The following is a 55564-nucleotide window of genomic DNA, read 5'->3' on the forward strand; positions in this document are numbered from 1 at the left end:
GTCGGCAGGGCCTACGTCTACGAGAGCGTGGCGACCAAGGAGGCCTACACGGCCGAGTTGATGCGCGAGTCCCTGGCCAGGAGCGGCAACCAGGCCGCCACCCTGGTGCACTTCCTGGAGCGCCTCACGCCCGAGGAGGCCAGCGCGCTGGAGGCGGCGCTGCAGGTGTTCCCGCCGAAGGGACGCCGCTGATGGTCGTCGCGGCGGTCCTCGCCGCCTACGCGGGTGTGGCCGCCGTGCTGCTGCCCAGACTGCTGGGCATGGCCACCTGGGCCGAGCGCGCCCCGCGCCTGGCGATCGTGCTGTGGCAGGCGGCGAGCGCGTCGGTGGTGGTGTCGGTGCTGCTGGCGGCGTTCGCGGTGGCGGTGCCCGCCTCGGTCGTCGGCCACGGGCTCGCCGGGTTCTTCGTGGCGTGCGCGGCGATGCTGTCCGAAGGCGCGCCGCTGGCCGGTCCGGGCACCGAGGTCGCCCTGCTGATCGCCGCGCTCGTCCTGGTCAGGCTGGCCTACACCGGTTCGGCCGTGCTGCTCGGGGCCAGGGCGGAGCGCCGCCGCCATGCCGCGCTGCTGGCCCTGCTCGGCCGCCACGACCACACGATCGACGCCGTCGTGGTCGACTACGACGAGCGTATGGCCTACTGCCTGCCCGGAAGGTACGGCCGGACGGTCATCACGACCGGCGCACTGCGCACCCTCGCCCCCGAGCAGGTCGCCGCCGTGCTCGCACACGAACGTGCGCATCTGCGCGGCCATCACCATCTGGTGCTCGCAGCCGCCGAGACGCTCGCGCTCGCCTTCCCCCGGGTGCCGCTGTTCGAGCGCTCCCGCACCGAGATCACCCGCCTGGTCGAGCTCCTCGCCGACGACGTGGCCGCCAGCCGCCATCCCCGCCTGCACATCGCCACGGCCCTGGTCCAGCTGGCGACCGGCCGAGCCCCCGCCTCCGCGCTCGGCGCCGGTGGCGAGACCGCGCTGACCCGGGTCCGCCGCCTGCTGCACCCCGAGATCCCCCTGCGCCCGGCCGAGCGCATGACCGGCCTCCTCGCCGTGGGCCTCCTCCTGGCCGGCCCCTCCACCCTGGCCGCCTTCCCCGGCATCACCGCCTTCCTGGCCCACCACTGCCACTCCCTGTTTACCTGACACGAAGCACCTGAACACGAAGCACCGAAACACCACACACACCACACCTCACCCCGCGCCGAGAACCACCCCACCAGCCACCCCCAACAGCACCGACACCCCAGCCGCCCCACAAGCCACCCAGGCCGCCACCCCCTCCAGGGAAGCACCCCCCTCCCCCGGCTCGAACAACGGCCGCACCCACCGCAGGTAGTAGAACAAGCTGGCCACACTGTTGACCACGGCCACCACCGCCAGCCACCCGTACCCCCCGTCCCAAGCCGCCGCCAGCATCAACGCCTTGCCCAGAAACACCCCGGTGGGCGGCGTCCCCACCAGCCCCAGCACACACACCACCAGCGCACACGCCAACAGCGGCGCCCGCCGCGCGACCCCCCGATACCCGTCGAGCGAGTCCCTCCCCACAGCAACCACCACCGCGAACGCCCCGAGATTCGTCACCGCATAAGCAGCCACGTAAAACAGCAATGCGGGCACCGCAAGCCCACTCACCCCCACCACGACGACAGGCACCAGCAGATACCCGGCCTGACTGACGGTCGAGTACCCCAGCAGCCGCCGAACGTCGTCCTGCCGGAAAGCGGCGAGGTTGCCCAGGGTCATCGTCGCCACCGCCACCACCGCGACGACCAGCCGCCAATCGGCCGCCACCCCGCCCAGCGCCTCCTCCCCCAGCCGCAGCAGAGCCACGAACGCCCCGGCCTTCGGCACCGTCGTCACGAACGCCGCCACCGGCCTCGACGCCCCCTGAGCCACATCCGGCACCCAGAAGTGCCCGGGTACGGCTCCCGCCTTGAACACCAGCCCGGCCAGCAGCAGCACCACGCCGATGCCGCCCGCCACACCGCCCCCGACCCCACCCCCGAGCACGTCGTAGGCGGTCCCCCCGGCCAGGCCGTACAGCAGGGTGACCCCGGACAGCATGAGCACGCCGAGGAAGGCCCCCATCAGGTAGTACTTGAGCGCCGCCTCGGTCCCGGCCGCGTCCTTGGCGAACCCGGCCAGCGCGTAGGCGGGAATCCCGGCCACCAGGTACGCCGCGACCAGGACGAGCAGATCGGCCGACCCGGCGAGCAGCACGGCGCCGAGCGAGGCGAGCACGATCAGCGCGTAGACCTCGGCCTCGCGCTCGGCGCCCCGCGCCCAGGGCCGGGCGAGCGGCAGCACGCCCAGGGTGGCGACGATGACGACGACCCTGGCCACCTGGGTGGGCAGATCCACCCGGTAGGAGGCGAACGCCGTGAGGTCCACCCCGGGCCCGGCGGCCAGCGCGGCCACGAGCGCCGCCACGAGGCCGCCCGCGCACACCCACGCCACCACCCCCTGCCGTTCCCGCGCGACGAACATCCCGGTGAGCAGCCCGGCCACCGCCGTCACCACCATGAACATCTCGGGCAGCAACGCCAGCGGATTGTCGTCCATGGCCGCACTCATCGCCCGACCAGCCCGACCGACCCGACCAGCTCCACCAGCACCGACGACGCCGGTTCGATCACGTCGAGCAACCACCGCGGCGCGATCCCGATCACCACGGACAGGACGAGCAGCGGCAGCACCGCGGCCGTCTCGTGCCCGGCGATCTCCCCGACCGCGCACTCGCCCGGCGGCCCGAGGAACACCTTGTGCAGCACCCGCAGCAGCAGCGCCGCCGTGATGAGGATGCCGACGATGCCGAGCCCTCCGGCCACGACCGTCCAGGGCGCCTGGGTGCCGATCACCCCGGCGAAGATCTGGAACTCGGCGATGAACCCCGACAGCCCGGGCAGCCCGAGCGAGGCGAACAGCGCGACGGCCGTCAGCGCCGTGAGCACGGGCGCGGTCGCGGCGACGCCGCCGAACCTGGCCATGTCATAGGTCGCGGCCCGCTCCCACAGCACGCCGACGAGCAGGAACAGCGCCCCGGTGACCAGCCCGTGGCTGACCATCTGGGTGATCGCCCCTGACACCGCGAGCGTGCGCGCGGCCTCGTCTCCGGCGACCAGCCCGGCCGCGCCCAGCGCCAGCACGATGTAGCCCATGTGGTTGACCGAGGTATAGGCGATGAGCCGTTTGACATCGGTCTGCGCCAACGCGACGAGCGCCCCGTACAGGACGCCGACCAGGCCGATGACGACGATCACCCAGGCGTGCCGCTGCCACGGTCCGGGCAGGATCGGCATGGCGATCCTGGCGAAGCCGTACACGCCCATCTTGAGCAGGACCCCGGCCAGTACGGCCGAGCCCGCGGCGGGCGCGTCGGTGTGGGCGGGCGGCAGCCAGGTGTGCACGGGCACGACCGGCGTCTTGATCGCGAAGCCGATCCCCACCGCGAGCAGGACCAGCCCCCCGGCCTGCGGCGGCACGGCGGTCAGGTCGACGATGTCGAACGTACGCGGGGCCGAGCCGAGGTAGAGCCCGATGAAGCCCAGCAGCAGCACCAGCGACCCGAGAAACGTGTAGAGGAAGAACGTCAGCGCCGAACGCCCGCGCCGCCCGTGCCCCCACCCGGCGATCACGAAGTACATCGCGACGATCGACAGATCGAAGAACACGAAGAACAGCAGCAGGTCGAGCGCCGCGAACACGCCGAGCGACACCGTCTGCAACGCCAGGAACAGCGCCGCGTACGCCCGGGGCAGGACGGTGGCGCGCAGCGAGTACACCGCGCAGACCAGCGACAGCAGCGAGGTCAGGGCGATGAGCGGCAGCGACAGCCCGTCGACGCCGACGTGGTACCCGGCGCCCGCCGAGGGGATCCACGGCAGCCGCGTCTCGTGCGCGATGCCCTGGCCGCCGTACCCGGCCCACATCGCCGCCACCAGCGCCAGGTCGACGCCCGCCGCGACCGCCCAGACCAGCGCCGCCCTGCGCCCGCCCAGGACGGGCAGGACCAGCAGGCACGCGGCGGCCAGCGGCAGGAAGATCACCAGATTGAGCACGCTCACCTCACCAGCGCGATCACGACGGCCAGGACGACGAACACGACGGCGGCCTGGGCGAAGTAGGTGTGGACCTGTCCGGTCTGCGGCCTCCTGGCCACCCCGCCCAGCCATCCCGTGACCGAGGCCACCGCTCGCACCACGCCCTCGACCCCACGCTCGAACGGCGAGCGCGCCAGCCTCGCCAGTGCCGTCCCGGTCCTGGGCACCCCCAGGACCGCCCGGTGCACCACCCGATCGTCGAACCAGGCCAGACCCCGGCCCACCCCCAACAGGGGCCGCCACACGCACACCGCGGCCGCCCGCTCCAGCCCGAGCCATCCGGCCGTACGGAAGCGAAGGCCGCCGCGGGCGTACACGAGCACCGCGACCAGGCAGGCGAGCGCGGCCAGTCCTCCGGTGAGCGCCAGCTCCCCCGCCGACGGCCCCTCCTGCGCGACGCCGAGCAGCCCGGCCCACGCGGCGAACACCGAGGGCACCCCCACCACGCCCAGCGTGGCCGCCCCGAACGCCAGCACGAGCAGCGGCCCCCGCACGAGCGCCCCGACCGGCCGGCCGTTCCCGCCGCCGGGCGCCCACACGGCGGCCACCGCCTTGCCCGCGTACACGGCCGCCAGCACCGCCCCGAGCAGCGCCACCACGCCGATCGGGCCGGAGGGCACTTCGGCCAGCACACTGTCCTTGGTCACCCACAACGCCAGCGGCGGCACCCCGGCCAGCGCGACCGCGCCGATCGCGAAGCACACCCCGACCACGCGATTGCCGCGTGCCGCGCCCCGCAGCCCGTCCAGCCGTCTGGTCCCGAGCACCGTGAGCCACACCCCCGCGCACAGGAACAGCAGGCTCTTGACCGCCGCGTGCGCCACCAGATGCGCCGTCCCACCGGCCACCGCGCCGACGCCCGCGCCGAGCACGACGAAGCCGACCTGCGCGCACGTGGAGGCGGCCAGCAGTTGCTTGAGGTCGTGCTGGAGGACGGCGACGGCCCCGAGCAGCAGTGCGGTCAGCGCCCCGGCCCAGGCGACGACCCCGGCGGCCCACCCGGTGGCGCCGAGCACGGGCTGCACCCTGAGCAGCAGGTACGCGCCCGCGGCGACCATGGTGGCCGAGTGCAGCAGGGCGGAGGCGGCGCTGGGACCGGCCATCGCCCGCGACAGCCAGAAGGAGAACGGCAGCTGCGCCGACTTCCCGAGCGCCGCGACGACGAGCCCGCCCGCCACCAGGTCCAGCCAGGGCCGTGCGGCCGAGCCGAGACCGGCGAGCATCGGCGAGCCGGTGCCCGCGATCGCACAGCCCGCCGCGAGGTAGAGCCCCATGTCCGCGCCCCTGGTGGTGACGAACGCCACCCCGGCCGAACGCACCGCCTCCGGATCACGCCACCGCATGCCGATCAGCGCGTAGGACGTCGCGCCCATGACCTCCCAGCCCATGAGCAGCATCACCAGATCGGCGGCCGTCACCGTGAGCAGCATCGCGCCGACGAAGACGAGCATGAACCCGAAGAACCTGGCCGTGTCCTCGCGCACGTCCCAGGCCGCGAACACCAGCACGGCGAGCGCGACGAGCGCCACCATGACCACCATGACGGCCGAGAGCCCGTCCACACCGAGCCCCGAGCGCACCCCGGCGAACACCTCGACGTCCGCCCTGGGCCGCACCACCGCCGCGGCGACCGCGAGCCCCAGCGTGACCACGGCGACCGGTACGGCGAGCCAGGCGGCCCACCGCCGCGGCCCGGTCACCAGCAGGGCGACACCGGCCACGGCGGGCAGACCGGGCAGGGCCGGAAGCAGGAGAGAGGTCATCCCTTGAGCTCGCCCGCCCCGTCCGTCATGTCCACCTCACGCGCCCTGAAGATCGCGGTGACGACGGCGAACCCCATGGCCATCTCCAGCGCCATGACGGTGACGGCGACCAGCACGAGCACCTGCCCGTCGGCCTCGGCCGGCGCGAGGAAGTACCAGAACGCGCCGCCCGCGACGACCACGGCATTGATCATGAGTTCCAGCCCCATCATCAGCATGACGATCGACTGCTGCGACAGCGTGCCGTACAGGCCGATCGCGAACAGGGCCGCGCCCAGCAGCAGGAAGGCCTCCAGGGTCATCGCGAGTAGCGTCCCCTCTGGGTGGCCAGGACGACGGCGGAGACCATGGTGGCCAGGATCGCCACCCCGACGACGATCATCACGAGCATCTTCGGCCCCATGATCGACAACCCGAGCGCGTGCGTCGGGTCGGCGGGCGGCACACCCTTGCGCGCGGGCCACGGCACCAGGAAGACGCCTGCGGCGAGCAGGACGAACACCGCCGTCGCCGTGACCGCCGCGCCGCGGCCGTTGTGGATCATCTTCATCGGTTCGAGCCCAGCCGGGTTCATCATGAACATCACCATGAAGACCGCCATCACCAGCATCTCCATGACCATCATCAAGATGATCAGCACCCCGAGGTACTGCAGATCGATCAGCAGGAACGCCAGGCCCACCGCCAGCAACGACGCCAGCAGCGCGAACGTCGCCCTGGCCATCGAGTCGACGACGAACACGGCCAGCGCCGAGCCGACCGAGACGAGCGCGAGCACCCAGAACGCCATCAGAGCACCACCACCCCGACGACCAGCAGTTGCACCAGCGTGAGCGGCAGCAGCACCAGCCAGGACACCTGGGTGAACCTGTCCATCCTGACCAGCGGCAGCCGATGCCCGGCCCACACCAGCAGGGCCAGCACGGCGACGGTCTTGACCAGGCACCACGCCCACCCGGGCAGCACCGGCCCGGCCCCGCCGCCGAGGAACAGCGGCACGGCAGCGGCGGCGGCGACCGTCAGCAGCGCATAGCGCCCCGCCTGGAACACCAGCCGATCGGCCCCCGACAGCTCGGCCCCCACCCCTCCCGCCAGATCGGCCGCCACCGGCTGGCGCATCGGCCCCCAGAACGCCATCGCCAGCGCCGAGACGACGTACACGGCGAACGCGGCGGGCATCCACACCACGAACCACACCTCGCGCTGCGCCCGTACGGCGGCCGTCACGCTCAGCGACCGGGCGCCGAGTGCGACCGTGATGAGCGCGAACATGTGCGGCAGCTCGTAGGCCAGTCCCTGGGCGACGAAGCGGTAGGCGCCGACCAGCGGGTAGACGGAGTTGGCTCCCCAGCCGGTCAGCCAGAGCGCTCCCCAGACGCACACCTCCATGGCGTTGAACCACACGATGCCGACGGGCAGGTCGAGCACGGGCCGTTCGCCGATCGGCAGCACGACGGCGGCGAGCAGCGCGGCGGACGGCAGGGCGACGACGCCGAGGCGTACCAGCAGCAGGTCCGGCCTGGCCGTACGCCTGCGCTGGCGTACGAGCAGCGCCGCCACCCGCCGCAGCGGTTCGCCCGACGCCACCGCCCTGCGCTCGGCCCCGGCCGCCCGCAGCCCAGCGGCGAGCACGGCGGCCCCGAGTGCGAGCAACGCCAGCACGACCGGCAGCAGCACCACCTCAGCCATGGGCCACCCGGTCACCGGCGAGCCGGTCGAGATCGGGGTCGAGGCTGGCCACGATCAGCCGCGCGGCCGCGAGTTCGGCCCCGGCCAGCACCTCGGGCAGCACCGCGAGCACGTCGCCCGACGAACGCGGCGACGCACCGGGTTCCAGCGGCGAGCCGTCGTCCGACGCCCCGACGGCCGCCGTGCTCGCCGCCAGCCACCACTCCACCCGATCGGCGACGTCCCCCGCACCGCCGGGCGGCAGCCTGCCGGGCGCGACCGGGCCGAGACCGCGCAACATCCACCCCAGCAGCCGCGACCGGCGCACCCGGCGGGCGAGACGAGCATGCGCCGGACCGAGCCGTGCCCGTCCGGCGCCGCCGAGCGCCAGGTCGCGCAGCCGCCCCGCCTCCAGCGCCGCCTGCGGCCAGCCCGCGAGCCACAGCAGCGAGGCCAGGCTGTCGAGGTGGGCGGCGGCCCTGCGGCGTTCGGCCGCTCCCCTGGTGACCGGCTCGCCCCTGGCCGCCGCCAGCCACGGTTCGTCCCAGAACCTGTGCACCGGCCCCGCGCCCGAAGGTGTCTCCACCTCGGCCCGCTGGATCACGTCGCCCTGCATCACCGTCCGTACGACCAGCCCGGCGGGCCAGTACGGCAGCACGGGGCCGAGCGGCACGTGCAGCCGGTCAAGCCGCAGTCCGTCGCGGTCGTCGCCCCGGGAGGCCATCATCACCTCGCCGGTCGAAACGCCGGGCCCGCCCCTCGCGGCGGCGTCGGCGTCCCTGGCCCGGACGTCGCGCAACGCCTCGGCCCCGGCGTCCAGCGCGGCACGCACCCGCACGGCCGTGGCGTCGCCCGGCAGGTCGATCCGGGCGCGGGGGGCGGGCATCGCCTCCCACACCCTGTCCACGGCCTCGGACAGCCGTGCGCCCGGCGTGCCGCACACCACGAGCAGTCCGGCCTGGCCAGGGGACCCGGCGCGGCGCCAGCCCCTGCGGGTGAGGTCGGCCTCGGTCGCGAGACGGGCGGCGGTGCCGTACACGGCGGTGACCACGAGCGGGCGCGGGGCGGCGGCGGCGCGGGCCAGGAGCCAGGAGGTCAGGCCCATCGCAGCGCTCCTTCGCGCCAGGCGTAGAGCACGCCGGTCAGCAGCAGCGCGAGGAAGACGAACATCTCCACCAGCGCCGCCGCCCCGACCTCCGCCACCACGACCGCCCACGGGTACATGAAGACCATCTCCATGTCGAAGGCGAGAAAGACGAGCGTCACGGCGTACCAGCGCACGTGGAAGCGCGACAGCGCGTGCTCGGCCGGAAGATGCCCGGACAGGAACGGCTGCGCGCTCAGCACCTGACGCGGCGTGAGCACCCACGCCACAGCGTGTACGGCGAGCACGCCGACGAGGAGCCCGCCGAGCAGGCCCAGCACCGCCGCCCATGGCTGCATGACCGCACTCCCGGGTCGAGATCGTCCAGGGAAGTACAGCCCACGGGCGGCGGGGCCGGGCGTCGCGACCGGCCGTGAGCGCCGATTCGGAGCGCGATCTTTCCCGGCCCTTGGCCTGCGGCGGGAGCCGCCCTCAGTCGCGCGTGACCCGGCGGCAGGCCAGTCTGCGGAAGCGGCAGCGCAGGTCCTCGACGGAGTCGCCGACCAGCAGCGCCAGCGGGGCGAAGTGCTCGGCCACACCGTCGGGCTCGCGCCGCGCTGGACCGTCGGCGTCCTGCGGCCAGCTCACGTCGCCAGTGGCGGTGCGTGCCGGGATCAGCCAGAAGTCGCCGCTCACGTAGTCGCCGTCCGGCTGGAACTGGATCTGCACACCGTCCTCCAGGTCGATCCAGCCCGTCGTGCTCTCGGCGACTCTGAGCGCGTTGTCGGGGCCGAGCTCGGGCCCCGGGGCCCCGGGCAGCGGTTCGCGCTGGTCCCAGCGTCGCAGGTAGGGATGCAGGGCGGGGTCGCGGCCGGTGGTGGTGTCCGGTTCGTCGTCGAAGGTGACCGACCAGTCGACCGGGTCGACGCTCTTGATCCGCAGCAGCTTCTCCGGCTCGCCGACGCGGGTGCGGTGGTCGTCGGCGAGCTCGACCCAGTCGCCCGGCGACAGACCGAGCCGGGGGTCGCGGCCCAGGGTGGCCAGCCGGGCGCGTGCCCCGTCGAGCTCCAGGATCGGGAACACGACACTGCCGTTGTCGCGCGACCAGGTGAAGGTGGCGTCGGCGGCGTCGCCTCCGGTGTGGATCTCGACCCGGTACAGCTGGTTCTCCGCCCCACGGAAGCGCGCCTCGGGCGAGACGACGCACGGCGCCTGGTCGGGAGCCGGTGTGCGGCCCCTGGCCCTGAGCCTGGCCGTCTTGGGCACGTTCGTACGCCAGGCGTCCTTCACGGTGTCGGCGTCGGTGTCCGCGCCGACGACCACGTCGGTGCCCGGCACCCGGTCGGCGACCACCACCTGCCACACCACCTGCGCACGCGCCGCGGTGTCCGGCCCGTTGTCGCCGAGCGCCACCTCCCTGATCGACGGGTCCTGCACAGCCGTCACCAGCCGCTCGAACACCCGCAGATACACCAGGTACGGCACCGCGGGCAGCGGCTCGCCGACGGCGTCGGGCTGATCGGCATAGGTGTGGGCGGAGCCGTCGTTCTCCACCAGGATGCCGTCCACGTAGTAGCGCCCCTGGCCGATCTCCAGGTCCTCGACGGCGCCCGTCGAGTCGCGCACGGGCGTGACGAGGAAGCCGTCGCCCTCGGGGCCGCCGTGCGGGCCGATGATGTCGGCGGTCGTGGTGCGCAGCTGGTGCAGGAAGGCAGCCGTCTGCTCGTTGAAGTCGGCGTCGAGCTGGACCCTGCCCTGCTGCAGCACAACGGCCGAGTAGTGCTTGGCCGGGTCGAAGGTGACGCGGGAGAAGTCGCCGTGCACGAGCCACCTCCTAGGTGACGAAGAAGAGGCCGGTGTCGAGCCCGGCCGGGGTGTACTGGTCGAGCCTCGTGCGCAGGTTGGCCGTGCGCTGAGGCTGGTAGAGGTCGTGGAAGAGGCCCATCTCGGACTCGTCGTGCGCCCCCCTGACGATCTCGGCCGGGCAGCCGTCGGCCAGCCTGGCGTAGTGGGGCGTGCCGTACCTTCGCGAGGCGAACGCCGGGCGCACCCGGGCGCGTTCGCGCTCCTCGTGCGCGGGGGCGTGTGCCGGGTCGAGCAGGCCGAGTTCGACCTGCCGTGCGACCTCGGCGAGCACCAGGTCGGGCTGGCACTGGAAACGCCTCGGCGTCCACGAGCACGGCGTCACCGAGCAGAACCGCAGACACCCGCCCGACCTGCGCGAGACGCACAGGTTCCCGGCGAACACCGTGTCCTGCCCGAGGTCGAGCACGCGCACGTGGACCTTGCCGAAGACCGTGCACCGCTCGAACACGGCGTGCGCGCGGGCGGCGCGGCCGTCGGAGCCGCTGAGCGCGTGGTGGTCGGGTCCGGTGGCGTCGAGCACGCTGTCGGTGGCGGTGAAGGCGATCGGCTCGGTGTCGAAACGGTTGTCGTGCACGCGCACGGGCCCGACGATGCTGTGCTCGATCCGCAGGTCGGCCGTGGTGTCGCCGAGGTCGAGGCTGGGCTGGCCCTCGCTGTCCGGCTCGCAGTCGGCGCCGACCGACCAGCCGGGCACCAGCGTGCAGTGCCGTAGCGTCAGCGCGCCGACCAGGCCGGTGACCCGCACGCCCCTGCCGGTGACGAGCAGGCCGTCCAGCAGCAGCCTGGGCGCGTCGGCGCCGTCGCAGTCGTCCTCGGTGAGGTGACGGCCGCGCACGCGCATGCTGTCGGGCCGGTTGCTGTACCAGTTCATCAGCCGGATCACCGGGCGGGCGCCGACGGCCGCCCTGATCTCCAGGCGGTCGCCCGGTTCCAGGTCGATCTCGATCGGCTCCTCGTACACGCCGCTGTCGGCGATCTCGATGACGGCCCGGCGCAGGCAGGGGTCGTCGTCGCGCTCGCGCTGCCAGCGGCGCACGGCCTCCATGAGCGTGGGGTCCTGGCCCTGCTGCCCGCCCACGGCGTAGAGCGGCCTGCCGTCGAGCGGTGTGACGGGCCTTTCGTACTCGCCGCCGCCGATGTGGTCGGCGAAGGCGTGGCAGTAGCTGACCCACACGCCGGACTCGGGCGCCCCGCGCGGCGCGAACGCGATGCGGCCGAGCACCGGGTCGATCGCCACCTCCTTGCCGCGCGGCCGGTACGCCCAGGAGCTGAGGTCGGCGGCCACGACCTGGTCGAGTGCGACGGGATGGCGTTCGGCGTCCCGCCAGACGAACAGCGAGCGCGCGGGGCCGTAGTAGTCGGGGGTGCGGTCGTCGAAGACGCGCCTGCCGATGAAGGCGGGCACGTTCATCTCGCCCGCGATGTGGGTGGGCTCGGGCTCGGCGACGGGCAGGGTGACCAGCGGCGTGTCGTTGCCGAGGATGCTGAAGGTGTAGTGGCCTCTGGCCCGGTCGATGCAGTGCGCCGGGGCCTCGCTCACCCGCATGGGGACCAGCCGCCAGACGTACAGTCCGGCCGACGGCACGTTGGGCCTGCCGATCGTGCGCGGCGAGACGACCCGGCCGACGGCGGCGGTGTGCGCGAGTTCGTCGAAGGGCCCGTCGAGCCGGTCGAGCGCGTCGCCGTCGCGCAGGTCGGCTGTGCGCCCTCTCGTCATGCGGCGCGCGTCGGCCGACGGGCCCGTGCCGTACAGGCGGACCGGCTGGGTGAGGCCGAGCAGCGTGTGGAACTCGACCGCGCGGGCGGGCCAGCCCGCCACGTCGGCCGCGAGCTGCTCCAGCAGGGCCAGGGTGCCCTTGCGCCGCCTGGCCGCGATCGTGCCCGCCACGTCCCGCCTGGGCGTGAGCACCCTGCCGAGCCCGCCGCCGGACCCGGGCTGCTCGTGCAGCGGCTGGTAGCCGATGAGCTCGGCCAGGTACGGCACCGCCCAGTCGTCGCACGTCTCGATGAACCAGTTGTCGTACAGCCGCCGGATGTCGTCCTCGACGACGTCCACCTGTTCGGTGATCACCCGGAGCAGGGCGCGCAACGGCTCGCCGAGTTCCGCGTCGCGCAGCCGGTGGACGGCGGGCAGCAGGTCGTTGAGCCGGTCGGCGGGATCGGTGGCCACGGGATCAGCGCTCCTTGATCATCAGCGTGTCGGGCACCGCCGGGGACAGTACGGCCAGCCGGGCGGGCAGCACCCGGCCGAGCCCCGTGTCGTAGTGGGCGAGGTCGACCTCGATGCGGTCGGGCACGGCCCGGGTCAGCGCCTGTTCCAGCTCACCCAACTGCTGCGGCGCGAGCTCGCCCGGCACCAGGGCCATGGCCGCGACGCCCGCACCCGTCACGCCGCGCACCCCCTGCACGGTGGCCAGGACCTCGCCGCGCAGCAGGTCCTGGCCGAAGTCGCGCCGCCCGAACCCGAACCTGTCCAGCAGCGCCGCCCGCACCAGCGGCTCGACCAGGTCGAACCGGTGGTCGGGATGCACCTCGACCCGCACGTCGAGCACGATCAGCGCCAGGTCGCGCACGGCCAGCACGACGGGCTGCGCCGGGTCGCCGAGCCCGGCGAGCGCGGCACGCAGCCCGGTGAACAGCGCCGAGCCCTCCTCGATCGGGATGTCGTCGCTTCCGGCGATCGTCAGATGCACCACCGAGCGCACACCGTCGCTGAGCTTGCGCGCGCTCGCCTTGCCGATGCCCGAGCGGCCCCTGGCGAAGTCGGCGTAGTCCGATACCGACACCAGCCGGTCGAGCGCCAGCACGCCGAGCGGCACGTTGCGCCTGGCCTCGGCCAGCGTGTCGCGGTCGGCGCCGCCGGAGGCCCGCACCGGGTTGACGACGCCGTTGACGCCGAGCGGCCTGGTCTGCAGCTGGGTGATCTGCCCGCGTGCGACGTTGCCGCCCTTGCCGATGCCGGTGCGGTAGGCGGCGCTGACGTTCTCCTCGCCGCTCGGCAGCCTGGCGCCGTGCACGCCGTCGCCGAAGACGACCGTGGTGCTGTCGTCGTCGCCGGTGAGGGTGAGGTAGACGTGGGCGTCCGGGCCCTGGGCGAGCAGGTCGGCGCACTCGTGCCAGCGCACGCCGTCGACGCGGATCTCCAGGCTGGAGCGGGTGCCGCTCGCGGTGTCCGCGGCCAGGTGGGTGAGGGGGGCGCGGCGCAGCGTGAAGGCCTGGCGTGCCCTGGCGCCGTTGCCGCTGCCGAGGATCTCGCCGCCGGACTCGCCGTGGTCGGCGGGCACCACATTGCCCCAGATGCGCACGGTGTCGCGCCGGTAGCTGTAGGCGAGCTCGCGGGCCAGTTCCACGGTCGTGTGCACGGTGTCGCCCGCTCTGCCCGGGTCGACGCCCTGCCGTACTGCGGCGATCATGACGATCTCGGTGCCGGTGACGCCGGTGACCTTCGGGATGTCGGTGCGCTCGCCCGACACCGCGAGCAGCCTGCCGGTGCCGAGCCCCTCGTACAGGGCGTCCAGTTCGATCTCCTCGCCCTCGACGTCGTCGGTGCGCGGCTCGGGTACCAGGTCGAGGCGTTCGGCCTGGGCGTAGACGCTCACCTCGCGCACGTCCGACAGCAGCGTGTCGCTCGACTCCAGCCAGGGTTCGTCCAGGGTGAGCCTGGTGACGGTCGCGGGGAAGCCGTAGGAGGTGAGCGCGACGACGTCGACGGCCTCGACCAGTCTGACCAGGGGCAGCCTGCCGGGCCGCTCGATGACGACCATGGTCTGCGGCACGATGGTGTCGTAGACGGCGTCGAGCGGCAGCAGCCTGCCGTTCACCGGTGGGGCGGGCTGCTCGTAGACGACGGCGAGCGTTCTCGGGCGCGCGCCGAGCGTGACGGAGATACGCCGCCTGCCGTCGTCGCGCCGCAGCGCCTGGCCGGTCTCGGGGCGCCAGGCGAAGCCGGGCTCGTCGTCGAAGTACACCGGCAGCGGCCCGTTGCCGGTCCCCGATGCCGCCTGCCTGTCGCCGATCGGCTCGGGCGGGTCGCCGATCCTGATCGTGCGGGTGACCGGCCCTTCGTAGGTGAGCTCGATCACCCCGCTCGACTGGCCGTCCACCCCTTCGTCCAGGACGCGTACCGTGCCGAGTTCGGGCAGGTCGAGCCTGGTGTCGCCGGGGACGGGCGCGGTGGCGGTCGCGGTGCGCCTGCCGTCGCTCACCTCGACCGTGACCCCGAGGGCGACATTGCCCCGGTAGGCGACGCGGGCGCTGATCGTGGCCGACGACTCCAGCGGCCACTCCTGCGTGCCGATCACGACGCCGCCCTCGCCGAGCACCGGCTTGGGCGGCGCCAGCGCACCGTAGTGCGAGGCGCGCAGCCGCTCCACCTGCACCCGGTCGGCGCGGGGCCTGGGCGCGATGGCGGCCGACGACCACGCCTGGTACAGCATGGGACCGATCGCCGGATTGGTCGCGGCCAGCAGCTGCGGCCCCAGGTCTGAGCCCGCCCCGAACAGCTCGGCCGGGTCGCGGGCGGGCGCGGCGGGCGGCGTCGAGGCGGCCCTGCCGAGCGCCCCCATGAGCTCACCGAGCCCGAGCACGGCCGAACCCGGCTCCTTGCCGCCGCCCGGCACGCTCACCCCGTCGTCGCCGCCGTCGCCGTCGCCCTGCGGCGCGGCCTGCAGGATGATCCGGGTGCGGTCCTCGAACGCCTCGGGTACGGCCGATGCCACCACCCTGACGTCCGGCCCCTTCGGCCCGGTCCTGAGCAGCAGCCTGTCGTTGGGCCTGACGCCGGTCGCGATCCCGGCGGCGTACAGCACGCCGACGTCGCCGTCGAGTCTGGTCGGCCTGGTCAGGCGGGGTCGCAGCGTGTTCCAGGACGAGCGGCCCTCCAGTTCGGCCGAGGTCTCGAACGTCTGCGGCAGCTCCCCCGGCCCCGGCACGCTCTGGGCGCGCGATCCGGCGGGGACGGCGGCGATCGTCTCGGTGCCGGGCACCACGTCGATCAGGTACGCCAGATGGGTGCTCGCCGCCACGCCCGGCCTGAGCCGGTGGCCGACCAGCCTGGCCAGTTCCAGGACCGATCGGCGCTCGGTGGCGGTGCGCAGGTAGCCCTCGTTGGCGATGCGCTCCTGGTAGAAGGTGAGCACGTCGGCCACCGTGGCCCAGGCGTCGAGCAGGGCGATCGAGGCGTCGTCACCGGCGCGCACCCGCAGCCCGGCGAGCGGTTCGCGCCCGTCGAGCCGGAAGGCGGACAGGCGTGCGAGCATCGCCCTGAGGAAGCCGTCGTGGGTGGCGACCCGGTAGCGCAGCGCGTCGCGTCCTGCCGGGTTGGCGATCGGCGAGCCTTGCTCGCAGGCCTGGCAGCACCCGCTGTCGTGGGTCATCGCCCGCCTCCCATCCGCAGTTGGAGCCTGCCGTTCTCCGGTTCGGCCGGGTCGTCGTCCAGGCGGGGGATCTCCATCGGGCCGGTCAGCAGGTAGCCTCTGGCCAGCTCGCCCCTGTCGCCTTCGCCGAGCCGTTCGAGCAGCAGGACCTGGGCGCTCTCGACGCCTGGCACCGCGTGGGCGAGCGCGACCAGGACGCTGACCTCGATCCGCGAGCCGAACGTGAGCGCGTCGGGATGGAACAGGCCGCGCCCGCCGCCGGGCAGCGTCCCGGTGCCGAGCACCGCCCTGAGCTCCGCCTCGACCTCGCCGCGCACGTGGTGCGGCGACACGCACACGCCCATGCGCACCAGCAGGGGCACCTGGCGGGCCCGCTCGACGACCAGGTCGTGGCCGATCCTGCGGTAGCGGTGAATGCCTTCGCGTACCCGCTCCAGCAGGTCGTCCGGGCTGTCGAAGGTGCCCGCCGGGTCGACGGCGAGCTCGGCCTCGTACCAGGAGCCGTTCCAGCGCAGCCGGGCCGCCGCGCGCTGCAGGCCGGGCAGCGCCTGGGCGAGTCGCGCGTAGTCGTCCGCCGTGACGGCCCTGTCCAGGCCACGCCGGTAGGCGCCGGGTGCGGCCAGCTTGACCTCGGCCGACGGCTGCGGCTCGACGCCTCCCTGTGCGGGCAGCGGGTTGTGCACGGCGGTGACGATGCCGGGATCGCCGCGGTGGAAGACGACACGGCTGATCGCCCCGGCCCCGACATTGCCCGCCGTGCCGTTGCCGACGCGGTAGCGGGCCCGGAAGGCGGTGCCGAGATCGGGCGCCCGGCCGAGCACGCCGTCGCCGAACCGCAGGTGGACCACGCCCTCGTCGTCGCCCTCCGCGACGAAGTGCCGGTCGGAGCGGCCACTGGCCAGCAGGTCGTGGCGTACGTGCCACAGGGCGCCTTCGGGTTCGGCCAGCAGGGTGACGGCGGCGAGCGCGTCGCGCGGGTCCTGGCGCAGGGCCGTGCTCGCCGGTCCGGCGAAGGCCGGGTTGCCCGCCTGCAGTCCTTCGGCGTACGCGGGGCCCCAGGCCTGGGCGATCTCCTCCAGCTCGTCCGGGCCGAGCACCAGTCCGGCCCGCGCCCTGGCGGCCAGGTCGGCGAGCCAGCGGGTCTTCCTGTCCAGCAGCCTGGGCGTGTCGATGAGCAGGCGCAGCGCCGCCGCCTGGGCCGAGGCCGAAGGCGTCTGGCGTGAGCGTGGTCTCGGCATCGGGAAACGCACGCGTTCGAGCGCCCTTTCGCCGTACACGAGACCGATCTCCTCGACCTGGGCGGCACGCAACGCCTTGCCGTGCCTGGCCTGGCGCCACAGCTTGAGCATGCGGTCACGGACCAGGCCGGGGATCGGGCCGAGCCTGGCCGCCTGCGCGGCGCCGACCTGCCCCGGCCCCGGGTAGGCGGCACACCTGGTGACCGGTGTGCCGGCGAGACGGCGATCGGTGTGCCTTTCCCTGCCGACGCGCTCCAGCGGGTCGCCGGGCCCGGCGCATCCCGGCCACTCCCACACCACCTCGGGCGCGGGGATCTCCTCGGCCGCGAGCGTGCGGCCGTGATCGGCGAGCACCACGTTGCCGCGCGCGACCGACGGCTCGATCTCCGCGCAGCCGGGCGGCCCCGCCACCGTCGCCAGGCACAACGCGAACGTCAGCGCGTCCTGCGCCGCCCACGACACGCGCAGCACCGGCTGCTCGTACAGGTCGTCGATCTCCTGGCGCACCTCGGTCAGCCGTACGGCCTGGCGGTGCGCCGGGTCGGCGTCGGCGCGATCGCCGGTGCGCACGCCGAGTACCTCCTCCAGGATCAGCACGTCACCCGGCCGAAGGTCGAGCACCCTGGAGCGCCTCCCGTCCTCCTCCTTGCCCCGCGCCCACCCGTCCCGCAGAGTCGCCCCCGTAGCACCGATGCCGAGACGACACTCACGCCCGCCCCACGTCCAGAACCTGATCAGGTTGTGCGCCTCCCGCACCCGCACGTCGTGCGAGCCGATCGGCTCGAACACCGCGTGCCCTTCGTCCTCGCCGGTGGTGAAGTGGAAGGAGCCGGGTTCGAGCGAGGCGGTGTGCGTGACCTCCAGCCGCACCCACGCCCTGGCGTTGCACCCGTCGTGCATCGGGTAGCCGACCAGCCGCACGTGCCTGCGGACCGAGATGCGCTCACGAGCGGTGTCCAGGTAGGCCTCGGTCGCGACCGCGTCCTGGTGGTAGCTGAGGTGGTCGCCGACGTAGGCCAGCAGTTCGACCAGCGTGACGCCCAGGTCGGGGGCGTGGCGCTCGGTCCAGTCCGGCATGATCAGCGACAGCCGGTCGAGGATGAGCCGCCTGAAGCCGGCATAGTCCTTGGCCAGGTAGGAGATCTCCGGCTCGGGCCCGGCCTGCGGCTCGCAGGGCACGACGGGCGCGCAGTCGAGCTCGCCCGGACAGCCCGCCGCGAACGAGAACTCCCGCCGCGCGTAGACCGGGTCGAGGTCGTCGAGCACGTCGTCGCCGGTGTCGGCCAGGGCCAGCGTGTAGGCCGACAGGTCGCCCCGGCGGTTCAGCGTGACCTCCACCTCGTGGTCGAGGTCGGGGTCGTCGAGCGCGCACGGCCGGACGCCGACGACCTTCAGGCCGGTGATGCGGCGACCGCCCTCGATCCGCACGTGCGCCGCGGTGATCGCGGGGGCCCTGCCGATGAAGCTCACCCGGAGCACCGTGCCGTCGCCGCCGACCTCGACCGCGTCGATGCCGTTGCGTCCCTCGTGCCTGACCCGCCTGCGTCGGGGCGTGTCGTCGAGGCAGCCGTACCCGTTCATCACGCACCCGGCCCTTCGAGCACGTCGCTGCGGCGCTCGCCGGTGCGCCTGACCGTGTACACCAGGCCGACGCGCAGGGTGGAGTCCTCACTGCGCACCTCCAGGGCCTCGACGTCGATGAGGTCGCCGAGCCAGCGCTGCAACGCCGCCTGCACGGTGAACTGCAGCGCCGCCGCCAGCTCCGGGCTGTTGGGCGCGAACACCAGGTCACGCAGCCCGCCGCCGAAGTCGGGCCGGTTGACCCGCTCGCCCGGATGGGTGAACAGCAGCTGCTCGATCATGTCGCGGATGTGGTCGTCGCGGCCCGTCCTGGCCGTACGGCCCCGCTCGTCGAAGCGCAGCGGGTAGTCGATGTCCACCGCGCTCACACCCCCTGCGCCTGGATCTGGGTGAACTGCACCTGCATCGGCGTCCCCGTCGGCGCGCAGAGCGAGGCGCCGCCGGCCAGGATGACCGGGAAGCCGTTCACCTTGATCGTCAGCGACGCCGTGAGGAACATCGCACTGACGCACGGCCCGTTGGCCGCGGGCGGCGGCGGCAGCGCACACCCCGCGATCTGGTACGGCCCGCGCTGCGTGACGACCGGTTTGCCGCCGACCAGCACCTTGGGATCGACGGCCGTCGGGGTGGCGCGGCCCTGGTGCGCGCACACCACGACCGCACCCTGATGCACGATTGCCGGCATGGCGACCTCCTCAACCCGTGACCGTGAGCGACGTGCCGTTGATGCTCACGGTCTTGCCGATTAGCTGGATGGACGCCAGGCCGACGCCGAGCGACAGCGTGATGCCGGTCGGGCTGATCTCGATCCTCGGTCCGAGCGGGCCCGCCGCGGTCTCGATGGCGATGCCCTCGCCCGGCGTCGAGCTGATCACGATCTGGTTCAGGGCCTGGCTCTGGATGACGATCGGCGGGTTCGTCGGCAGCGCCCTGGTGGCCGCCTGCGGCACGTCGGCGATCGAGCCGCGCCAGCCGCCTGTCCAGATGGCGTAGTTCGGGTCGCCCTGCTGGAACTCCACCCACACGCCGGAGTTCACCGGGGGGACGAACGACAGGCCCATGCCGGTGCCGGTGAGCGGGGTGGCGGGCTCGGCCCAGATACAGGAGTCGTTGCCGAGCACATCGGGAACACGCACCATCAGCCGGCCGAGCTGCTTGGGATCGATGTTGATCGCCACGGTGCCTCGGTATCTGCCGTAGTACTTCTTCCTGCCTGCGGCGCTCATATGGGGTCCTCGCTCAGCTGTCAGGTGGTCACGGGTTCATTTGGCGGGAGTGCCTGCGGCGCTCATATGGGGTCCTCGCTCAGGTGGGTCGTCTTTGGGATGCGCTGAGTGCTCGACGTGGTGTCATGTGTTCACCACCAGGGTCTGGGAGATGAGGCCGTCGCGGCCGAGGGTGAAGTTCTGCTTGTACTCGCCGCGTTTGAGGTCGTGGGTGACGCTCTTGACGTAGTAGAGGCCGTCGTAGGCCAGACCGGCCCCCCGTACGGACACCAGCCGCCTGGCGTGCAGGATGTGGCCGTAGCGCAGGACGTCGAGGCGGCCCTGGCCCGAGATGGCGTCGGAGGCCTGGGCGGTCATCGCCAGGCCGGTCAGGGCGGCGCCGATCGTGGTGAGTTTGGCGGTGTCGGGCACGGGAGCGCTGCGCAGGGCGACGGCGGGGCGCAGGGCGAGCGGCGGGCGCAGCAGGCCGACGTCGGGGATCGGGATCGGGATGGAGATCTTGGTGATCGGCTCGGTGACGTTCACCGTCATCTGCGTCCTGGCCCGACCGTCGAAGCTGAACCCGAGCGACTCCACATTGCTGGCCGCGTCCATGTTGACGCTGAGCGCCGGCTGCGGCACGCCGATGCGGATCTCCGGCCCCCAGTAGGCGATGTTGGCGCCGGGCAGCGGCCCTGGGTCGACATAGAAGACATAACCGGCGTCGCTCGCCAGGGCCCTGATGTGGTCGAGGTCGGTGCCCGTCTGGATCTCGATGCGCTCGGTCGGCGGCTTGATCTCCATCAGCACCGGCGGGATCGCCAGGGGCAGCAGGCCGTACACGGCGTACTTGAGGCAGATCAGGCGGACCTGCATGTCGCCGGACAGGGCGGGATAGCAGGCGTACTCCTCCTCCAGGTCCATCAGCGCGGTGAGGTCCTCGCCCGTCACGGTCAGGGTGGCGGCGCCCGGCTCGTCGCTCGCCGACAGTTCGTGGCGTACGACGATGCCGTCCATCAGCACGGTGGGGGTGCCGTTGAGCAGCACCATGAGGATCACCCGGCGTTTGGGGTCGAAGAAGCCGGTGGGCAGCAGCACCCGGTTGATCACCGAGTTCTTGCTGACCGCGAACACCAGCTGGAAGCCGCTCGCCTGCCCGGCCGTGGTGGTGACCTGGGCGCTGACGAGCGCGTCGCTGAGCTCCTGCGGGACCGGAACGGCGATCGTCGGCCCCATCATCAGCGTGAGCGTGACCCGCCCCTCAGCCATCGGCCACCCCCGGGAAGCCCTCGGGCAGCGTGATCCGCAGCCGCCTGCCCACCCGCTCGGTCAGCTCGTCCGGCCGCATGGCCCCGTTGGCGTCGGCGATCCGCCAGAACAGCTCGGGATCGCCGAGATGAGCGGCCGTGACGTTGTCCAGCCTGTCCCCGTCGACCACCACGTGCTCGCGCAGCAGCGCGAACACCCCGGGATCGGGCACGAAACGCCGCCGCAGGTACGGCACGAGCCGTCCGGGCGACACCTCGGTCTCGGCGATCTCCACATGGGCGTATCTGCTGGTCGGCGGGAACATCTCAGCCTCCGGGAATGGTCGTGATGCCGAGCCCGCTCAGCGCGCCCGAGGCGTTCATGGCGGCCAGCCGTTCCTTGTTCTGCTGGTGGAGCAGGTAGAGACTGCCGCCCCTGTGGCCGAAGCCCAGGTCGTTGACGGTCAGCACCCGCATGCCCAGCCCGACCTTGGCCCTGATCGGATTGAGCGAGGTGTCGAAGGCCTCCTCGGTGACGCTGAACTCGGTGAAGCGCACCGGCACGATGCGATGCCTGCTCCAGACGAACAACGTCAGCGGCCCCTCGGCGGGCACGATCTCGATGGTGCCGAGCCTGGCGTCGGCGTCGTTGGCGAGCAGCTGCCCGCTGGTGGGGTAGACGACGGTCTCCAGTGCGGCCAGCACGGGATGCAGCCCGAACGCCGCCTCCGTGGGGTGGCGCCTGGGGAACTCCAGCTGGTCGGTCACGTCGAGCTCGATATCGACCTTGATCGTCTCGTGCGGCGGCCCCTTGAGCCGCAGCGCCTCCAGCCGGTCGCCCGGCTCGGCGCCGATGCCCTGGGCCTGCAACGTCCTGGTGATGGTGTCCGGGTTGTACTGCAGCGAGATGACCCGGGTGACGGCGGACGTCTTCGGGTCGAGCAGGACGATGCCGCCTCTGGTCAGGCGCGGCGCACCGGGGAAGGTCGTCATGTCAGTGCGCCTCCTGCAACACCGGCACGGACTGCGCGATGATCCGGATCAGCTCGTTGATCATCGGCATCAGCCTGGGCCCGAGTGCGAGCACCGCCCCTCCGGCGGCGACGGCGAACTCACCCGCCGCGGCCAGCGCCGCGAGGATCTCGGGCAGGAACACGATGATCGCCACCACCGCCACGATGACGAGCACCGCGACGGCGATCGTCGTCACCACCTCCCTGACCAGGGCCATCACCGCCGCCGCCACGACCGCGACCACCGCCTCGCCCACCAGCCTGCCCATGTCCTCCGACAGCCGTTTGAGCAGTTTGGCCACCGAGACCGACCCTCCGACCAAGGCCGCGGCGCACGCTGCCGCGTAGTACTCCTGCAGAGAGGTCCGCAGCCGCTCCTTGATGTGCCGCCTGACCTCGGTCAGCAGCTTGGCCTTGACCTGCAGCAGGTAACCGCGCACCAGCTGCTCCACCTGCGGCCCGAGGTCGCGTTGCAGCCAGCGGGCGGCCTGGGCGACGAGCTGGTCGTCGGGCAGCAGGTCGACCAGCGCACCGCTGCCCGGCCCGGCCTGCCTGTTGAGCATCTCGCGCAGCACGCCCCTGCCGTACCTGGCCAGCATGGTGAGCCCCTCCTCCAGGCTCAGCGTCTGGATCCTGCGGGTCAGCAGGGCGTCGAGGTAGGTGTCGAAGTAACGGTCGACCACGCCCTGGGCCCGGTCGAAGGCGGAGTTGAGGAACTTGTCGACGGCCTTCTGGTCGGACACGCCGCAGATGACGGTCTCGGCCTCCTCGTCGGTCAGCGGCCGGTAGCCGACCACGCCGGGCAGGCACCACCCGGCCGCGATCCGCCTGCCGTTGGAGGTGGTGAGCATGCCGGGCCAGGTGACCCTGGTGTTGGGCATGGCGATGAACGAGGTGATGCGCCGCCTGCCGCGCCAGCCCCGGTTCTCGTCCGACATGCCCTTCTCGATGTAGTTGGCGAGCTGGGCCTGGCCTTCGACGAGCCCGCCGAAGGGGCCGTAGTGCAGGATCGCCGGTTTCACCTCGGCCAGTTCGACCACGCCGCCCTGCCGGTAGCCCAGGTCGGGCGTGCCCGGCCCGGCCTGACCGCCGATCGTCTGCGACGGCGCCTGCTCGCTGTCGCCGTCCGCACCGCGCGCCCGCTCGTCCCTGTCCTCGCTGCGGTAGGGGGCGAAGGAGGCGTCGGGGATGCGCTGCTTCCAGAAGGCCGAGCCCACCTGGCCCCTGAAGTACGCCTCGATCGCGTTGTGCGCCGGATTGCCGATGCCGCCCGCGACGCGGGAGTCGCTGGGGTCGATGAGGTCGGGGCAGCCGATCTGCCGCCTGATCTCGTGCCCGTCGCCGCCCTGGACGACCTCGGCGTGCTCGCCCCTGGTGACCAGGTCGGCCGTGCGGTCGGCCTCGTGCTCGGCCGCGCTGCCCGCCTCCCCGACCGTGAGCTTGGCCTGTGGTCCGGCGTTCGGGCTGCCGCCCTGCTGGACGACGTGGGTGAGCTCGTGTGCCAGCAGCCTGCTGCCCGGCGAGGCCGCGCCCTGCTCCCCGGGGCCGAGCACGATGTGCGAGCCGACGGTGTAGGCGCGTGCGCCGACCTCGGCCGCCGATCTGGCCGCCCTGGCGTCGGAGTGCACCCTGACCGCACTGAAGTCGTGGCCGAACCTGGGCTCGAAGAACGAGCGCACGCCCGGGGCCAGGGGCGATCCGGTCGAGCCGAGCACCTCGTGCACGGAGTCGGGCACGCCGCCTCCGGGGCCGGGGCCGACGGCGCTGCGCCTGATCACGCCGTCGTCGTCCTTGTCGCCGCACCCGCCGCAGCCGCCGGGTCCGCAGCGTTGCAGCAGGCCGTGTCCCTGCGCGCCGCGCAACGCCGTCGGCGCGGCGACGGGCTCGGCCCGCCGGGGTGCGGTCTCGGTCATCGGCTCAACCCCTGGTGTACGGCTCCGGCGATCCGCCGTCCGAGCGCGCCCGCCGCCGCCAGGTGCGGTGTGGTCAAGGGAGGTGTGGTCAGCCTGGGCAGTGCGCCGCCGCCCGCCAGGTCCGGGCCGAGGCCGCGTGCGGTGAGCAGCCGGGTGAGTTCGGCCGCCAGTGCCTGCCGTACCTGGGGGGCGTGGCCCGGGGGCAGGTCGAGGCCGTCGAGGACCAGCCTGTCGATATGGACGTGGATGTTCACGGGCCCACCGCCTCTGAGGATGGCCAGACGAAGTCGCGATCGCGTACGGGGATCTCCAGCTTGCGGAACTCGGTGCGCGCCGCGTCCAGCAGCAGCGTCATCGTCACCTCGCCACCCGCGTGCGCCGCGGCGAAGGCGGCGTTGAGACAGATGTTGTGGATCATGCCGCCGGTGACGGGAAGCGCCGCGAGCCGGTCGAGGTCCAGTGCCGCCGTCGGGGTCGCGCCGGGGAGGGCCCGTTCCCAGATGGCCCTGCGTTCGGCCGCTCCCGGCGCCTGGAAGGAGACGACGAACCGCAGCCTGCGCAGGAAGGCCTGGTCGAGCGAGCCGCGCATGTTCGTGGCCAGCACGGCCAGGCCGCGATAGCTCTCCAGGCGTTGCAGCAGGTAGCTGGTCTCGATGTTGGCGTACCTGTCGTGGCTGTCCTTGACCTCGCTGCGTTTGCCGAACAGCGCGTCGGCCTCGTCGAAGAACAGCAGCGCCGATCCCTCCTCGGCCGCGTCGAACAGGCGGCGCAGGTTCTTCTCCGTCTCGCCGATGTACTTGCTGACCACGGCCGACAGGTCGATCCGGTAGAGGTTCAGCCGCAGCTCCCGTGCGATCACCTCGGCGGCCATCGTCTTGCCGGTGCCGCTCGGCCCGGCGAACAGGGCGCTGATGCCCATGCCCCTGTTCATGCGCTCGCCGAATCCCCAGCTCTCGTAGACGGTGCTGCGCCCGCCGACCTGGGCGGCGATCTGGCGCAGCAGGCCCGACTCCTCGGACGGCAGGACCAGGTCGGCCCAGGTGGCCTTGGGTTCCAGGCGCTGGGCGAGCGCGTCCATGCGCGGTCTGGTCCCGGCCAGGCAGGCCTGCCACAGGCGTGCGTCGCGGTCGGGCGTGTGCGGGGTACGCAGGGCGATCTCGTCTATCGCCTCCAGGTTGAGGTCGAACTGCCCGGCGAGCGCGTCGGCCGCGGCGTCGGCCGACGGATGTCCGCGCAGCGAGGCCGCCCAGGTCGCACGCTGTTCGGCGCGGGTGGGGCGGTGCACGTCGAGGGTGCGGGCCGAGACGTCACCGGTGCGCCAGGGCTCGTCCACGGCGAGGAACAGCAGGCCTTCGGCCCTGGCCAGCAGGCGGGCGAGCGAGGCGGCCCGGCCTTCGCCCTCCAGGTCGTGCGCGTCGAGGTAGAGCGCCGCGCCGAGCAGGAGCCGCTCGCGCGACCACAGTCTGGCCAGGCTCTCCAGCTCGGCGGGCAGCACCGGCAGTGCGTCCTGCGGCAGCCGGTACAGGCGCAGGCCGAGCCTGGCCGCCGCCTCGGCCGCGACGAGTTGCTTGCTGCGGGCGTCGGAGCCGAGCAGTTGCACCAGCGAGCGCTCGCGGGCCCGGGCCCAGCCCGTCCACCAGCCGGTGATCTCCTCGACGCGTTCGAGCTGGGAGGCGGGAAGCGGCGTGCCGGGCGCGGGCAGCGCGGTCAGCAGCGGCTCCAGCCTGTCGTCGAGCTCGTTGAGCCCCTTGACGTAGTTCACGATCCGCTCGTCGGCCCGCAGCGCGCTGGTCACCAGCGGCCTGCCCGCCGGTTGGCTGATCTCCACGAGCCGGGCGCGGCGCAGGCCCCGGTGCGGCGAGAGCACGTCCCACGCCGGGTCGGGCAGCGCGCTGAGCGCCAGGGCGAACGTCGGGTAGGCCATGCCCGCATCGCCGTTGGCCCGCGCGCATCTGGCCGCCATGCTCGGGTCGAGCTCCATCGCGACGCACATCAGCAGCGTGTGCCGCTCGAACGCCGACAGCCCGAGCAGCTCGCCCAGCCTCAGCAGCGCGGGCGGCTCCTCCTGGCCGACGGCCGCCTCCATGGCCGCTGCCGCCGCCCGCTCCTCGGCGTCGCGCGCCGCGGGCGGCAGTGCGATCGGCGTCGCGGCCGTGAGCGCGGGCCGCTCCACCTGCTCGGCCGTACGGCGCAGCCATCGGGATCCGGCCCTGGCCTGGGGCTCCTGCTCGGCGCTCTCGGCCGGGCGGGGTGCGCTCTGCGGTTCGGGCAGCAGGGTCTCGGCATGTGCTTCCAGGCGCAGGCGCAGCCACTTCAGCGCCGCTCCGAGGAACACGTCGTCGGCGCTCATCGCACACTCACCCGCTGGGTCCGGTCGAAGACCGGCGGTGTGACCCGCCTGTTCTCCAGCAGGCTGTCGACGCCGTCCACCCGCAGCCTGACCAGGAAGCTCTGCCCCGCCCGCACCCCCGTGACCACGAAACGCAGGTGGTCGGCGGGCGCGGACACGGCGGGCAACGGTACCGGCCTGTCGCCGAGCAGCAACGCCACCTGCTGCCCCACCAGTACGGCGGGCTCGCACACCAGGTCGAGCGTCACCGTGCCCTGCGCGCTCGCCGGGAGATCGGCGGGCAGGCCCGACAGCACACGCGGCGCGACGGCCAGCGCCTGGCCGTTGCTGGCCCGGCCGGGCTCGGCGAAGAGCACGCTCACCGTGCACACGCCCGCCGCCACGCCGTCGGGCACGACGACCTTGACCTCGGTGTCGGTGACGGCGCTCGGCGTCGCGGCGGGCGGCGTCAGCAGCGGGTGCGCGAAGCTCACCCCCGTGGCCCCCAGCAGGTGATGCCCGACGAGCGTCACCTCGTCGCCGGGCGAGGCGGCCGCCTGCCCGCCTTCGGGCACGACGGCGAGCACGGTCGGGAACGGCGCCAGCACGCCCGACTGGGCGACCACGCCGGTGTCGTCCTCTCCCCTGGTCAGCACCGGCAGCGGAGTCACCGCCGGCCGGGTGCTGGAGACGAGCACGACCGAGACCTCGTAGCAGGCCGAGAGCCTGGCGTTGGTCTGGAAGGCGGTCCACAGTTTGGTCATCTCGTCGACGTTGAGCGGCTGCGGCGTGATGCGGACCCGTTCGACCTGCTCGTGCAGATCGGCGCCGGTCAGGATCCCGGCGAACTCGTCGGGCCCGAGCACCGGGTGGTCGTGCAGGACGCCCATCGCATGGCCGAACACCGTGTGCGCCTTGACGTCGTCGTCGCCTTCGCCGTACGCGGTGATCAGGTAGTGCAGGACCAAGGGCAGAGGCGGGTAGCCGCTCTCGCCCGGTTTGACGCCTGGCATGTCCTGGTTGCGCCAGGCCGGGTCGAGGGTGGTGTGGTAGAGGAAGACGTTGAGCTGGTTCTTCGTGCCGAAGGGCGCCTCGCGGGCGCGGTCGGGCGGGCGTGTGGTGATGTCGGCGCCGCCCTGCACGTCGCGTACGGCGGCCGTCAGCAGGTGTTGCAGGGCCATCGTCACGGTGGCCACCGAGAGCGGGCCGCTCATCGTCCCGCCTCCCTGGCCTTCAGGTAGTCGGCCAGGCTCATCGTCGGCCGCCGCTCGGCCGCACGCCTGGCCGCCGGCGCCGGCGCGGGGGCCGCCCGTACCTCGATCCGGCCGATCGTCACGTGCACGGTCGGGGCGGGCTCGGCGGGCGGTTGGGCGGCGCTGCCGCGGCGGGCGTCAGGGGGTGCGGGGCGGGCGGGGATCGGGGGTGGGGGCAGGAGGGGCTGGATCGCCTGGGCCGGGGGCGGGGGGTGCGGGGAGGCGTCCGGCTCGGTGGCAAACACGTGTTCCCGGGGTGCGGGCGGCGGTGGTTGCGGGGAGGGGGCGGGGTCGGGCTGGGTGAAGAGCAGGCGTTCGACGATTTCCCGGGCCGGGATCACCGGTGGCGCGGGCATTGCCGCCTCGGGCGCTGTCGTGTCGGGCGCTGTCGTCTCGGGCCTCGCCTGTTCGACGATCACCTCCCGGGCTGCCGGTGCGGCCTCGTACGCCGCGAGCTCGGGCACGGGATGCCTGGGTGCTCTCGCGTCGTGGGTTTCCGGTGCGGGAGCCGTCGGCGAAGGCCGTTGCGCCGCCGGTGTCACCGGGATCGGCGCGGGCGTCCTGGGCGCGACCGGCTCCCTGACGGCCGTCGGCTCCGCCCTGGCGACCGGTGGCGTGTACGGCTCCGGCTGAGGCGCGTCGGCCTCCGGCGGCGGTCCCTCTCCCGACGGTTCGAACAGCGATGCCACGCGGGGCCGTACCGGTGGGGCGAGGCTTGCCGCCTGGCCGGCCAGGGCCGTGAGGTAGGAGGTCATCGGCCCACCGCCTCCAGGTAGAAGCGCCGTCTGGCCGGGCCGAGCGCGAGGATGTCGGCCTCGCGCCAGCCGTACGCGGAGGCCAGCAGATGGATGTCGTACAGCTGGCGGGCGGCCCACGCCTCCAGCTCGGTCCACAGGAAGGCCCCGATGTCGAACGGCGCCTCCCACTCCAGCGCGCACCCCGGACAGGTCAGCGCGAGCCGTACGTCGGCCTGGGGGTCGGCCTCGGCCAGGGCGGCGTCGATCCCGGCCAGTACGGGGGCGGGCAGGGCGGCGGGAGCGACGGGGGTGCCGTCGAGGGTGGCCCCGACGACGACGCGTTCCAGGAGGGCCTGCCTGGTGGCCGCCAGGTCGCCGGGCCTGGCGCTCGCGGCGAGGTCGTCGAGCGTGGGCACGCGCAGGACGATCTCGTGGCCGGTCGAGGTCAGGGTGAGGGGGGCGGCCCCGGCGTCGGACTGCTTGACGCGGACACGGTCGAGGTCGAAGTCGAGTTCGAGCTGCTCCTCGCACGACGGGCAGGCCGCGGCGGCGACGACCCGGCCGCCGAACACCTGCTCGCGTATGCCGAGCAGCAGCCCGTCGCGTTCGCCGGCGCTCAGCGCGCCGAAGCCGTCGTGCCCGCCCTCCCCCGCCAGGAGGAGCAGCGCACGTGCCCGCGCGGCGGGCGCCAGTCCGGTGCCCGCCTCCCATGCCCCGAGCAGCTCGCTCGCCGATGGCCGCCGCATCGTCACGCCGGATCGTTGAACGTCGGTTCCTTGGGCTCCACGACGGTGACGTCGCGCTGCCAGCCCTCGTTCTCCAGCTTGATGTGCTGGATGGCGATCGCATTGGCGTTGGCGTCCAGGTCGGACAGCGACTGGTACTCCGACACCCAGCAGCGGAAGACCTGGTAGGAGATCACCTTCTGCCCCGCCTCGTTGAACACGTCGATCACGATGTCCTTGCGGAAGTCGGCCAGCGACACCTCCTGGACCCGCTGGTCGGGCGCGGCCTGGGCGTTGGCGTAGTCCCAGACCTTGTTGGCCCAGCGCTCGAACTCCAGGTCGTGCGTCACGCCGCGTTCCAGCGTGATCGCTTCGTACTCGGTGCGGCCCGGCGATTTGCGGCTGCTGCTCTCGTCGCCACCGTCGCGGTGCTTGACCACTTCGGTCGTGCGTTTGAGCGCGCCCACCTTGCTGAGGCCTGCGACATAGCGTCCGTCCCACTTCACCCGGAACTTGAAGTTCTTGTACGGGTCGAGGCGGGTCGCGTTGACGGCGAACTGGGCCACGGTGTTCTCCTCAGACCTGGAGTGGTGGGCTGAGCTGCTGGATGTGGATCAGCACGAACTCGGCCGGTTTCAGCGGAGCGAACCCGACCAGGACATTGACGATGCCCCGGTCGATGTCGTTCTGCGGGTTGTTCTCCCTGTCGCACTTGACCAGGTACGCGTCCTGCGGCGTGCGGCCTTGGAACAGGCCCTGGCGGTAGAGGGAGTTCATGAACGCGCCGACGTTCAGCCTGATCGCCGCCCACAGCGGCTCGTCGTTGGGCTCGAAGACCACCCATTGGGTGCCCCGGTAGAGGCTCTCCTCGATGAAGAGCGCGGTCCTGCGCACGGGGACGTACTTCCACTCGCTGGTCAGCCTGTCGGCTCCACGCAGTGTGCGCGCGCCCCAGGAAACCGAGCCGATCACCGGGAAGGTACGCAGGCAGTTGACGCCGAGCTGGTTCAGCCTGCCGTTGTCGAGGTCGGTGAGCCTGACCGTGAGCTGGCCGACGCCGCTGAGCGAGGCCTCGGTGCCCGCCGGGGCCTTGGCCACATTGCGCTGCCCGTCGTTGCGCGCCCACACGCCCGCGACGACCCCGCACGGCGGGAACGCCTGGACCTGTCCGTTCTGGTCGGGCAGCCTGACCCAGGGGAAGTACAGGGCGGCGTTGCGCGCCTCGTCGCCCTTGGGCTGCAGTGCGCCGAACCCGTCGACGGCAGCGTCGACGTCGCCCCAGCTCGCGGGCGAGTCGACCAGGAGCATCGCCCGGCGCTCCAGGCACAGTGTGGCCGCCGCCGTCATCAGGCCGTCGTCGTAGGCGCTCTCCCTGGTCAGCGGGGGTACGCACAGGATGGTGAAGATGTCGGTGTCGCGCAGGGCGTAGATGCCGCTCTTGCGCGCTCCGTCCTGGCCCTGGATCTCGCGCTCGATGACCGGCGGGCCGTCGCCGCCCGCGACGGTGACGGCGACGGGGGTGGTGGTGGCGTTGGGCCTGGCGGTGAGGGTGGCGCCCTGCCTGACGCGGACCAGCCTCGACTCCTCCAGCACCCGGTCGAGGCGGCGGGGCGAGGCGGCGTCGGCCTCGATGTTGCGCCAGGTCTCGGCCGAGCCCCTGATCGGGTCGCGGTCGCGGATCGTCAGGTTGTAGAGCTTGGCGTCGCCCGGCTCCCTGGTGTCGTAGTCGATCACCGCCTCCAGCTCGTTGCCCCACACGCCGGGGTAGCGGGCTTCGAGCGCCACGACGCCGCCGCTCTGGCCGGTCGGCAGGTCGAGTGCGGCATGGGTGGCGCCGTCCCTGCCGCCCTTGCCCCTGGGCAGGGCCGGGTCGCCGAAGGGGTCGGCGCCCGCCGGTGGGCTCTGCGGCGGTTTGCCGCGTGCCGTCGGCTTGCCGAGCCGTACCTTGGCCGAGGCGCCGATCTGCTTCTCCAGGCTCTCGGGCTTGTCCGCGGCGGCCGAGACGTCGATGGTGAAGCTCTCCTCGCCGGAGCCGTCCTTGATGCGCAGCGTGTAGAGGTTGGCGTTGTTGGGGTCGTGGTCGATCCTGGCGCGCAGGTCGTCGCCCGCCTTGCCGGGCTTCTTCGCCTCCAGCACGACGCCGCCGCCGAGGTCGACCACGGAGGCCGCCGCCTGGGCCGCGACCCTGACGATCTCGGCTTCGGAGCCGCCGTTCTGGTAGTAGTGGAAGACCGCGTAGCTCATCAGGCTGCCCGCCGACAGGCCGCCGTACACGCGGTCGAAGTCCGACCAGCTGGTGATGTGGCGTGCCTCGTTCACGGGTCCTCGCGCGGCTGGGCCCACGAAGGCGGCGACCGCCGTGGGCACGCCGACGATCGTGCGGACGCCGCTCGCCACCTCGGTGACGTACACGCCTGGATAGGTCGGGTTGACGGCCATGGACGGTCCCTTCGTTGCGTCGCTGCCTAGCCCCGGTCTTCAGATTCCAGCCACGCCCGTAACGTGGGCACCAGCGACTCCCAGTTCGGGAATCGGATGCGGACCTGCCCAGAGGCGTTGACGATCTCGCCGTAGGACAGGCGGCCGTGTCGATCGCTGACGAGCCGCAGGACCACCGCGACGGTGCGCATGCGGCCGAGGTTCTCTTCGCTGCATGGTTCGGACACCAGTTCCTCGAAAAGTTCGATGTCCTCCCGTTGTAACCGCCGCCGCACAGGGCGTACGCGGCTGGGGGTCAGCGGGCGAGGGGCGGGGGCGTCAGTTCCCGGTCAGTTCTCACTCAGAAAGCACGCAGGCCGGACGAGGGCCGCTCAGATGGCGCCCGGGTCGAGGCGGATGCGGTCGAAGAGGGCCTCGGTGAGCGGCTCGGGCTTGGCGTCGAACTCGGCGAGCAGGATCGCGCTGCACGTGCGGTACTGCCGCATGGCCTGGGCCCGCTCCCCCAGGCGTACGTGGCAGCGCATCACCATGCGGTGGGCGTCCTCGCGGCACGGGTCGTGCGTCAGCAGCCTGCGGGCATGGCCGAGCGCCTCGGGGTAGTCGCGTCTGGCGAAGTGCTCGTCGGCCAGCCGGCACAGCAGCGACAGGTACAACGCCCGCAGCCGCTCACGCTCCACCAGCGCCCTGATGTCGTCGGCGGCGCAGATGTCACCCTGGTAGAGCTGTACGGCGTGCGCGGAGGCGTGCATGGCGCCCACGGCGTCGCCCGACCTGGCGCGGCGCTCGGTCTCGTTGGCCCAGGCCTCGAAGTGCGCGGTGTCGACGCCGACCCCGGCCCCGACGTTCAGCTCGTAGGACCCGGCCGCGAACAGCACGGGCGGCGCACCGGCCAGCACGTCGCCGAGCGACTCCCGCAGCGAGTGGATCATGCTGTTCAGCGAGTGCGAGGCCCTGGCCTCGTCGGCGTCGGGCCACAGGCTGCTCAGCAGTGTGCGGCGCGAGGCCCGGTGCCTGTCGCCGAGCGCCAGGCTCGTCAGCAGCGACGCCGTCTTGCCTCCGGCGCGCATCCGCACGTCGGATCCTGCCTTGATCACGCGGAAGCTGCCGAGCAGGCAAATGAGAACAGGCCGCTCGGCCGCAAGCGCGAGACCACTCCCCCCGGTCACCATCGCAACTCCCACCCACGGCTCGTGTCACCGATCACCGACATGGCCGGGACCGCACCGGTCACCCCGCCCGGCGTCCCCCGTGAACCTTTTTTCTATGGCTTTGACGCCATATCGCCAGTGTGTTGTAACGGTCCACCGACAAGCAAGGATGCTAAACCGCAGGCCACGCTCCAGAAAGGGCAGAGATTCGTCACCGGGCGCGCTGGGGCCTGGCCCGCACATGCATGCGCTCACCCTGCCTGCCGAACAGGCTGAGCACCTCGACGGGCGCCTCGCCGGTGCTGCCGAACCAGTGCGGCACCCGCGTGTCGAACTCGGCCGCCTCCCCCGCCGGCAACACCAGGTCGTGCTCGGCCAGCATCAGCCTGAGCCGCCCCGCCAGCACGTAGATCCACTCATAGCCCTCGTGCGTCTGCGGGGAGGGCGTGCTCCTGCTGGTCGGGATGACCATCTTGAACGCCTGCAACGGCCCCGTGGCCCTGGTCAGCGGCAGCACGTTCATCCCGTTGACCTCGCGCGGGGCCAGCCGCACGCGCGGGTCGCCGATCTCGGGTGCGCCGACGAGCTCGTCGAGCGGCACCTGGTGCGCCTGGGCGAGCGGGAGCAGCAGTTCGAGGCTGGGGCGGCGACTGCCCGACTCCAGGCGCGACAGCGTGCTCTTGGAGATGCCCGTGACCTCCGACAGCGCGGCCAGCGTGACACCGCGCTCGGCTCGCAGCCTGCGCAACCTGGGCCCCACGTCGTTCAGCACGTCGTTGACGGCCGCTGACCGCTCCATAGTCCAGATAGGACCACATTGTTCCCTGAAACGGCAACTCGGCTTGCCAGGTTGTCATGTCACCACGCCGAGTGATGTAGCGTGGCGTGCTGTGATCATCGCAGCCGGGGGCAGGGTTCCGGCCCGGTCCAGGCTCGTGGCAGCCTGGCTCGGGCTGTTCGCCGCGCTCCTGGTGATCCACGTCCTGGCCTGCGCCGTCGCACCGCACGGCCATGCCGACGCGGGACACGCGTCCGTCTCGCACGGCTCTGTCTCTTTCGGGCACTGCGATCAGCAGCCGCAGCAGCAGGAGCCGGGTGAGTCCTGCGACGCACCCGCCTGGCTGCGCCCAGGGCCCGGCGATCATCCGGCGGACGTCACCGCCTCCTGCGCACGGGTGTGCGTCGCGACGCCGTCCGCCTCGCCCGTTTCCCTTCCCGGTGCGGGCGGCCTCGCCGTACGCACTACCGTCTCGCCGAACCTGCGCGTGTAGAAGCGCACCGCCGCCCGCCGTACCCCCTGGTCTTCAGGCCCGGTACGGCGGGCGGTCGCGTGTGCGGACAGGGAGGCGACGAGCGGCGAAGGACGATGACATGGTCGAGATGGGCACACCGCAGGGGCTGGTCGGCGGTACTCCGGTGTTGTGGGTGCCGGAGCTCTGGGGCGGCGGGGAGCGCGGCTTCTGGGCGAAGCTGGAGGGCTACAACCCCGGCGGCATCAAGGACCGACCGGCCCTGCACATGGTCGAACAGGCCAGGCGGCGCGGCGAACTCGCGCCGGGCGCGCTGATCGTGGAGTCGACGAGCGGCACCCTGGGCCTCGGCCTGGCGCTGGCCGGGATCGTGCACCGCCATCCGGTGCACCTGATCGGCGATCCCGGGATGGAGCCCCTGGTACGGCGGCTGCTGCTGGCGCACGGCGCTCGGGTGGAGTGCGTGCCGACGCCGCATCCGGAGGGCGGCTGGCAGCAGGCCAGGCGTGAGCGCGTGCGGGAGGTGCTGGCGGCCAGTCCTGGGGCGTACTGTCCCGATCAGTACACCAATCCCGACAACGCGGGCGCCTATGCCGGGCTGGCCGGGGAACTGGCGGCGCGGCTCGGCCGGATCGACGTCCTGGTGTGCAGCGTGGGCACCGGCGGGCACAGCGCGGGCGTGACCAGGGCGCTTCGCCGCAGCAGTCCCCGCGTCCGGCTGGTCGGCGTCGACACGATCGGCTCCACGATCTTCGGTCAGCCCGCCGGGCCCCGGCTCATGCGCGGTCTCGGCAGCGGCATCCGGCCGCGCAACGTGGCCTACGAGGAGTTCGCCGAGGTGCACTGGGTGGCGCCCGGCGAGGCCGTGTGGGCGGCCAGGCGGCTGGCGAGCGGCCGGTACGCGACCGGCGGGTGGAGTGTCGGGGCGGTCGCACTGGTGGCTTCGTGGCTGGCCAGGACCCTGCCGGGTGGGACGAGGATCGCCGCCGTGTTCCCCGACGGGCCGCAGCGGTACTTCGACACGGTGTTCAACGACGCGTACTGCGCCGAGCACGGGGTGCTCGACGGAGAGCCGGAGGCGGAGCCGGACGAGTTCGGGCATCCGGGGGAAGGGCGGGCGGAGCGGTGGACGCGATGCGTGAAGGTGGTGCGGCCTGCGGAGGTGTCTGGGGGGTCGGAGGTGTCTGGGGGGTCTGTGTTGCCGGGGTTGGAAGAGGCGGACGTCCGGGGTGCGGGGGTGCAGGGGTGATGGGGACGGTTGTCCCGGCCACAAAGGCGATGGGGACGGTTGTCCGGCCTGCTGGGGTGTACGGGTGATGGGGACTGTGGGGGCGTTTTGGTCGTTTGATCGGCCGATTCGGTTGTTGCTGGTCAATCAGTTGACGATCAATATCGGGTTCTACATGTTGATGCCGTACCTCGCCGCGTATCTGTCCGGGGATCTCGGGATGGCCGTGTGGACGGTCGGGCTGGTGCTCGGGGTGCGCAATCTCAGTCAGCAGGGGCTGTTCCTGGTCGGGGGCAGCCTGGCCGACCGGCTCGGGTACAAGCCGATGATCATGGCGGGACTGCTGGTCAGGACCGTGGGGTTCGGGCTGCTCGGTGTGGCCGACTCGGTCGCGGCCGTGCTCGTCGCCTCGGCGCTCACCGGGGTCGCGGGCGCGCTGTTCAATCCGGCCGCGCGTGCGTACCTCGCCGTCGAGGCCGGGGAGCGCAAGGTCGAGGCGTTCGCGGTGTTCAACGTGTTCTACCAGTGCGGCATTCTCGTGGGTCCGCTCGTGGGGCTGGTGTTGCACGCCGCCGCGTTCAAGGTGATCTGCCTGGTCGCCGCACTGCTGTTCGCCGGGCTGGCCCTCGCGCAGGTCAGGGCGCTGCCCGCACGGCCCGGCGGCAGGGCGGACGCGACCGGCTCGATGCTGGCCGACTGGCGGCACGTCGTGGGCGATCGGCCGTTCCTGCTGTTCTCGCTGGCGATGATCGGGTCCTACGTGCTGACGTACCAGGTGTACCTGGGGCTTCCCCTTGAGGTACGGCGGGCGACGGGCGGGGAGGCCGGGATCACCCTGCTGTTCGTGGTGTCGGGGGGCCTGGCGATGTTCGGGCAGGTGCCGCTCACCGCCTGGGTCCGGGCCCGTTGGAGTGCCAGACAGGCGATGGCCGTGGGGCTGGTCGTCATGGGGGCGGCGTTCGTGCCGTTGGGGGTGGTCTCGCTGATGCCTGGCGCTTTGCCCGGGTTCGCATTGGCCATGGGGCCTGTGCTGGTTGCCACCGGGTTGCTGACGTTGGGGATGATGATCGGCTATCCGTTCGAGATGGCGACGATCGCGGCATTCGGCGGGGATCGGCTGACCGGGACGTACTACGGGCTCTACAACACGGTGTCCGGGGTGGGAATCGCCGCCGGGAACGTACTGACCGGGGTGGCTTTTGACTTCGGGGCACGGATTGGGGTGCCTGGGGTGGGGTGGTGGGGGTTGGTGGCGGTGGGGTGGGGAGGCGCTGGGGCCGTGTATTGGGTGATGCGGGACGGGGTGAAGGCCGGCGTCAGTGGGGGTGGCGGTAGGGGCGGGTGAGGAAGGCGATGCTCCTCCGGTCGACGGCGTCGTCGTGGCGGGCGGGGGCATCGGGTGGGGGCTTGGGGGTGTTCGAGGCTGCGGCGCGGACGGCATGGAGGGCATGTGGCGGGGTGGGGGCGTCGCGGATTGCGATCTGTGCGGCTTCGGGCGGGCTTGCGACGTCGGAGGCTGCGATGTGCGCGAGGTGAGGCGGATTGTGGCTTTCTTGGGGGTCGACTGGAAGGGAAGGGGCTGGCCAGCCTTGGTCGGTGCGGCACCAGGTGAGCCAGGCGTCGACGAAGAACCGGGCGCGGCGCTGGGTGGCGGGGACGCACGTACCCCAGAACGCGACGAGCAGCGCGCCGACCTCGTCGCCCGTGATGTCGGCCAGCGGCCTTTCGGCACCGAGACGCTTGGCGACCCGAAAGAGGACCGCGGCACAGGCCTGCTGGGTGTTGGGGTTCGTGATATCGCCCTTCCAGACAAACCGCCGCGCCGCCTTCAGCACACCGACCTCATGCACACCTGCCTTGCACGCACCGTCCTTGCACGCACCTGCCTTGCACACACCGTCCTTGTGCGCACCGTCCTTGTGTTTGTGCGTACTCCCCTTGTGCGCATTCCCCTTGTGTGCACCGGCCTTGTGCACGCCTGTGCCACCCACTCGCCCCACGAGCACGCCGTCTCGCGGATTCGCGGCATCCGACTGGCCTATCGCTGACCCGTCGCGGGAACCCAGGCCATCCGACCGGCTCTCCGCCGCGCCGTCGCGTACACCCGAACCGCCGGAAGTGGACGGCGTGACCGGTTCGGGGTACGAGACAGGGAAGCTGGGATGCGCGGCAGACATGCCCGCGACGATATCCCTCGCCACGGTCTCGATCCCTCCCAATGCCACATCCCTCGCGACACGCGATCCCCCGACACGCGCGATCCCTCCCCATACGCGATCCCCAGACACACACGCCATCTCTTCCCGCGCGAGTGAGCCCTCTTCTCCCGCAGGTCAGCCGCTTCCTACGCACGTGAGCCTCCGTCACGAGGAAGAATCCCAACGCTCAGCACAAGACCGCCTCACAGACGCAACTCCCGCGAAAGCCCCCTACCCCACCATGATCAGCACCCCCACCGCCATGAACACCGCAGGTACCACCCATCGCCCGTACCGCTCCACCAGGGTGACGACCCTGCGATGGGAGCCCAGCCAGGATCCGGCCAGGCACCACACCGCCACGCCTGCGGCGAAGACCGCCACGGTGAGGGCCGTGGCCGTGGGGGCGATCGTTCTGAAGACGGGGGTGTAAGCGGACACGTTGTCCGCTCCGTTGGCGATCGTCACGGCTGCCACCGAGAGCACGCCGGTCGCCACGGCGGGGGGATCGTCGTCGTGCTTCGACCTGATCGCCTGGACCAAGGCCTTGACGCCCAGGGCGAAGGGCACCAGGCCGAGGAGGCGGATCCACTGGTCGGGGATGATCGTCAGGCCGAGGGCGGCGAGCAGGGAGACGGCGACGAGTACGGCGATTCCGGCGTACTGGCCGGTCCAGACGTGCCAGGTGCGGAGTTTGCCGGGTGGTTGGGTCCGCGCGGTGAGGAACAGGACGGTGAGGACCAGGAGGTCGTCGATGTTCGTGCCGGCGAACAGGGCGGCGGCCGTGGCGAGGGTCTGGCCCGTGGTCTGTCCCATGTCGGCCGAACCTATCGCCTCCTCCCACCGGCCACCCTGGCCCCCGCGGGCGCCTCCTTCGGCCCATGTCGGCCGAACCTATCGCCTCCTCCCACCCCACCTACCGCCGCTCAACACGCCCGAAGCCCCACCACCCCACCCACCGCCCATCCGCACGAAACAGGTCCAACCCCTCACCCCAGCTCCCCGTACCCCACCCCGCCAGCCTCCCACCGAGCCTCCTGTCCCCGTACGCGCGCCTCGAACGCCGCCCAGTCGTGCGAAGCGCGAGGCGACCAGCCGATCTCCGCGATGGCCGTCAAACGGGGGAACGCCATCGACTCGACCTGGGCGATCTCGGTGAACGTCTCGCTCCACATGGGGGCCTCGACGCCGCGTACGGCGGACTCGGGGACGCCTTCGACGACGTCGGCGGGGTCCCAGGCGTAGGCGTCCTCCAACTGGATGTGTCCGGCCCATTCCAGACCGAGTTCGGTGTGATCGCCGTACTTCATATCCAGATATGTGGCGTTGGCGGGAGACATGACGACCTTGGCGCCGCGCCGGACGGCGGCCTGGACGGGTTCGGCGCCGCCGGGGCGTGGGGTGGTGAAGTCCCAGTACTGCAGGGTGGTGTCGGCGGGGAGGTCGGCCTTGCCGATCTCGTGCCAGCCGATCGGCTTCTTGCCGTGCGAGACGACGATCCCGGTGACGCGCTCGACGAAGGCGGCGTAGTCCTCGTCGCTTGTCCGGTCGGCCTCGTCGCCGCCGATGTGCAGGTACGGCCCGGGCGTCATCTCGGCCAGTTCGCCGATCACGTCGTCGAGGAAGCGGTAGGTGGCCTCGTTCTTCAGGCACAGCGTGCTGAAGCCGACGTCGGTCCCGGTGTACTTCTCGGGCGCGACGCCGTCGCAGTTGAGTTCGGCGTAGGAGGTGAGGGCGGCGTTCGTGTGGCCGGGCACGTCGATCTCCGGTACGACCGTGACGAAACGCTCGGCCGCGTAGGCGACGATCTCGGCGTAGTCCTTCTTGGTGTAGAAGCCGCCGGGCCCCCCGCCGACCTCGTTGCCCGCGCCGATCTCGGTGAGCCGGGGCCGCTTGTCGATCTGCACACGCCAGCCCTGGTCGTCGCTGAGATGCAGATGCAGCATGTTGATCTTGTACGGCACGACGAGGTCGATGTAGCGCTTGACCTCGGCGACGGAGAAGAAGTGCCTGGCGACGTCCAGCATGACGCCGCGCCAGGCGAAGCGCGGCCTGTCGGTGATCGACACCCCGCCGATCGGCCACGGCCCCTCCTGGCGGGAGGCGCTCTCCACCTTGGGCGGCAGCAGCTGCCTGAACGTCTGCACGCCGCGCAGCAGCCCTTCGGGCGTCCGCGCGGTGAGCGTGACCCCCTTGGCCGCGACGTCGAGCCGGTACTCCTCCTGCCCCATGGCCTCGGGACCGTCGAGCGAGAGCGTGACGCCCTGACCGGTGGCGGCGACGGGCAGCGGGTACCCGGTCGCGGGTCGCAGCAGGCCGGCCAGGTAGGCGGCGACCGGCTCGGCGCCCTTGGCCGCGACGATGGTGCTGGCTTCGGTGAGCGCGTAGCCCTCGCCGGTGGCGCGCAGGTCGACGGGGACGGGGACGAGCTGGGGCACGGCCGGGTCGTGGGCCGCCTGCTCCTCGCCCGCGCATCCGGCGCCCGCGGCGAGCACCGTCAGTGCGGCACATGCGGCGACTGCCCGTTTCATGACTCCCAGAGGTCTCACGGGTGAATTGTCGATCATTAGCGGTCTGCCCCGCAACGACGCTTCCTTGGAGCGGCAATCGTTTTAATCGTAGACTCCGCGAGATGACCGCAGTGAGCATCAAGGAGGTCGCCGCGCGTGCGGGGGTCTCGCCCGGCACCGTGTCCAATGTGCTCAACCGGCCCGAGAAGGTCGCCGAGCCGACCAGGGTCAGGGTCGAGGAGGTGATCCGCGAGCTCGGCTTCGTCAGGCACGGCTCCGCCTCGACCCTGCGGGCGGGCCACAGCCGTACGATCGGCCTCTCGGTGATCGACATCGGCAACCCGTTCTTCACCGACGTCGCCGCCGGGGTCGAGGAGGCGGCGAGCGAGCGCGGCTATGCCGTACTTCTCGGGAATGCGGGGGGCAGTGAGGCCAAGCAGGAGCGCAACCTGCTGGTGTTCGCCGAGCACCGGGTCAGGGGTGTGCTCATCACACCGACCGGCGAGGACCTGTCTGGGGTGCGGGCGCTGCGCGAGCGGGACATCGCGGTCGTGCTCGTCGACCGGGGCGCCGACGAGGCCGGGCTGTGCGCGGTGGCCGTCGACGACGTGACCGGCGGCAGGACGGCGCTGGCCCATCTGCTGGCCGGTGGCGCCGGGCGCCTGGCGTATGTGAGCGGCCCCGACTCGGTGCGCCAGTGCAGGGACAGGCGGATCGGCGCCGAGCAGGCGATGGCTGCGGCGGGGCGGTCACCGGCGGAGCTGACCGTGCACACGGTGCCCGCGATGACGGCCGAGGCGGGCCGTACGGCTGCCGCCGCGTTGCTGGCCGATCTGCCGGACGCGGTGTTCTGCGCCAACGACCTCATCGCACTCGGCGTGCTGGGCGGCCTGCTCCAGGCGGGTGTGCGGGTGCCGGAGCGGGTACGGCTGATCGGCTATGACGACATCGACTTCGCCTCGGCGTCGGCCGTGCCGCTGAGCTCGGTCAGGCAGCCGACGCGGCGGCTGGGCCGGGCGGCGGCCGATCTGCTGCTGGAGGAGTGCGAGGCGCCCGCCACGCATGTGCACAGGCAGGTGATGTTCCAGCCTGAACTGGTCGTCAGGCGGTCCAGCCGATAGCACCCATGGGGGTGGATTCATAGTATCCAGGTCGGAAATGTATAGTTCTGGCCATGCGTAAGACCCCCACCAGGTTCCTCCTGCTCGGCACCACCGCCCTGCTCGCCCTCAGCGCCTGCTCCAACGGCGACACCGGCACCGCGACGTCCTCCCCCGCCGCCGCTCCGGCCAAGTCCGTCATCCTCGTCACGCCCAACCCGGTCGGCGCCAACAGCTTCCTGCGCCTCAGCGTCAAGGGCGCGCAGGAGGCGGCCAAGGAGATCGGCGCCTCGTTCAAACTCTTCGAGAGCAAGGACCCCAGCAGCATCGCCCAGAACGTCGACGCGGCCGTGCGCGCCGAGCCGACCGTCGTGGTCGGCGTCGGGTTCAACTTCGACGACGTGTTCGCCACCGTGCCCAAGCAGCACCCGGGCCAGCAGTTCCTCCAGGTCGACTCGTGCGCCAAGGACCAGGCGGCCAATCTCACCTGCGTGTCGTTCAAGGAGCACGAGGCGGCCTATCTGGCCGGGGTCGAGGCGGGGCTGCTCAGCACCAAGGGGAAGATCGGCGTGGTCGCCGCGCTCGACACGCCGTTCGTGCACCGCTGGATCGAGCCGTTCTTCGCCGGGGCCGCCTCGGTCAACGCCAAGGTCGCGGGCACGCCGCTGTACGTCGGCGGGTCCAATCCCTTCAGCGACCCGGCCAGGGCCAAGTCGCAGGCCCAGACGCTCATCGACGGCGGGTCCGACATCGTCGCCGCCGCCGCGTCCGGCGGGAACCTGGGTGTGTTCGAGGCCGTGGCCGCCTCCGGCGGGGCCAAGTCGTTCGGCGTCGACGTCAACCAGTGCGCCGAGAGCGCGGGCAACATCATCGACAACGTCCTCAAGCACGTCGACGTCGCCGAGGCCGCGGCCATCAAGGAGATCGCGAACGGCAGGAGCGGCGGCCGCAAGGTCTACGGCCTGGCCGAAGGCGGCGTCGGCGTCAACGCGCTCGGCGACGACCTGGCCGCCTCCCGGTGCACGGTGGCGGCCAGCCCCGATGTCGTCACCAAGGTCAAGCAGGTCAGGGACGACATCGTGGCCGGCAAGATCACGGTGGCCGACCCGCTGGCGAGCTAGTCATGACCTACGCGGCCGAACTGCGCGGCGTCACCAAGAGGTTCGGCGCCGTGCTCGCCAACGACGGCGTCGACCTGGCGATCGCCGAAGGAGAGGTGCACGCCGTCGTCGGCGAGAACGGCGCGGGCAAGTCGACGCTGATGTCGATCCTGTACGGCCTGCACCGCCCCGACGCCGGTCAGGTCCTGCGCGAGGGCAGGCGCGTACGGCTGCGCTCCCCCGCCGACGCCATCGCGCACGGCCTCGGCATGGTGCACCAGCACGTGCGCCTGTTCGGCTCGCTCACCGTCGCCGAGAACGTGGTGATCGGCGCCGAGCCGCACCGCGGCCCCCTCGTCGACAGGCGCACGGCCGCACGCGAGGTCGAGGCGCTCGGCACGAGGTACGGCCTGCGCGTCGACCCCGCCGCACGGGCCGGTTCGCTGCCCGTCGGGGTCAGGCAGCGGGTGGAGATCCTCAAGGCGTTGTACCGCGGCGCCCGCGTGCTCATCCTCGACGAGCCGAGCGCCGTGCTCACCCCGGGCGAGGCGAGCGCCCTGCTGACGATGCTGCGGGCGCTGGCCGCCTCCGGCGTCTCGGTCGTGCTGGTCACCCACAAGCTCGGTGAGGTGCTGAGCGCCAGCGACCGGGTCACGGTGCTGCGCGACGGCCGGGTCAGCGGGCGTTTCACCACGTCGCGCACCGACGCCGCCGAACTCGTCGAGGCGATGATCGGCCGCCCGCTCGGCGTCTCGCCCTCCGTCGCGGGCCGCGTGGCTGCGGCCGGGCCGTACCTGCTGGAGGTGCGTGGGCTCGGCGTGCGGGACGGGGACGGGGTCGATCGGCTGGACGGGGTGTCGTTCGGGGTACGGCCCGGCGAGATCGTCGGGGTGGCGGGCGTCGCGGGCAGCGGGCAGCGGGAGCTGGCCGACGCCGTGACCGGACTCGGCGGACCCGTACGCGGCCAGGTCCTGATCGACGGCTCCCCGGTGCGCCGTGGCCGCGACCCCCGCGTCGGATACGTGCCCGCCGACCGTCCGGGCAGGGCGACCGCCCCCACCATGTCCCTCGCCGAGAACCTCCTCATGGGCGACCACCGAACACCGGGCGCGAGACGAAAGGCGAGAGGCAGGGCCAGGGAGCTGGTCGAACGCTTCTCGATCAGGGCGGCCTCGGTCGACGCCCCCCTGTCCGCGCTGTCGGGCGGCAACGCGCAGAAGGCGGTGCTGGCCAGGGAGCTGTCGCGGCGCACACCGGTGCTGGTCGTCGAGGAGCCCACCCAGGGGGTCGACGTGGGCGCGCAGGAGCAGATCCACGCGCTGCTCACCGAGGCCAGGGACGAGGGCACGGCCCTGCTGGTGCAGTCCAGCGAATTGAGCGAGCTGCGGGCGCTGGCCGATCGCGTCCTGGTCCTCTTCGAGGGCTCGATCGTGGCCGAACTGCCGGTGGCCGAGGCCACCGACGAACGTCTCGGCGCGGCGATGACGGGCACCGGCCCGGCCGCACACCGGCAGGAGGAGCGGTGAGCCGCGCTCGCGCCGCGACGACGACGGCAGGAGGCCGGGTGATGAGTGCGCTGATCGCGGCGCGTGGTCCGGCGGCGGCGAGGGGCCGGGGCAGGCGGGTCGTGGGTGCGGCGCTGCCTGCCGTGGTGGCCGTCGTGGGGGCGCTCGGGCTGACGACGCTGGTCATGGTGGTCACGGGGGCCGATCCGCTGCTCGCCTATCCGGCGCTGGCCGGCGGGGCGCTCGGGGCGGGCAATCTGGAGTACACGGTCGGCGCGTTCGTGCCCGCGCTCGGCATGGCGCTGGCGTTCGCGATCCCGCTCCGGATCGGCGAGCTGAACCTGGGCGGCGACGGGCAGCTCGCCGTCGGCGGGGTCGCCGCCGCGGCGCTGGCCCTGTACGTGCCGCTGCCGCCCGGGGTGGGGCAGGCGCTCACGCTGGTGGTGGCGGCCGTGGCCGGCGCGCTCGTCGCGGGGATCTCCGCGCCGCTGCGCAGCAGGCTCGGCGTGCCCGCGATCGTCAGCACGCTGCTGGTCAGCACGCCCGCCGTGGCGCTGACCTCCTACCTGGTGCGCTTCCCGCTCGCCGAGCAGGGCACCGGCCTGGCGCAGACTCCCGTGCTGGGCGACGCCTTCCATCTGCCCGCGCTGGGTGGCAGCGGATATGTGACGCTCGGCCTGCCGCTCGTCGCGGTGATCGCGGCCGGCTGGATCTGGTTCGACCGGGGCAGTGTGCTCGGTTACGAGGTGCGGGCGGGCGGGGCCGGCCAGGAGTTCGCCCGCTACGGCGGCATCGACGTCGCCAGGCTCGGCGGCGTCACGCTGGTCGCGGGAGGGGCGTGTGCCGGGCTGGTCGGGGCGCTCATCGTGCTGGCGCCGCCGTACCGGTTCGTCGACGGGGCGTTGACCGCTCCCGGGCACACGTTCACGGCCATCGCGGCGGTGCTGCTGGCGGGGGCGCGGCCCGCTGTGGTGCCGTTCGCGGTCGGGCTGCTCACCGTGCTGCAGGTCGGCGGGCAGGGCATGGAGCGCGAGGCCGGGGTGCCGAGTCAGCTCACCCAGATCGTGCAGGGACTCATCATCGTGCTGGTCGCCGTGCTCGCCGTCGCCCGGAGCGCGAGAGCCGGGAAAGGCGGGCGGGGATGAACGTGGTGTCCGCGGCGTTCGCGGCGGCCGTGCTGACCGCGGCGGCGCCCGTCGTGCTGGCCGCGCTCGGCGGGCTGATCAGTCAGGCGTCGGGTGTGTTCACGATGGCGCTCGAAGGCTTCCTGCTGTGGGGGGCGTTCACGGCGGTGCTGTTCAGCCAGGTCAGCGGCAGTGCCTGGGTGGGGGTGGCCGGGGCGGTGGCCTCGACGACCGCCTACGCGGCGCTCATGTCGGTGCCCGTGGTGTCGCTGCGGGCCGATCCGGTCGTCGTCGCGGTCGGACTGAACCTGCTGGCGCTCGGCCTGACCGCCTATCTCATGCGGCAGGTGTTCGGCAGCGGCGGCACCTACGCCGATCCTGATCTGGCGGGGCTGGCGACGCTGGCCGAGATCGGGTTCGACGTGCCGGTGCTCGGGCCGCAGTCGCCGCTCGTGCCGCTCGCACTGCTGCTGGCGCCGCTGGCCGCGTGGTGGCTCGGCGCGACCAGGTCGGGGCTGCGGCTGCGCGGCATCGGCGAGGACGCGCAGGCGGCCAGGTCGCTCGGGCTGCCGGTGGCGCGCTACCGGCACGGCGCCGTGCTGCTCGCGGGGGCGCTCGGCGGGCTCGGCGGGGCGCAGCTGTCGCTGGGCAATGTGACGTTGTTCGGGGAGGGCATGAGCGCGGGGCGCGGCTGGGTGGCCGTCGTCGCCGTCATGCTCGCCGGTTCGAGGCCGCTGCTGCTGCTCGGCGCGTGCCTGCTGTTCGGCGCGGCCGAGGCCATGGGCTTCCGGCTGCAGGGCGCGGGGCTGCCGCAACAGGCCGCCGACGCCGCGCCGTACCTCATCACCCTGCTGGCCCTGCTCGCCTACGGACTGTTCGGCAGGCGGCGTACCGATCGGTTGGAGTCCCTCACATGAGCACGACCCTTCCCCTGCTCGCCGACTCGGTCAGGCTGACCGGCGACGGCGTGGAGATCCTCGACCGGCGTGTCTACCCGCTGCAGGTGCGCTGGGTGCACTGCGCCGGCAGCGAGGACGTCGCACGGGCCATCGAGACGATGGTGACGCAGAGCTCCGGACCGCTGTACGCGGCCACCGCCGCCCTGGTGCTGGCCGCACGCGAGGCGGCGGGCGACTCCCCGCAGGAGGCCGCCGAGCGGTTGCGCGCCGCCGGTCGCAGGCTGGTGGCGACCAGGCCGACCAACAACCACATCAGGGACGCCGTCGCCTCCGTGCTCGGCGCGCTCACCCCGGGCCTGTCGGGACCGGCACTGGCCGACGCGGTGACGTCGGCCGCCGCCGCGCACGACGACGCCTACCGCGAGCGCAGCCGCTCGCTCGGCTACAACGCCGCCGCCCTGCTGTGCGACGGCGACCGGGTGCTGACGCACTGCTGGGCCGACGCCTTCCTCATCGCCACCGTGCAGGCGGCGCAGGCGGCCGACAAGCGCCTGGAGTTCGTCTGCACCGAGACCAGGCCCTACCTCCAGGGCGCCAGGCTGACCGCCTCCACCCTGGTCGAGATGGGCTACACGCCCACGCTCATCACCGACGGCATGGTCGCCTCGGCGCTGGCCGACGGCCTGGCCGATGTGGCGTTGACCGCCGCCGACCGCGTCACCCTCGACGGCCACGTCGTCAACAAGGTCGGCACGCTCGGCGTCGCCCTGGCCGCCAAGGCCTACCGCGTGCCGTACTACGCGCTCATCGACTCACCCGACCCGCGGGCCGCGACGATGTCCGACGTCGTCATCGAGGAGCGCGACGGCGACGAGGTGCTGAGCGTGCTCGGCACCCGTACGGCGGCCCAGGGCGTGCGCGGCTACTACCCGGCGTTCGACGTCACCCCTCCCCACCTCGTGACCCGCATCGTCACCGAGCACGGCGCCTACGAGCCCGCGCTCGTCGCAGAGCACTTCAAGGAAGGCTGAACCACCATGACCGTCCGCAGCGTCGTCGTCGACACCGACACCGGGGTCGACGACGCCCACACCCTGCTGTACCTGGCCGGACGCCCGGACGCCGAGATCGCGGGCCTGTCGTCCGTGTTCGGCAACTGCGAGGAGGAGGACGCCGCGCGCAACATCGGCTACGTCACCCGGCTGCTCGGGCTGGACGTGCCGATCGCCAGGGGCGCCGCCGCGCCGATCGCGGGCGCGGCCCACATCGCCGGGCACGTGCACGGCAAGGACGGACTCGGCGACGTCGGCTACGACCGGCCGCTGCCCGCCGTGACCGGGGAGAGCGGGGCCGAACTGCTGGTCAGGCTGGCCGGCGAGCGGCCGGGCGAGCTCGACCTGCTGGCACTCGGGCCGCTGACCAACCTGGGGCTGGCGCTCCGCCTCGACCCCGAGCTGTTCCTCAAGTATCGTTCGGTCGTGATCATGGGAGGCTCCGGCCCCTATGCCGAACCCGGGCGGCTGCTGATGATCGACGCGAATGTCAACAACGACGCCGAGGCGGCCAGGGCGGTGTTCGAGGCGCCGCGCAACGAGCTGGTGATGGTCGGCGTGAACGTCACCCAGTCGACGATCCTCGACGAGCGGGCGATCACCGCACTGCGCGTGGCGGGCACGCCGCGCACGACGTTCGCCACCGAGATCCTCGACGCCTATCTCGACTTCTACCAGAACGAGTGGGGCCGCCGTATCATCCCGCTGCACGACCCGCTCGCGGCCGGGATCCTGCTCGACCCGACGCTCGCGACCGCCTCCGAGCTCGGCCCGGTGAACGTGGTCAGCGACGGCTTCCTGTCCAGGGCCAGGCTGATGCGCACCCACGACGGCCTGCCGCCCTCCTTCCCCTACGTGCGCACGCCGCCGACCAAGGTGGTCACCGCGGTCGACTCGGCCAGGTTCGTCGGCGAGTTCGTACGGGTGCTGGCCGCATGAGCGACTGGATCGTCCTCGACATCGAGGGCACGACCAGCTCGACGGCGTCGGTGCACGTCGGGCTCTACTCCTATGCCAGGCCCCGGCTGCTGCCCTGGTTGCGGGCCCATGCCGACGACCCCCTGGTGGCCGCGATCGGCGGGGACACGCCGGAGGAGGCGGCCGCGATCCTGCACGCCTGGATGGACCACGACGTGAAGGCGCCGCCGCTGAAGGCGGTGCAGGGGCGAATCTGGGCCGAGGGCTTCGCCGCCGGTGAGCTGAGCGCGCACTTCTTCCCCGACGTCGCGCCCGCGCTGCGGGCCTGGCGTGCGGCGGGCGCGCGGCTCGCGGTGTTCTCGTCGGGCTCGGTGTCCAGCCAGCGCCCGTGGTTCGCGCATGCCGCCGACGGCGATCTGTCGGCGCTGGTCGAGCAGTACTTCGACACCGTCAACGCCGGGCCCAAGCGCGAGGCGGCCTCCTATCGCACGATCGCCGCCCGGCTGGACGCGGCCAGGCCGCTGTTCCTGTCCGACGTGCCCGCCGAGCTCGACGCCGCCACCGAGGCGGGCTGGCGCACGACCGGTCTGCGCCGTCCCGGCGAACCGAGCGAGCACGACGACTTCGGCGCGCACCCGGCGGTCGCGTCGTTCACGGAGATCGACCCCTTCCAGGAGGACAGGTGAGCACCGTGCTGAGAGCCGACCGCGTCTTCGAGGCCGGGGCCAGGCTGGCACGCGAGTCGGCCAGGTACAACTCCTTCGGCTGGATGCGCGGCACCTCGGGCAACCTGTCGGAGGTGCTCACCCGTGAGCCGCTGCGCCTGGCGGTGACGGCCAGCGGCCTGGACAAGGGCGAGCTCGCCGCCTCCGACGTCGCGGTCGTCGGCCCGCACGGCGAACCCGTGGCCGTCGAGGGCGTCACGCCGTTGCGGCCGAGCGCCGAGGCCGGGCTGCATGCCAGGATCGCGGCGCTGACCGGCGCGGGAGCCGTCGTGCACGTGCACGCGATCAACGCCGTCGTGGCGGGCGCGCGCTGGCCGGACGGTGTGGCGTTGCGCGACGTCGAGACGCTCAAGGGCATCGGCAGGGCGGCGCACGACGACGAGGTGGTCTTCCCGGTGATCGCCAACAGCCAGGACATGACCGAACTCGGCGACCGTTTCGAGGCCGCGCACGACGCCGGGGTGCCCGCCGTGATCGTCGCCTCGCACGGCCTGTACGCCTGGGCCGCCGATCTGCGCGCGGCCAGGCACGTCACCGAGTGCGTGGAGTGGCTGCTGGCCTACAAGCTGGCCTCGGCGACCTAGAACTCGTGGGCGAGCAGGGCGGCCACGTCGCCGCCCTGCTCCGGCTCGGCCTCGCGCAGGCGTTCGGCGAAGGCCATCGCCCAGGCGAGCTGGTCCTCCTCCGGCAGTTCGTAGAAGTCCTCCGGCACCCGCATGTGGAACCGCCGATCAGTCACCCGTGCCTCCTGTGGAGATCGTCCGTGTTCTGCGCACGTCGTAGACGGCTTCCTGGTTCTCCGCGATGCCGAGCCGTACGGCGTCGCGGCGGTTGTCGAAGCGCTGGGTGATGTCGAGGTAGACCCGGCCCTGGCCGTTGTCCCAGCCGCCGAGGTAGCGGTCCGGTCTGCCCCTGAAGGTGTCGCGGTGGCGCATGAGGAAGGCGATGATCTCCGCACTGTCGCGTTCGAGGCCGTCGCCCGCGCGTCTGGTGTAGATGTGGCTGGTGTCGCGGAGCGCCGCCATGTAGCCGTCGACCGGCACGTCGCCCGTTCTCGGCTGCCAGCTGAAGCCGCCGGTCGTGCGGAGCTGACCGGGCAGATGGCCCAGGTTCGGGCGGATGATCGGCGCCGGTCTGGCGAACAGCGCGGCGGCCCTCCTGGCGAAGAAGCCGCCGTCCGACGGGATGTGCCTAGGCATGCAGCACCCTGGTCGCCTGGTCGAAGGAGCGGTCGATCAGCAGGCCCGAGATGCGCTTGAACACCGGGATCTCCAGCAGCGAGGCGCCGTACGTCACGCCGGACGTGGCCAGCGCCCGCACGATCTGCACCAGCAGCACGGTCAGCTGCACGATCAGGGCGATCTTGAGTGCCAGGACCAGCGCCGAGCAGACCAGAAGCAGCGCGCCGACCACCCAGGTCCCCCTGCCGCCGTCGGCCACGACCTTCGCCGGGCCGTGCTCGCCCGTCCAGTCCGCCTTGAACGCGCTGACGGCCTCGCCCTCCCCGTGCCGCCACACGCCTGCGGCCGCGGCGTCGGCCTGACGCCAGGCCCGGCGCAGGTCGTCGCCGAGTGCGATCCACGGCATGGCCGTCGCCGCCGTGTCCTCCTCGTCGATCTGCGGCCACAGGAAGCCGGTCTCGGCCAGCAGTGCGGCCATGGCGGGCGGCAGCATGAGACCCATCGGCTCAGCTCACCGCCACGGCGCGCTCGGCGGCCCGGTCGGCGGCGCTGTAGCCGGCCTTCATCGCCAGCACCCCTTCACCCCGCTCGACCAGCCCCAGTACGGCTGATCGCACCGAGTCCATCGCGTGCTCGTGGATGACCCGGTAGGCGGGGCCGATGAGCAGGCTGATGTCGTCCTGGCCCCAGGTGAGGCCGATCGCCCGTACCTCGGCCTCGAACCTCGCCGTCCTGGCCAGCAGGTCCTCGCCCGTGGCGGCCAGGCCTTCGCCCGCGCTCTTCAGGCTCGGGTGGTGCACCTCCATCAGCCTCTCCTGTCGATCCTGGCGAGCACGCCCTGGAGCGACTCGCCGAGCCGGGCCAGGTCCCGCACGGCGCGTTCCTGCAGCTCGCGCAGCTCCTCCTCAAGCCCTTCGGGTACGGCATGCGGCCGCGGGGCGCCGGGCAGCACCGCGTTCACGGCCTCGGTGACGGCGTCGGCCAGGCCTTCGGAGCCCAGGCGCATGGCACGGGGGTCGATGGCGAGGGCGTCGATCAGGCCGTCGGCGCCCAGCCGTACCCGGACCAGGCCGCCCGCCGACTCGGCCTGGCGGATCTGCGGCTGCGCCGCGAGGGCGGCCTGCCTGGTCGTGCGCAGCAGGTCGTGCGCGTCGCCGAGCAGGCGGCCGAACGACTCGGCGCCGAGATCGGCCTGGCCGGCCCGCGACTCCTCGCTCATCGGCGCACCTGCCCGCACAGCACCTGGCCCGCCCGGTCGAACAGCACGCCCGGCCGGTCGAAGGCGACGCCCGCCACCAGCAGGAACCTGGCCACGGCCAGCACGCCTCTGATCGCGGTGACGCGTTCGGGCTCGGGGAGCGTCTCGATGTCGCTGACCCGGGAGAAGCCGATCACCCGGCGGGCGGCCTTGGCCGCGGCGAACGCCACCGCGTCGGCGTACACCTTCGACAGGTAGGCGTCCCTGACCGCATCGCCGAACACCCGGGGGTCGGCCCGCCGCGGCCACAGGGCGGTGAACTCGGCCTCGAACGCCTGCCAGGTCTGCTCGGCCAGTCCCAGCACCCAGGTGGCGTGCGCGTCGTGGCCAAGGACGCTCGCCCTGGCCGCGGCCAGCACGTAGTTGCCCCACAGCGCGCCCACGTCGAAGCCGACGGGCCCGTAGAAGGCGAACTCGGTGTCGAAGGCCCTGGCCGAGTGCGGCTCCTGGCTCACCAGGACCGAGCCGGTGTGCAGGTCGCCGTGGATGAGCGCCTCGGCGTGCGTCATGAACGTCAGCTTCGCCGCGCCGATCGCCGCCCGCACCCTGGGGTCCTCGACGTAGGCGGCCACGTCGGCGGCGTTGCCCGGCAGGATCAGGTTGTGCTCGTGCTCGATGTACGGCTCGGTGAAGACCAGGTCCTCGGTGATCTCGCACAGCTCGGTGTTGACCGAGGCCGCGGCGGCCCGCTTGTGCTCCTTGGCGCCGAGTCCGAACACGGAGGTGCCGAACGCCACCTGGCCCAGGTAGCGGCCGAGGTCGGCGGCGACTCCCTCGTGCCTGAGCCCCTCGTTGAGCGCGCCCCGCCACACGCGGTGGCCGGACAGGTCCTCGATCGCGATGACGTGCCTGCCGGGGTCGGCGTCGTAGATCTCGGGCACTCGGCCCGGCGCCACCCTGCCGTGCGTGCGCAACGCCTGCGCCTCGAACCCGTTGCGCAGCGGCGTCATCGGCCAGGCCGGGTCCACCCTGACGTACGGCAGGGCCTGCTTGAGCACCAGGCCTGGCCCTCCGTCCACCTCGACGACGAACACCAGGTTCAGATTGCCGTCGCCGATCTCCCTGACGCCGGTGACGGCCTCCGGGTCGACCAGGGCGCGAAGGGCCTGCCGCCCCGCCAGATAGGCGGGCACGGTCTCGGCGGTGAGCAGCTCGTAGGCGCTCATCGGTGTGTCCTTTCCCCGCGTCCGAGCGTGTAGCTCACCACGAGTGAGCCGACGAGCAGTGCGCCCTGGACGAAGGTCTGCGTGTAGTAGGGAGCGTCGAGCATCGTCAGGCCATTGATCATCACTCCGATGAACAACGCGCCCACGACGGTGCCCAGTGCGTTGGGCCGGTTGGCGCCGAGCACGGCGAACCCGATGAGGGCCGCCGCCACCGCCTGCAGGAGGTACGGCTCGCCCGCGCCGACGTCGCCTCGGCCGAGCCTGGCCGACAGCAGGATCCCGCCGACGGCGGCGCACAGGCCGGACACCGCGTAGGCCAGGGCCCGGTAGGCGGCCACCCTGATACCGGCCAGCCTGGCCGCCTCGGCGTTGCCGCCGATCGCGTACAGCGCCCTGCCCCAGCGGGTGTGGCCGAGCAGGCCGTACACGAGCACGGCCAGGGCGGCGAACACCATCACGGGCACCGGGACCGGGCCGATCGTGCCGGAGCCGAGCCAGGCGAAGCCCTCGGTGTAGCGGCCGGGCGCGGGTGCGCCGTCGACGGTCATCCCGGTGGAGACCGACTGGCCGGAGGTGAGGATGAGGGCGAGGCCCTGGAAGACGAACATCGTGCCGAGCGTCGCGACCAGGTCCGGCACCTTGGCCACGACGGTGAGCAGGACGTTGACGCCCGCCACCACCAGCCCGGCGAGCAGGCCGAACGCGATGGCGGTGGCGCCGGTGAGGTTGTACCTGACCATGGTCAGCGCGGTCACCATGACCACGGTGCCGACGCACGCGCCGACCGACAGGTCGAAGCCGCCCGTGGTCATCGAGACCGTCACCCCGAGTGCGACCACGCCGACGACCGCGACCGACTGCAGCACGATGAGCGCGTTGCCGAACGTCGCGAAGGCCGGCTCGGCCACCGCGAACACCACCAGCATGACGACGAGCGCGACGACCAGCCCGAACCGGTGCCCGGCCCTGGCCAGCAGCCGCAGCGCCACGACGGGCGCGTCCGCGCTCATCGGGCGCCCTGCCCGGCCATCAGTGCGGCGACGCGCTCGGGCGAGGCGTCGGCGGGACGCAGTTCGCCGGTGGGCACGCCCTCGTGCAGCACGATGACGCGGTCGGCGACCTCCAGCACCTCCTGCGGGTCCGAGCTCGCGACGAGCACCGAGACGCCCGACTCGCGAAGGATCGCACCGATGTCGGCCCTGGCCCCCACGTCCACGCCGCGGAACGGCTCGTCGAGCACGAGCAGTCTGGGCGAGGCCGGGAGCCAGCGCCCGACGATCACCTTCTGCTGGTTGCCGCCCGACAGGGTCTCGATCGCCGCCTCGGGCCCGCCGCCCCGCACCCCGAAACGCGCGACGACCTCGGCGGCGGAGCGCCGTTCGGCCGCGCGTGAGAGCAGTCCGGCCCGGCTGTGCGCCCGCAGCCTGGGCAGGGTGACGTGCGCCCGCACCGACCAGCCGGGGACGACGGCCTGCGCGGCCCGTTCCTCGGCGCAGTAGGCGACCCCGGCGGCGATGGCGGCATGCGGGCCGCGCGGCGCGTAGGGCGAGCCGTCCAGCAGCATGTGCCCGGCGACCAGCGGCCTGGCGCCCGCGACCTGGCCGAGCACCTCGCTCTTGCCCGCGCCGACCAGCCCGGTCAGCCCGACGATCTCCCCCGGCCCGACCTCGAACCCGAACGGCGTGCCGCGCTCGTCCGCCCTGACGCCGACGGCCGCGAACACCGGCTCACGCCGCTCGTCCGCGGCCGGGCGGGCCGGGCCGACCGGCCGCTCCCCTCCGGCCAGCATCGCCGCGACGACCGCCGTACGGTCGAAGGGAGCGGGGAGGTCGCGCCTGACGCGCCCGTCGCGCAGGACCACCACCCGGTCGCACACCTGCTCGAGCTCGGCCAGCCGGTGCGACACGTACAGCACCGCGACCCCGGCCTCGGCCGCCTCCCGCACGCGTGAGAGCAGCACCGCGGACTCGGCCTGCGACAGCGTCGAGGTCGGCTCGTCCAGGACGAGCACCCTGGCGCGGCGGGCCAGCGCCCTGGCGATGACGATCTGCTGCCTGACGCTGGCGGGCAGCGTCTCGACCTTGGCCTCCAGCGGCACGTCCAGGCCCGCCGCGACCTCGGCCGCACGCGCCCGCAGCCGCGCCCTGGTGACGAACCAGCCCGGCCGCCCGGCCGAGCCCGAACCCAGGTCGTCGAGGACGAGGTTGTCGGCGACCGTGGTCCCGAACACGACGCCGTCGTCGATGTTCTGGTGCACGGTCCGCACCCCGGCCCTGGCGGCCTCGACCGGCCCGGCGAACGCGACGGGCCTGCCGTCCAGGAGCAGGCGTCCCGACGTGGGGGCGCTCACGCCGGACAGGATCCTGATGAGCGTCGACTTGCCCGCCCCGTTGGCTCCCGCCAGGCCGACCACCTCGCCGCCCGCCAGATCGAGCCACACGTCGTCGAGCACCGTCGTCGTGCCGTACCTCTTGGTCAGGCCTTCGAGCGAGAGCACGCTCACCTGCCCGCCCACGGCACCTTCGCGACGTCGGGCGTGGTCAGGGCGGGCACGGCGGTGGTGAGCTGCTCGATGCTGGTGATGGCGGCCGAGCGCAGCTGCGCCTGGGTGATGAGCGCGGGCGGCACGGTCAGCGCCTTGTCGACGGGCTGCCCGGCCACCAGCAGCGCGGCGGCGCGTACGGCGACGCGGCCCACATTGGCGGGGTCGGCGGCCGAGGTGGCGACCCAGGGGCTCGCGGCCTCGGTGATGACGCCGATGTCTGCCGTGGAGACGTCGGCGCCGTAGATCTTGACCTTGTCCTGGAGCTTGAGCTCCTTGACCGCGAGCACCGCGCCCTTGGCGAACTCGTCGTAGGGGGCGAAGATCGCCTTCACCCCGGGGTTGGCCAGCAGCGTGGCCTTGGCCTGGTCGGCGACGGCCGACGCGGTCGAGCTGTTGACGACGCCGATCTGCGCGACCTGCTTGATACCCGGGTTGTCGGCCTTGAACTGCTTCCACACCGCGTCACGCCGATCCAGTGGCGCGAACCCGGCGACGTACACGTAGACGACCTCGCCGCTGCCCGCGGTGTCGGTCTTGAGCGCGCCCAGGGCCTGCTCGGCGATCAGCTTGTCGTCCTGGGAGATGGTGACGGCCTCGGGCGTGCCGGGGTCGACGTCGAAGGCGACGACGGGGATGCCGGCGGCGACCGCCTTCTTGACGGCGGGCTGCACGGTGTCGGCGAAGCCGTGGTCGACGATGATCGCCGCGGCCTTGGCGCCGACCGCCTGCTCCAGGTTGAGCGCCTGCCTGTCGTTGTTGCCGTCGGCGCTGGAGACGTCGAGGTCGATGTTCAGCGCTTCGGCCTCGCCCTTGGCTCCGGCGAGCCACTGCTCGGCGTAGTCGCCGGACGACAGCTGCCGGACGAGCGAGACGCGTACCTTTCCCGCGGCGAAGACGGCCGGTACGGGGGCCGACGGCGCGGCGGTCGAGGCGGCGGGAGCGGGGGCCGCGGTCGAGGGAGACGCGGCGGGCGTGCCCTGGGAGCATCCGGCGAGCGCGAGCACGCCCAGACCGGCGACGAGAAGTCTTACGGAGATCACAGAGGGGATGGTAGGACGTCTGAGACCCTATTGTCCACTTTTCGTGTAGGAATAGGAGGATTTGCATATAATGGCGATATGA

The 55564-nt window shown here is 72.6% G+C and carries 56 protein-coding genes (2 of these 56 running past the window's edge); 15 read left to right on the plus strand and 41 right to left on the minus strand.

Translation table 11 applies throughout. The annotated features are described in order from the left end of the window. Nucleotides 1–192, plus strand: the 3' portion of a protein-coding gene (locus ACTWNK_RS29170) for a BlaI/MecI/CopY family transcriptional regulator (protein WP_474307747.1). It extends 180 nt beyond the left edge of the window; 192 of the gene's 372 nt are visible here — the last part of the coding sequence; its start codon lies beyond the left edge, outside the window; it ends in the stop codon at nt 190–192. Further along, complete coding sequence (locus ACTWNK_RS29175; RefSeq protein ID WP_474307748.1) at nt 192–1139, plus strand: M56 family metallopeptidase; 948 nt, start codon at nt 192–194, stop codon at nt 1137–1139. Before ACTWNK_RS29170 ends, ACTWNK_RS29175 begins: the two co-directional genes overlap by 1 nt. Nucleotides 1140–1187: 48 nt before the next feature. Here ACTWNK_RS29175 and ACTWNK_RS29180 read toward each other — a convergent pair whose 3' ends face one another. The 29 genes from ACTWNK_RS29180 to ACTWNK_RS29320 form a co-directional block, all read right to left on the minus strand. Then, nucleotides 1188–2561, minus strand: a complete 1374-nt coding sequence (locus tag ACTWNK_RS29180; protein ID WP_474307749.1) for an NADH-quinone oxidoreductase subunit N — start codon at nt 2559–2561, stop codon at nt 1188–1190. A gap of 8 nt (nt 2562–2569) precedes the next feature. Further along, nucleotides 2570–4063, minus strand: a complete 1494-nt coding sequence (locus ACTWNK_RS29185; RefSeq protein ID WP_474307750.1) for a complex I subunit 4 family protein — start codon at nt 4061–4063, stop codon at nt 2570–2572. Continuing rightward, entirely contained in the window at nt 4060–5862 is a 1803-nt protein-coding gene (locus tag ACTWNK_RS29190) for an NADH-quinone oxidoreductase subunit 5 family protein (RefSeq protein ID WP_474307751.1), read from the minus strand. The genes ACTWNK_RS29185 and ACTWNK_RS29190 overlap by 4 nt, the downstream gene beginning before the upstream one ends. Next, nucleotides 5859–6164: an NADH-quinone oxidoreductase subunit NuoK gene (nuoK, locus tag ACTWNK_RS29195; protein WP_474307752.1), complete on the minus strand. Its 306-nt coding sequence runs from the start codon at nt 6162–6164 to the stop codon at nt 5859–5861. Before nuoK ends, ACTWNK_RS29190 begins: the two co-directional genes overlap by 4 nt. Then, nucleotides 6161–6652, minus strand: a complete 492-nt coding sequence (locus tag ACTWNK_RS29200) for an NADH-quinone oxidoreductase subunit J (protein ID WP_474307753.1) — start codon at nt 6650–6652, stop codon at nt 6161–6163. The genes nuoK and ACTWNK_RS29200 overlap by 4 nt, the downstream gene beginning before the upstream one ends. Next, nucleotides 6652–7551, minus strand: coding sequence for an NADH-quinone oxidoreductase subunit H (locus ACTWNK_RS29205; protein WP_474307754.1), 900 nt, complete (start codon nt 7549–7551; stop codon nt 6652–6654). The genes ACTWNK_RS29200 and ACTWNK_RS29205 overlap by 1 nt, the downstream gene beginning before the upstream one ends. Next, nucleotides 7544–8635 carry a hypothetical protein gene (locus ACTWNK_RS29210; protein ID WP_474307755.1) on the minus strand — a complete coding sequence of 364 codons (1092 nt, stop codon included), beginning with the start codon at nt 8633–8635 and terminating at the stop codon, nt 7544–7546. The genes ACTWNK_RS29205 and ACTWNK_RS29210 overlap by 8 nt, the downstream gene beginning before the upstream one ends. Next, complete coding sequence (locus tag ACTWNK_RS29215) at nt 8626–8973, minus strand: NADH-quinone oxidoreductase subunit A (protein WP_474307756.1); 348 nt, start codon at nt 8971–8973, stop codon at nt 8626–8628. The genes ACTWNK_RS29210 and ACTWNK_RS29215 overlap by 10 nt, the downstream gene beginning before the upstream one ends. 133 nt (nt 8974–9106) lie before the next feature. Continuing rightward, nucleotides 9107–10438 carry a DUF6519 domain-containing protein gene (locus ACTWNK_RS29220; protein ID WP_474307757.1) on the minus strand — a complete coding sequence of 444 codons (1332 nt, stop codon included), beginning with the start codon at nt 10436–10438 and terminating at the stop codon, nt 9107–9109. Between the two features lie 10 nt (nt 10439–10448). After that, nucleotides 10449–12650, minus strand: coding sequence for a hypothetical protein (locus tag ACTWNK_RS29225; RefSeq protein WP_474307758.1), 2202 nt, complete (start codon nt 12648–12650; stop codon nt 10449–10451). Between the two features lie 4 nt (nt 12651–12654). Beyond that, nucleotides 12655–15855, minus strand: a complete 3201-nt coding sequence (locus tag ACTWNK_RS29230) for a putative baseplate assembly protein (RefSeq protein WP_474307759.1) — start codon at nt 15853–15855, stop codon at nt 12655–12657. After that, a complete protein-coding gene (locus ACTWNK_RS29235; RefSeq protein WP_474311014.1) occupies nt 15852–18674 on the minus strand; it encodes a putative baseplate assembly protein in 2823 nt (940 codons plus the stop codon). Before ACTWNK_RS29235 ends, ACTWNK_RS29230 begins: the two co-directional genes overlap by 4 nt. Further along, nucleotides 18674–19042: a GPW/gp25 family protein gene (locus ACTWNK_RS29240; protein ID WP_474307760.1), complete on the minus strand. Its 369-nt coding sequence runs from the start codon at nt 19040–19042 to the stop codon at nt 18674–18676. Before ACTWNK_RS29240 ends, ACTWNK_RS29235 begins: the two co-directional genes overlap by 1 nt. Further along, nucleotides 19039–19359, minus strand: a complete 321-nt coding sequence (locus tag ACTWNK_RS29245) for a hypothetical protein (RefSeq protein WP_474307761.1) — start codon at nt 19357–19359, stop codon at nt 19039–19041. The genes ACTWNK_RS29240 and ACTWNK_RS29245 overlap by 4 nt, the downstream gene beginning before the upstream one ends. 10 nt (nt 19360–19369) lie before the next feature. Further along, complete coding sequence (locus ACTWNK_RS29250) at nt 19370–19900, minus strand: phage baseplate assembly protein V (RefSeq protein ID WP_474307762.1); 531 nt, start codon at nt 19898–19900, stop codon at nt 19370–19372. Between the two features lie 123 nt (nt 19901–20023). Further along, complete coding sequence (locus tag ACTWNK_RS29255) at nt 20024–21148, minus strand: hypothetical protein (protein ID WP_474307763.1); 1125 nt, start codon at nt 21146–21148, stop codon at nt 20024–20026. Next, nucleotides 21141–21452 (minus strand): hypothetical protein, encoded by a 312-nt coding sequence (locus tag ACTWNK_RS29260; protein WP_474307764.1) that lies wholly within the window; start codon nt 21450–21452, stop codon nt 21141–21143. Before ACTWNK_RS29260 ends, ACTWNK_RS29255 begins: the two co-directional genes overlap by 8 nt. A 1-nt stretch (nt 21453) precedes the next feature. Beyond that, nucleotides 21454–22119 carry a hypothetical protein gene (locus ACTWNK_RS29265; protein ID WP_474307765.1) on the minus strand — a complete coding sequence of 222 codons (666 nt, stop codon included), beginning with the start codon at nt 22117–22119 and terminating at the stop codon, nt 21454–21456. Nucleotide 22120: 1 nt separating this feature from the next. Further along, a complete protein-coding gene (locus tag ACTWNK_RS29270; RefSeq protein WP_474307766.1) occupies nt 22121–24052 on the minus strand; it encodes an eCIS core domain-containing protein in 1932 nt (643 codons plus the stop codon). After that, on the minus strand, nt 24049–24306 hold the full coding sequence (locus tag ACTWNK_RS29275) for a hypothetical protein (protein WP_474307767.1): 258 nt from the start codon (nt 24304–24306) through the stop codon (nt 24049–24051). Before ACTWNK_RS29275 ends, ACTWNK_RS29270 begins: the two co-directional genes overlap by 4 nt. After that, entirely contained in the window at nt 24303–26402 is a 2100-nt protein-coding gene (locus ACTWNK_RS29280; protein ID WP_474307768.1) for an ATP-binding protein, read from the minus strand. Before ACTWNK_RS29280 ends, ACTWNK_RS29275 begins: the two co-directional genes overlap by 4 nt. Next, nucleotides 26399–27595, minus strand: coding sequence for a Pvc16 family protein (locus tag ACTWNK_RS29285; RefSeq protein ID WP_474307769.1), 1197 nt, complete (start codon nt 27593–27595; stop codon nt 26399–26401). The genes ACTWNK_RS29280 and ACTWNK_RS29285 overlap by 4 nt, the downstream gene beginning before the upstream one ends. Continuing rightward, the gene (locus ACTWNK_RS29290; protein ID WP_474307770.1) at nt 27592–28389 is read right to left on the minus strand and encodes a hypothetical protein; all 798 of its coding nucleotides are present in this window, start codon (nt 28387–28389) and stop codon (nt 27592–27594) included. The genes ACTWNK_RS29285 and ACTWNK_RS29290 overlap by 4 nt, the downstream gene beginning before the upstream one ends. Then, nucleotides 28386–29117 carry a T4 family baseplate hub assembly chaperone gene (locus ACTWNK_RS29295; RefSeq protein WP_474311016.1) on the minus strand — a complete coding sequence of 244 codons (732 nt, stop codon included), beginning with the start codon at nt 29115–29117 and terminating at the stop codon, nt 28386–28388. Before ACTWNK_RS29295 ends, ACTWNK_RS29290 begins: the two co-directional genes overlap by 4 nt. A gap of 2 nt (nt 29118–29119) precedes the next feature. Next, nucleotides 29120–29662, minus strand: coding sequence for a phage tail protein (locus ACTWNK_RS29300; RefSeq protein WP_474307771.1), 543 nt, complete (start codon nt 29660–29662; stop codon nt 29120–29122). Nucleotides 29663–29672: 10 nt separating this feature from the next. After that, nucleotides 29673–31535, minus strand: coding sequence for a phage tail sheath family protein (locus ACTWNK_RS29305; protein ID WP_474307772.1), 1863 nt, complete (start codon nt 31533–31535; stop codon nt 29673–29675). 26 nt (nt 31536–31561) lie between these two features. Continuing rightward, nucleotides 31562–31726: a hypothetical protein gene (locus tag ACTWNK_RS29310; protein ID WP_474307773.1), complete on the minus strand. Its 165-nt coding sequence runs from the start codon at nt 31724–31726 to the stop codon at nt 31562–31564. A 180-nt stretch (nt 31727–31906) separates the two neighbouring features. Beyond that, nucleotides 31907–32704: an AfsR/SARP family transcriptional regulator gene (locus ACTWNK_RS29315; protein ID WP_474307774.1), complete on the minus strand. Its 798-nt coding sequence runs from the start codon at nt 32702–32704 to the stop codon at nt 31907–31909. 190 nt (nt 32705–32894) lie between these two features. After that, nucleotides 32895–33482 (minus strand): helix-turn-helix domain-containing protein, encoded by a 588-nt coding sequence (locus tag ACTWNK_RS29320; protein ID WP_474307775.1) that lies wholly within the window; start codon nt 33480–33482, stop codon nt 32895–32897. Between the two features lie 91 nt (nt 33483–33573). On the opposite strand from ACTWNK_RS29320, the gene ACTWNK_RS29325 reads away from it, so the two are divergent. From ACTWNK_RS29325 to ACTWNK_RS29335, 3 genes are all read left to right on the plus strand, one after another. Continuing rightward, nucleotides 33574–33954: a hypothetical protein gene (locus ACTWNK_RS29325; RefSeq protein ID WP_474307776.1), complete on the plus strand. Its 381-nt coding sequence runs from the start codon at nt 33574–33576 to the stop codon at nt 33952–33954. 100 nt (nt 33955–34054) lie between these two features. Continuing rightward, nucleotides 34055–35182, plus strand: a complete 1128-nt coding sequence (locus ACTWNK_RS29330) for a PLP-dependent cysteine synthase family protein (protein ID WP_474307777.1) — start codon at nt 34055–34057, stop codon at nt 35180–35182. 130 nt (nt 35183–35312) lie between these two features. Continuing rightward, nucleotides 35313–36506, plus strand: a complete 1194-nt coding sequence (locus ACTWNK_RS29335) for an MFS transporter (protein WP_474307778.1) — start codon at nt 35313–35315, stop codon at nt 36504–36506. On the opposite strand, the gene ACTWNK_RS29340 is transcribed toward ACTWNK_RS29335, so the two are convergent. From ACTWNK_RS29340 to ACTWNK_RS29350, 3 genes are all read right to left on the minus strand, one after another. Then, a complete protein-coding gene (locus ACTWNK_RS29340) occupies nt 36478–37338 on the minus strand; it encodes a hypothetical protein (RefSeq protein WP_474307779.1) in 861 nt (286 codons plus the stop codon). The genes ACTWNK_RS29335 and ACTWNK_RS29340 overlap by 29 nt on opposite strands. A 252-nt stretch (nt 37339–37590) precedes the next feature. After that, nucleotides 37591–38175, minus strand: coding sequence for a cadmium resistance transporter (locus ACTWNK_RS29345; protein WP_474307780.1), 585 nt, complete (start codon nt 38173–38175; stop codon nt 37591–37593). Between the two features lie 173 nt (nt 38176–38348). Then, a complete protein-coding gene (locus tag ACTWNK_RS29350; RefSeq protein WP_474307781.1) occupies nt 38349–39890 on the minus strand; it encodes a beta-N-acetylhexosaminidase in 1542 nt (513 codons plus the stop codon). A gap of 101 nt (nt 39891–39991) precedes the next feature. On the opposite strand from ACTWNK_RS29350, the gene ACTWNK_RS29355 reads away from it, so the two are divergent. The 9 genes from ACTWNK_RS29355 to mtnB are packed head-to-tail and all read left to right on the plus strand — an operon-like array spanning nt 39992 to nt 48876. Next, nucleotides 39992–40990: a LacI family DNA-binding transcriptional regulator gene (locus ACTWNK_RS29355; protein WP_474307782.1), complete on the plus strand. Its 999-nt coding sequence runs from the start codon at nt 39992–39994 to the stop codon at nt 40988–40990. 53 nt (nt 40991–41043) lie between these two features. Beyond that, nucleotides 41044–42090: a BMP family ABC transporter substrate-binding protein gene (locus tag ACTWNK_RS29360; protein WP_474307783.1), complete on the plus strand. Its 1047-nt coding sequence runs from the start codon at nt 41044–41046 to the stop codon at nt 42088–42090. 2 nt (nt 42091–42092) lie between these two features. After that, nucleotides 42093–43595, plus strand: a complete 1503-nt coding sequence (locus ACTWNK_RS29365; RefSeq protein WP_474307784.1) for an ABC transporter ATP-binding protein — start codon at nt 42093–42095, stop codon at nt 43593–43595. Next, on the plus strand, nt 43592–44719 hold the full coding sequence (locus ACTWNK_RS29370; RefSeq protein ID WP_474307785.1) for an ABC transporter permease: 1128 nt from the start codon (nt 43592–43594) through the stop codon (nt 44717–44719). The genes ACTWNK_RS29365 and ACTWNK_RS29370 overlap by 4 nt, the downstream gene beginning before the upstream one ends. Then, entirely contained in the window at nt 44716–45615 is a 900-nt protein-coding gene (locus ACTWNK_RS29375; protein ID WP_474307786.1) for an ABC transporter permease, read from the plus strand. The genes ACTWNK_RS29370 and ACTWNK_RS29375 overlap by 4 nt, the downstream gene beginning before the upstream one ends. Next, nucleotides 45612–46628 carry a s-methyl-5-thioribose-1-phosphate isomerase gene (locus tag ACTWNK_RS29380; protein ID WP_474307787.1) on the plus strand — a complete coding sequence of 339 codons (1017 nt, stop codon included), beginning with the start codon at nt 45612–45614 and terminating at the stop codon, nt 46626–46628. The genes ACTWNK_RS29375 and ACTWNK_RS29380 overlap by 4 nt, the downstream gene beginning before the upstream one ends. A gap of 6 nt (nt 46629–46634) precedes the next feature. Continuing rightward, nucleotides 46635–47588 (plus strand): nucleoside hydrolase, encoded by a 954-nt coding sequence (locus tag ACTWNK_RS29385; protein ID WP_474307788.1) that lies wholly within the window; start codon nt 46635–46637, stop codon nt 47586–47588. Beyond that, nucleotides 47585–48253, plus strand: coding sequence for an acireductone synthase (mtnC, locus tag ACTWNK_RS29390; RefSeq protein ID WP_474307789.1), 669 nt, complete (start codon nt 47585–47587; stop codon nt 48251–48253). Before ACTWNK_RS29385 ends, mtnC begins: the two co-directional genes overlap by 4 nt. Continuing rightward, nucleotides 48250–48876 carry a methylthioribulose 1-phosphate dehydratase gene (gene mtnB / locus ACTWNK_RS29395; protein ID WP_474307790.1) on the plus strand — a complete coding sequence of 209 codons (627 nt, stop codon included), beginning with the start codon at nt 48250–48252 and terminating at the stop codon, nt 48874–48876. Before mtnC ends, mtnB begins: the two co-directional genes overlap by 4 nt. On the opposite strand, the gene ACTWNK_RS29400 is transcribed toward mtnB, so the two are convergent. From ACTWNK_RS29400 to ACTWNK_RS29440, 9 genes are read right to left on the minus strand one after another with little or no spacing between them, the layout of a single operon-like run. Beyond that, nucleotides 48873–49031 carry a hypothetical protein gene (locus ACTWNK_RS29400; protein WP_474307791.1) on the minus strand — a complete coding sequence of 53 codons (159 nt, stop codon included), beginning with the start codon at nt 49029–49031 and terminating at the stop codon, nt 48873–48875. The genes mtnB and ACTWNK_RS29400 overlap by 4 nt on opposite strands. After that, nucleotides 49024–49491: a hypothetical protein gene (locus ACTWNK_RS29405; protein WP_474307792.1), complete on the minus strand. Its 468-nt coding sequence runs from the start codon at nt 49489–49491 to the stop codon at nt 49024–49026. Before ACTWNK_RS29405 ends, ACTWNK_RS29400 begins: the two co-directional genes overlap by 8 nt. Then, on the minus strand, nt 49484–49975 hold the full coding sequence (locus ACTWNK_RS29410; RefSeq protein ID WP_474307793.1) for a WXG100-like domain-containing protein: 492 nt from the start codon (nt 49973–49975) through the stop codon (nt 49484–49486). The genes ACTWNK_RS29405 and ACTWNK_RS29410 overlap by 8 nt, the downstream gene beginning before the upstream one ends. 4 nt (nt 49976–49979) lie before the next feature. Beyond that, entirely contained in the window at nt 49980–50279 is a 300-nt protein-coding gene (locus ACTWNK_RS29415; protein ID WP_474307794.1) for a hypothetical protein, read from the minus strand. Beyond that, nucleotides 50279–50692 carry a YbaB/EbfC family nucleoid-associated protein gene (locus tag ACTWNK_RS29420; protein WP_474307795.1) on the minus strand — a complete coding sequence of 138 codons (414 nt, stop codon included), beginning with the start codon at nt 50690–50692 and terminating at the stop codon, nt 50279–50281. The genes ACTWNK_RS29415 and ACTWNK_RS29420 overlap by 1 nt, the downstream gene beginning before the upstream one ends. Then, the gene (mtnK, locus tag ACTWNK_RS29425; protein WP_474307796.1) at nt 50689–51897 is read right to left on the minus strand and encodes an S-methyl-5-thioribose kinase; all 1209 of its coding nucleotides are present in this window, start codon (nt 51895–51897) and stop codon (nt 50689–50691) included. Before mtnK ends, ACTWNK_RS29420 begins: the two co-directional genes overlap by 4 nt. Beyond that, the gene (locus ACTWNK_RS29430) at nt 51894–52907 is read right to left on the minus strand and encodes an ABC transporter permease (protein WP_474307797.1); all 1014 of its coding nucleotides are present in this window, start codon (nt 52905–52907) and stop codon (nt 51894–51896) included. Before ACTWNK_RS29430 ends, mtnK begins: the two co-directional genes overlap by 4 nt. Further along, nucleotides 52904–54400, minus strand: a complete 1497-nt coding sequence (locus ACTWNK_RS29435) for a sugar ABC transporter ATP-binding protein (RefSeq protein ID WP_474307798.1) — start codon at nt 54398–54400, stop codon at nt 52904–52906. The genes ACTWNK_RS29430 and ACTWNK_RS29435 overlap by 4 nt, the downstream gene beginning before the upstream one ends. After that, complete coding sequence (locus ACTWNK_RS29440; RefSeq protein WP_474307799.1) at nt 54397–55482, minus strand: substrate-binding domain-containing protein; 1086 nt, start codon at nt 55480–55482, stop codon at nt 54397–54399. The genes ACTWNK_RS29435 and ACTWNK_RS29440 overlap by 4 nt, the downstream gene beginning before the upstream one ends. Before the next feature lie 78 nt (nt 55483–55560). On the opposite strand from ACTWNK_RS29440, the gene ACTWNK_RS29445 reads away from it, so the two are divergent. Continuing rightward, nucleotides 55561–55564, plus strand: partial view of a 1,2-dihydroxy-3-keto-5-methylthiopentene dioxygenase gene (locus tag ACTWNK_RS29445; RefSeq protein WP_474307800.1) — the 5' end (the start) only. The gene runs 602 nt beyond the window's last position; the window shows 4 of its 606 coding nt (coding positions 1–4); the start codon lies at nt 55561–55563; the stop codon falls past the right edge of the window.

Source organism: Nonomuraea sp. IBHARD001, assembly GCF_056106265.1.

Coding starts and splice junctions, on each gene's coding strand:
- ACTWNK_RS29175 (WP_474307748.1), top strand. CDS start 192: ATGGTCGTCGCGGCGGTCCTCGCCGCCTACGCGGGTGTGGCCGCCGTG.
- ACTWNK_RS29180 (WP_474307749.1), bottom strand. CDS start 2,561: ATGGACGACAATCCGCTGGCGTTGCTGCCCGAGATGTTCATGGTGGTG.
- ACTWNK_RS29190 (WP_474307751.1), bottom strand. CDS start 5,862: ATGACCTCTCTCCTGCTTCCGGCCCTGCCCGGTCTGCCCGCCGTGGCC.
- nuoK (WP_474307752.1), bottom strand. CDS start 6,164: ATGACCCTGGAGGCCTTCCTGCTGCTGGGCGCGGCCCTGTTCGCGATC.
- ACTWNK_RS29200 (WP_474307753.1), bottom strand. CDS start 6,652: ATGGCGTTCTGGGTGCTCGCGCTCGTCTCGGTCGGCTCGGCGCTGGCC.
- ACTWNK_RS29205 (WP_474307754.1), bottom strand. CDS start 7,551: ATGGCTGAGGTGGTGCTGCTGCCGGTCGTGCTGGCGTTGCTCGCACTC.
- ACTWNK_RS29210 (WP_474307755.1), bottom strand. CDS start 8,635: ATGGGCCTGACCTCCTGGCTCCTGGCCCGCGCCGCCGCCGCCCCGCGC.
- ACTWNK_RS29215 (WP_474307756.1), bottom strand. CDS start 8,973: ATGCAGCCATGGGCGGCGGTGCTGGGCCTGCTCGGCGGGCTCCTCGTC.
- ACTWNK_RS29230 (WP_474307759.1), bottom strand. CDS start 15,855: ATGACCCACGACAGCGGGTGCTGCCAGGCCTGCGAGCAAGGCTCGCCG.
- ACTWNK_RS29235 (WP_474311014.1), bottom strand. CDS start 18,674: ATGAACGGGTACGGCTGCCTCGACGACACGCCCCGACGCAGGCGGGTC.
- ACTWNK_RS29245 (WP_474307761.1), bottom strand. CDS start 19,359: ATGCCGGCAATCGTGCATCAGGGTGCGGTCGTGGTGTGCGCGCACCAG.
- ACTWNK_RS29250 (WP_474307762.1), bottom strand. CDS start 19,900: ATGAGCGCCGCAGGCAGGAAGAAGTACTACGGCAGATACCGAGGCACC.
- ACTWNK_RS29255 (WP_474307763.1), bottom strand. CDS start 21,148: ATGGCTGAGGGGCGGGTCACGCTCACGCTGATGATGGGGCCGACGATC.
- ACTWNK_RS29260 (WP_474307764.1), bottom strand. CDS start 21,452: ATGTTCCCGCCGACCAGCAGATACGCCCATGTGGAGATCGCCGAGACC.
- ACTWNK_RS29265 (WP_474307765.1), bottom strand. CDS start 22,119: ATGACGACCTTCCCCGGTGCGCCGCGCCTGACCAGAGGCGGCATCGTC.
- ACTWNK_RS29270 (WP_474307766.1), bottom strand. CDS start 24,052: ATGACCGAGACCGCACCCCGGCGGGCCGAGCCCGTCGCCGCGCCGACG.
- ACTWNK_RS29280 (WP_474307768.1), bottom strand. CDS start 26,402: ATGAGCGCCGACGACGTGTTCCTCGGAGCGGCGCTGAAGTGGCTGCGC.
- ACTWNK_RS29285 (WP_474307769.1), bottom strand. CDS start 27,595: ATGAGCGGCCCGCTCTCGGTGGCCACCGTGACGATGGCCCTGCAACAC.
- ACTWNK_RS29290 (WP_474307770.1), bottom strand. CDS start 28,389: ATGACCTCCTACCTCACGGCCCTGGCCGGCCAGGCGGCAAGCCTCGCC.
- ACTWNK_RS29295 (WP_474311016.1), bottom strand. CDS start 29,117: ATGCGGCGGCCATCGGCGAGCGAGCTGCTCGGGGCATGGGAGGCGGGC.
- ACTWNK_RS29305 (WP_474307772.1), bottom strand. CDS start 31,535: ATGGCCGTCAACCCGACCTATCCAGGCGTGTACGTCACCGAGGTGGCG.
- ACTWNK_RS29310 (WP_474307773.1), bottom strand. CDS start 31,726: ATGCGCACCGTCGCGGTGGTCCTGCGGCTCGTCAGCGATCGACACGGC.
- ACTWNK_RS29315 (WP_474307774.1), bottom strand. CDS start 32,704: ATGGTGACCGGGGGGAGTGGTCTCGCGCTTGCGGCCGAGCGGCCTGTT.
- ACTWNK_RS29320 (WP_474307775.1), bottom strand. CDS start 33,482: ATGGAGCGGTCAGCGGCCGTCAACGACGTGCTGAACGACGTGGGGCCC.
- ACTWNK_RS29330 (WP_474307777.1), top strand. CDS start 34,055: ATGGTCGAGATGGGCACACCGCAGGGGCTGGTCGGCGGTACTCCGGTG.
- ACTWNK_RS29340 (WP_474307779.1), bottom strand. CDS start 37,338: ATGTCTGCCGCGCATCCCAGCTTCCCTGTCTCGTACCCCGAACCGGTC.
- ACTWNK_RS29345 (WP_474307780.1), bottom strand. CDS start 38,175: ATGGGACAGACCACGGGCCAGACCCTCGCCACGGCCGCCGCCCTGTTC.
- ACTWNK_RS29350 (WP_474307781.1), bottom strand. CDS start 39,890: ATGAAACGGGCAGTCGCCGCATGTGCCGCACTGACGGTGCTCGCCGCG.
- ACTWNK_RS29355 (WP_474307782.1), top strand. CDS start 39,992: ATGACCGCAGTGAGCATCAAGGAGGTCGCCGCGCGTGCGGGGGTCTCG.
- ACTWNK_RS29360 (WP_474307783.1), top strand. CDS start 41,044: ATGCGTAAGACCCCCACCAGGTTCCTCCTGCTCGGCACCACCGCCCTG.
- ACTWNK_RS29365 (WP_474307784.1), top strand. CDS start 42,093: ATGACCTACGCGGCCGAACTGCGCGGCGTCACCAAGAGGTTCGGCGCC.
- ACTWNK_RS29375 (WP_474307786.1), top strand. CDS start 44,716: ATGAACGTGGTGTCCGCGGCGTTCGCGGCGGCCGTGCTGACCGCGGCG.
- ACTWNK_RS29380 (WP_474307787.1), top strand. CDS start 45,612: ATGAGCACGACCCTTCCCCTGCTCGCCGACTCGGTCAGGCTGACCGGC.
- ACTWNK_RS29385 (WP_474307788.1), top strand. CDS start 46,635: ATGACCGTCCGCAGCGTCGTCGTCGACACCGACACCGGGGTCGACGAC.
- mtnC (WP_474307789.1), top strand. CDS start 47,585: ATGAGCGACTGGATCGTCCTCGACATCGAGGGCACGACCAGCTCGACG.
- ACTWNK_RS29405 (WP_474307792.1), bottom strand. CDS start 49,491: ATGCCTAGGCACATCCCGTCGGACGGCGGCTTCTTCGCCAGGAGGGCC.
- ACTWNK_RS29410 (WP_474307793.1), bottom strand. CDS start 49,975: ATGGGTCTCATGCTGCCGCCCGCCATGGCCGCACTGCTGGCCGAGACC.
- ACTWNK_RS29415 (WP_474307794.1), bottom strand. CDS start 50,279: ATGGAGGTGCACCACCCGAGCCTGAAGAGCGCGGGCGAAGGCCTGGCC.
- ACTWNK_RS29420 (WP_474307795.1), bottom strand. CDS start 50,692: ATGAGCGAGGAGTCGCGGGCCGGCCAGGCCGATCTCGGCGCCGAGTCG.
- mtnK (WP_474307796.1), bottom strand. CDS start 51,897: ATGAGCGCCTACGAGCTGCTCACCGCCGAGACCGTGCCCGCCTATCTG.
- ACTWNK_RS29430 (WP_474307797.1), bottom strand. CDS start 52,907: ATGAGCGCGGACGCGCCCGTCGTGGCGCTGCGGCTGCTGGCCAGGGCC.